Annotated in this window: 39 protein-coding genes; 23 read left to right on the top strand and 16 right to left on the bottom strand. The window is 39.9% G+C overall.

Annotated elements, in window-relative coordinates; genetic code table 11:
* Nucleotides 1-339: 339 nt before the first annotated feature.
* Both gppA and rhlB read right to left on the bottom strand, forming a co-directional pair.
* Complete coding sequence (gene gppA / locus ACFI4Z_RS10705; RefSeq protein WP_462670583.1) at nt 340-1833, bottom strand: guanosine-5'-triphosphate,3'-diphosphate diphosphatase; 1494 nt, start codon at nt 1831-1833, stop codon at nt 340-342.
* Between the two features lie 47 nt (nt 1834-1880).
* Nucleotides 1881-3158 (bottom strand): ATP-dependent RNA helicase RhlB, encoded by a 1278-nt coding sequence (gene rhlB / locus ACFI4Z_RS10700; protein ID WP_099295271.1) that lies wholly within the window; start codon nt 3156-3158, stop codon nt 1881-1883.
* A 90-nt stretch (nt 3159-3248) separates the two neighbouring features.
* Here rhlB and trxA point away from each other — a divergent pair, with 90 nt between their 5' ends.
* From trxA to ACFI4Z_RS10685, 3 genes are all read left to right on the top strand, one after another.
* Nucleotides 3249-3575 carry a thioredoxin TrxA gene (gene trxA / locus ACFI4Z_RS10695; protein WP_058561197.1) on the top strand — a complete coding sequence of 109 codons (327 nt, stop codon included), beginning with the start codon at nt 3249-3251 and terminating at the stop codon, nt 3573-3575.
* A 179-nt stretch (nt 3576-3754) separates the two neighbouring features.
* Nucleotides 3755-5014 (top strand): transcription termination factor Rho, encoded by a 1260-nt coding sequence (gene rho, locus ACFI4Z_RS10690; RefSeq protein WP_058561178.1) that lies wholly within the window; start codon nt 3755-3757, stop codon nt 5012-5014.
* A gap of 242 nt (nt 5015-5256) precedes the next feature.
* Nucleotides 5257-6501: a methyl-accepting chemotaxis protein gene (locus ACFI4Z_RS10685; protein WP_462670582.1), complete on the top strand. Its 1245-nt coding sequence runs from the start codon at nt 5257-5259 to the stop codon at nt 6499-6501.
* Here the strand turns inward: ACFI4Z_RS10685 and ACFI4Z_RS10680 are convergent.
* Entirely contained in the window at nt 6493-9318 is a 2826-nt protein-coding gene (locus ACFI4Z_RS10680; protein WP_462670581.1) for a tetratricopeptide repeat-containing hybrid sensor histidine kinase/response regulator, read from the bottom strand. The genes ACFI4Z_RS10685 and ACFI4Z_RS10680 overlap by 9 nt on opposite strands.
* A 126-nt stretch (nt 9319-9444) precedes the next feature.
* Between ACFI4Z_RS10680 and ACFI4Z_RS10675 the strand changes: the two genes are divergently transcribed.
* Nucleotides 9445-10029, top strand: coding sequence for a DNA-J related domain-containing protein (locus ACFI4Z_RS10675; RefSeq protein ID WP_462670580.1), 585 nt, complete (start codon nt 9445-9447; stop codon nt 10027-10029).
* Nucleotides 10030-10037: 8 nt separating this feature from the next.
* Here ACFI4Z_RS10675 and dbpA read toward each other — a convergent pair whose 3' ends face one another.
* Complete coding sequence (gene dbpA / locus ACFI4Z_RS10670; protein ID WP_462670579.1) at nt 10038-11426, bottom strand: ATP-dependent RNA helicase DbpA; 1389 nt, start codon at nt 11424-11426, stop codon at nt 10038-10040.
* A 214-nt stretch (nt 11427-11640) separates the two neighbouring features.
* On the opposite strand from dbpA, the gene ACFI4Z_RS10665 reads away from it, so the two are divergent.
* The 4 genes from ACFI4Z_RS10665 (at nt 11641) to ACFI4Z_RS10650 (ending at nt 16793) form a co-directional block, all read left to right on the top strand.
* Nucleotides 11641-13041 (top strand): M20/M25/M40 family metallo-hydrolase, encoded by a 1401-nt coding sequence (locus ACFI4Z_RS10665; RefSeq protein ID WP_462670578.1) that lies wholly within the window; start codon nt 11641-11643, stop codon nt 13039-13041.
* 86 nt (nt 13042-13127) lie between these two features.
* Nucleotides 13128-14072, top strand: a complete 945-nt coding sequence (locus ACFI4Z_RS10660) for a tetratricopeptide repeat protein (RefSeq protein WP_462670577.1) — start codon at nt 13128-13130, stop codon at nt 14070-14072.
* A 338-nt stretch (nt 14073-14410) separates the two neighbouring features.
* Complete coding sequence (locus ACFI4Z_RS10655; RefSeq protein WP_462670576.1) at nt 14411-14695, top strand: MliC family protein; 285 nt, start codon at nt 14411-14413, stop codon at nt 14693-14695.
* A gap of 76 nt (nt 14696-14771) precedes the next feature.
* Complete coding sequence (locus ACFI4Z_RS10650; RefSeq protein ID WP_462670575.1) at nt 14772-16793, top strand: methyl-accepting chemotaxis protein; 2022 nt, start codon at nt 14772-14774, stop codon at nt 16791-16793.
* A 134-nt stretch (nt 16794-16927) separates the two neighbouring features.
* Here the strand turns inward: ACFI4Z_RS10650 and ACFI4Z_RS10645 are convergent, their stop codons facing one another.
* Entirely contained in the window at nt 16928-19567 is a 2640-nt protein-coding gene (locus ACFI4Z_RS10645; RefSeq protein WP_462670574.1) for an EAL domain-containing protein, read from the bottom strand.
* Between the two features lie 184 nt (nt 19568-19751).
* Between ACFI4Z_RS10645 and ubiD the strand changes: the two genes are divergently transcribed.
* From ubiD to ACFI4Z_RS10630, 3 genes are all read left to right on the top strand, one after another.
* Complete coding sequence (gene ubiD / locus ACFI4Z_RS10640; RefSeq protein WP_462670573.1) at nt 19752-21218, top strand: 4-hydroxy-3-polyprenylbenzoate decarboxylase; 1467 nt, start codon at nt 19752-19754, stop codon at nt 21216-21218.
* A 73-nt stretch (nt 21219-21291) separates the two neighbouring features.
* Complete coding sequence (fre, locus tag ACFI4Z_RS10635; RefSeq protein ID WP_462670572.1) at nt 21292-22005, top strand: NAD(P)H-flavin reductase; 714 nt, start codon at nt 21292-21294, stop codon at nt 22003-22005.
* Nucleotides 22006-22213: 208 nt separating this feature from the next.
* Complete coding sequence (locus ACFI4Z_RS10630; RefSeq protein ID WP_462670571.1) at nt 22214-22624, top strand: CBS domain-containing protein; 411 nt, start codon at nt 22214-22216, stop codon at nt 22622-22624.
* A 35-nt stretch (nt 22625-22659) separates the two neighbouring features.
* Here ACFI4Z_RS10630 and add read toward each other — a convergent pair whose 3' ends face one another.
* The 8 genes from add to cyaY form a co-directional block, all read right to left on the bottom strand.
* A complete protein-coding gene (gene add / locus ACFI4Z_RS10625) occupies nt 22660-23661 on the bottom strand; it encodes an adenosine deaminase (RefSeq protein ID WP_462670570.1) in 1002 nt (333 codons plus the stop codon).
* A 332-nt stretch (nt 23662-23993) separates the two neighbouring features.
* The gene (locus ACFI4Z_RS10620) at nt 23994-26678 is read right to left on the bottom strand and encodes an ATP-binding protein (RefSeq protein ID WP_462670569.1); all 2685 of its coding nucleotides are present in this window, start codon (nt 26676-26678) and stop codon (nt 23994-23996) included.
* Nucleotides 26679-26706: 28 nt separating this feature from the next.
* Nucleotides 26707-27810: a heme biosynthesis HemY N-terminal domain-containing protein gene (locus ACFI4Z_RS10615; RefSeq protein WP_462670568.1), complete on the bottom strand. Its 1104-nt coding sequence runs from the start codon at nt 27808-27810 to the stop codon at nt 26707-26709.
* Complete coding sequence (locus ACFI4Z_RS10610; RefSeq protein ID WP_462670567.1) at nt 27807-29639, bottom strand: uroporphyrinogen-III C-methyltransferase; 1833 nt, start codon at nt 29637-29639, stop codon at nt 27807-27809. Before ACFI4Z_RS10610 ends, ACFI4Z_RS10615 begins: the two co-directional genes overlap by 4 nt.
* Nucleotides 29640-30590: a hydroxymethylbilane synthase gene (gene hemC, locus ACFI4Z_RS10605; protein ID WP_462670566.1), complete on the bottom strand. Its 951-nt coding sequence runs from the start codon at nt 30588-30590 to the stop codon at nt 29640-29642.
* Nucleotides 30591-30628: 38 nt separating this feature from the next.
* Complete coding sequence (locus ACFI4Z_RS10600; protein WP_462670565.1) at nt 30629-31471, bottom strand: DUF2914 domain-containing protein; 843 nt, start codon at nt 31469-31471, stop codon at nt 30629-30631.
* A 22-nt stretch (nt 31472-31493) separates the two neighbouring features.
* The gene (locus tag ACFI4Z_RS10595) at nt 31494-32150 is read right to left on the bottom strand and encodes an alpha/beta hydrolase (protein WP_462670564.1); all 657 of its coding nucleotides are present in this window, start codon (nt 32148-32150) and stop codon (nt 31494-31496) included.
* Nucleotides 32147-32470 (bottom strand): iron donor protein CyaY, encoded by a 324-nt coding sequence (gene cyaY / locus ACFI4Z_RS10590; protein ID WP_462670563.1) that lies wholly within the window; start codon nt 32468-32470, stop codon nt 32147-32149. Before cyaY ends, ACFI4Z_RS10595 begins: the two co-directional genes overlap by 4 nt.
* Before the next feature lie 134 nt (nt 32471-32604).
* Here cyaY and lptM point away from each other — a divergent pair, with 134 nt between their 5' ends.
* The 8 genes from lptM (at nt 32605) to ACFI4Z_RS10550 (ending at nt 38745) form a co-directional block, all read left to right on the top strand.
* The gene (lptM, locus tag ACFI4Z_RS10585) at nt 32605-32799 is read left to right on the top strand and encodes an LPS translocon maturation chaperone LptM (protein WP_462670562.1); all 195 of its coding nucleotides are present in this window, start codon (nt 32605-32607) and stop codon (nt 32797-32799) included.
* Nucleotides 32800-34053 (top strand): diaminopimelate decarboxylase, encoded by a 1254-nt coding sequence (lysA, locus tag ACFI4Z_RS10580; RefSeq protein WP_462670561.1) that lies wholly within the window; start codon nt 32800-32802, stop codon nt 34051-34053.
* A gap of 63 nt (nt 34054-34116) precedes the next feature.
* Nucleotides 34117-34947 carry a diaminopimelate epimerase gene (gene dapF, locus ACFI4Z_RS10575; protein ID WP_462670560.1) on the top strand — a complete coding sequence of 277 codons (831 nt, stop codon included), beginning with the start codon at nt 34117-34119 and terminating at the stop codon, nt 34945-34947.
* A complete protein-coding gene (locus ACFI4Z_RS10570) occupies nt 34944-35567 on the top strand; it encodes a DUF484 family protein (protein ID WP_462670559.1) in 624 nt (207 codons plus the stop codon). The genes dapF and ACFI4Z_RS10570 overlap by 4 nt, the downstream gene beginning before the upstream one ends.
* Nucleotides 35564-36517 (top strand): tyrosine recombinase XerC, encoded by a 954-nt coding sequence (locus ACFI4Z_RS10565; RefSeq protein ID WP_462670558.1) that lies wholly within the window; start codon nt 35564-35566, stop codon nt 36515-36517. The genes ACFI4Z_RS10570 and ACFI4Z_RS10565 overlap by 4 nt, the downstream gene beginning before the upstream one ends.
* Nucleotides 36518-36528: 11 nt before the next feature.
* Nucleotides 36529-37239 carry an HAD-IA family hydrolase gene (locus ACFI4Z_RS10560; RefSeq protein WP_462670557.1) on the top strand — a complete coding sequence of 237 codons (711 nt, stop codon included), beginning with the start codon at nt 36529-36531 and terminating at the stop codon, nt 37237-37239.
* Nucleotides 37240-37247: 8 nt separating this feature from the next.
* The gene (locus ACFI4Z_RS10555; RefSeq protein ID WP_462670556.1) at nt 37248-38372 is read left to right on the top strand and encodes a TIGR02281 family clan AA aspartic protease; all 1125 of its coding nucleotides are present in this window, start codon (nt 37248-37250) and stop codon (nt 38370-38372) included.
* A gap of 13 nt (nt 38373-38385) precedes the next feature.
* The gene (locus ACFI4Z_RS10550; RefSeq protein WP_462670555.1) at nt 38386-38745 is read left to right on the top strand and encodes a HopJ type III effector protein; all 360 of its coding nucleotides are present in this window, start codon (nt 38386-38388) and stop codon (nt 38743-38745) included.
* Nucleotides 38746-38759: 14 nt separating this feature from the next.
* On the opposite strand, the gene ACFI4Z_RS10545 is transcribed toward ACFI4Z_RS10550, so the two are convergent.
* Nucleotides 38760-39179, bottom strand: coding sequence for a GNAT family N-acetyltransferase (locus tag ACFI4Z_RS10545; protein ID WP_462670554.1), 420 nt, complete (start codon nt 39177-39179; stop codon nt 38760-38762).
* 40 nt (nt 39180-39219) lie between these two features.
* Nucleotides 39220-39525, bottom strand: coding sequence for a DUF6482 family protein (locus ACFI4Z_RS10540; RefSeq protein ID WP_462670553.1), 306 nt, complete (start codon nt 39523-39525; stop codon nt 39220-39222).
* A 274-nt stretch (nt 39526-39799) separates the two neighbouring features.
* Between ACFI4Z_RS10540 and ACFI4Z_RS10535 the strand changes: the two genes are divergently transcribed.
* The 4 genes from ACFI4Z_RS10535 to ACFI4Z_RS10520 all read left to right on the top strand — a co-directional run bounded on the left by ACFI4Z_RS10535 (nt 39800) and on the right by ACFI4Z_RS10520 (nt 43590).
* On the top strand, nt 39800-40903 hold the full coding sequence (locus ACFI4Z_RS10535; protein WP_462670552.1) for a hypothetical protein: 1104 nt from the start codon (nt 39800-39802) through the stop codon (nt 40901-40903).
* A gap of 288 nt (nt 40904-41191) precedes the next feature.
* A complete protein-coding gene (locus ACFI4Z_RS10530; protein WP_462670551.1) occupies nt 41192-41881 on the top strand; it encodes a pseudouridine synthase in 690 nt (229 codons plus the stop codon).
* Nucleotides 41882-41994: 113 nt separating this feature from the next.
* Nucleotides 41995-42369, top strand: coding sequence for a BlaI/MecI/CopY family transcriptional regulator (locus tag ACFI4Z_RS10525; RefSeq protein ID WP_462670550.1), 375 nt, complete (start codon nt 41995-41997; stop codon nt 42367-42369).
* A gap of 9 nt (nt 42370-42378) precedes the next feature.
* The gene (locus tag ACFI4Z_RS10520; RefSeq protein WP_462670549.1) at nt 42379-43590 is read left to right on the top strand and encodes a M56 family metallopeptidase; all 1212 of its coding nucleotides are present in this window, start codon (nt 42379-42381) and stop codon (nt 43588-43590) included.
* Between the two features lie 96 nt (nt 43591-43686).
* Here the strand turns inward: ACFI4Z_RS10520 and ACFI4Z_RS10515 are convergent, their stop codons facing one another.
* Entirely contained in the window at nt 43687-44070 is a 384-nt protein-coding gene (locus tag ACFI4Z_RS10515; RefSeq protein WP_462670548.1) for an MAPEG family protein, read from the bottom strand.
* Between the last annotated feature and the right edge of the window lie 192 nt (nt 44071-44262).

Here is a 44262-nt window from a genome sequence, read left to right as displayed (position 1 = left end):
ATCTGTACGAGTGCCCACACAGATGATTGCTTTATATTGTTAAAGAACGTTGCGACATTGTCGCTAGGGATGCGTATAATACATCCTTAACTTCTCGAGTCAACACTTAATTTTAAATTTTCTTTTAAGAAGATTTAAAACCGAAGTTTTATTTAACTCTGTGATTAGCTCATGCCCCGCTATGCGTTGCGCTCTGCCGTCTCAGTGGGGTCGCATTATAGGGAGATCCAAAAACAGATCAACCCTTTTTTGCGATCTTTTTGAAAAAAAGGATTGTTTGAACATTTTTAAAACAAAGTGCGGTATTTTACTACAAAAAAAGGCTCTAACGAGCCTTTTTTATCTAACTAAAAATTTCCACCCTGCTTTTGCTTGTTGTTTAGACTCAAGCTGGAGCTCACTTGCCATTAGCGGATGCGCTTTTAACCAGTCTTCTTCAAAAGAGAGGATTAACACCTCATTATCAGCAGTTAAACTTAATTTAGGTAAGACATCGTCTTGCCGACGCATTGAGAGAATTACTGCAATTCTAATAAGCCTTGTTATGTATTGTGCTAATTGCTGATGACATCCTAAATATTTAAATGCATCTTTTTGCAAGTCAGAACGATGCGCATTGGTAGCTGCAACTATAATTTTACGCTCTGATTGAGAGAAGCCTGGCATATCGGTGTTTTCTAAAATATAAGCAGTGTGTTTTTGGTATTGCTTATATTCAATTAGCAAACCGATTTCATGCAGCTGAGCAATGGCTTTTAATAGCGCCCATCCACCTTGCTCTAACACTGGCCATTGTTCACTGACCTGCTGCGCTAAATAATTGCTCAACTCAGCAACACGATTCGATTGCTTTTGATCAACATGATAACGACTCATAAATGCATCTACTGTGCGCTTGCGAATATCATGATTATGAAACTCAGGGATCATGCTATATAAAACACCTTCGCGGAGCGCTCCACCTGCTAGTCCCATTTTTTCAATTTCAAGGGACTCAAATAAGGCGATTAAAATAGCAAGGCCTGAAACAAAAACTAACCTTCTTTCTTCACTCAAACCTGGTAAATCAAGCTCAGCAATTGTGTTAAAGGCCGTTGACTGCTTTTTAATTTCAAGTAATTTGTCGAGACTTAATGTTTCATCCAGTGATTGAGCAACCATGATTTCTTGAATTGCTTGAACTGTACCCGATGCACCAGAGGCTATTTCCCAGCCTGCTGCTTTATAACTAGAAGCAATTTCAGCAATAACTTCTTTTGCTGCTGTAATTGCGTTATTGAAATTTGCATCGCTTAGTTTGCAATCTTTAAAATAACGTTCAAGGTATGTCACGCAGCCCATGTTAAGACTTTTATAATGCAGTGCATCAAATCCTTTGCCAATAACTACCTCGGTACTGGCTCCACCTATATCAATTACTAACTGGCGTCCAGAGCAAGAGGAGGTATGCGCGACACCTTTATAAATTGTACGGGCTTCTAGTTCGCCACTGATTACATTAATTTTGTGAGCAAGAATTTGCTCTGCTTTTTCTTTGAATTCATCAGCGTTGGTTGCTAGCCTCAAGGTAGCAGTTGCAACAATAGTTATGTTAGCTTTGGGAATATCTTGAAGACGCTCGGCAAAAAGAGCCAAGCACTCCCAGCCTCGTTGCATAGCTTCAGCGCTTAACAAATTATCCTCGTCAAGCCCTGCCGCTAATCTGACTTTTCGTTTAACTCGACCTATAGTTTGCAGGCCACCAGCAATTGATTTAGCAATCAGCATATGAAAGCTGTTTGACCCTAAATCAATTACTGCATAAACATTTTTTTGCGGTTTAAGTTGCCCCACCGTTCAAAAACCTCTAGTTACTACTACGACTCTACTTCGGTCGTAAATTACGACCGTGCTTTTTGGTAACTATTGTTTGGTCTACGTCCGCCGTTATTACTACGATTACGAGGGCCTGTCGAATAGTTGCGCTTTCTTTGAATAGTAGGCTTTGTTAAATCATCAAGCAATGCACTTTTATCATAATGTGATAAAGGAATGCTATGTTCTATATATTCTTCGATTTCATGCAGATTATATGCGTATTGCTCACACGCAAAACTAATTGCTTTGCCTGATGCACCAGCACGACCAGTACGACCGATACGGTGAACATAATCTTCACAATCATCCGGTAAATCAAAGTTAAATACATGACTCACTTCAGGGATGTGTAAACCACGTGCAGCAACATCTGTTGCAACTAGGAAATCAAGGTCACCCTTAGTAAATTGAGCTAAAATTGATTGGCGCTTTTTCTGATTGACGTCACCAGTCAACATGCCAACACGATGCCCATCTTCTTTAAGCCATGCGTACACTGTTTCACAGCTGTGTTTGGTATTTGCAAAAACAATCGCTTTATCTGGCCATTCTTCTTCAACTAAAGTAAGTAATAACTTAATCTTGTCTTCTTGAGATGGTTGGAATAGCTCTTCAGTAATTCGCTTACCTGTTTTTACATCTGGTTCAACTTGTACATGCTCAGGATTAGTCATGTGTTCAAATGCTAACTCTTGCACACGGTATGATAACGTCGCAGAGAAAAGTAAGTTTAATCGCTCAGAAGTATCAGGCATACGACGGAACATATATCGAATATCTTTTATGAAACCTAAATCAAACATGCGATCGGCTTCATCAAGCACTACAACTTCAATTTCATTTAAGGTGTAGCAGCCTTGCTTGTATAAATCGATAAGGCGACCAGTGGTACCAATTAAAATATCTACGCCTTTTTCTAACTGCGCACGTTGTTTTTCATAATCTTCGCCACCATATACTAAACCTAAGTTAAGATTACAGTGTGGCGCTAAAATTTTAGCATCTTTATGGATCTGAATCGCAAGCTCCCGAGTCGGGGCCATGATCAGGGCTCTTGGATGTTTACTAGGTGCTTTGCTAGATTGTAATAACCGATGGCATGTAGCTGTTAAAAAAGCTAATGTTTTACCTGTACCTGTTTGTGCTTGACCCGCAATATCGCGGCCATCACATATAAAAGGTAGGCATTTTGCTTGAATGGGTGTGCAATATTCAAACCCATTCTCGGTTAAACCGGTAACCACTTCCGGTGCGATAGCAAAGTCTGAAAACTTTTTATCGGTCAAATGTGTCTTAGTCATAGCGTTTAAGCATAACGTTTAAACTTGCAATAAGAAACAAGAGTGTTTAAATACGCATTAAATAATTCGCCTAACTTATCGGAGAGCGCAATGAGCGAGAAAATTATTCAATTAACTGACGATGGCTTTGAAGCTGACGTATTACAATCAGACAAGCCTGTATTAGTTGATTTTTGGGCAGAATGGTGCGGACCTTGTAAAATGATCGCCCCTATTCTAAATGAAGTAGCTGACGAGTTTGATGGTCGTGTTGTTATCGGTAAATTAAACATCGACCAAAACGCGGGGACGCCACCAAAGTTTGGTATTCGTGGTATTCCGACACTACTTCTTTTTAAAGATGGTCAAGTTGCAGCAACTAAAGTTGGTGCGCTTTCTAAAACACAACTTGTTGAGTTTTTAGAAAACAACATCTAATACCCATTAAAAAAGGGCAATACGCCCTTTTTTTACGTTTATTTTGTATAAAGACTGGACGCTGAGCCAGTGAACTGCTAATTTATAAAGCCAACTAATCCTTAGTTTACCAACGAACCTCTCTCACTAATCAATATCGATTATATGAGTATGATAACTGTAATAAAGAACCCACCAATATGCATTTACGCGAATTAAAAGACAAGTCTATAAAAGAACTTGTAGCCTTAGCTGAGTCCATGGGGCTCGAAAACGTAGCCCGCTTAAGAAAGCAAGATATTATCTTTGCTATCCTTAAGGCCCACGCCAAAAGTGGAGAAAATATTTTTGGCGGTGGCGTATTAGAAATCCTTCAGGATGGTTTTGGTTTCTTAAGATCTTCAGAAGCGTCTTACCTAGCCGGCCCTGATGACATTTATGTATCACCTAGCCAAATTCGTCGTTTTAGCATGCGTACTGGTGATTCTATAATGGGTCTTATTCGACCGCCGAAAGACGGTGAACGTTACTTCGCCTTACTAAAAGTAAACGAAGTAAACTTTGATAGACCAGAAAACTCCCGTACTAAAATTCTTTTTGAAAACCTAACTCCACTTCATGCTAACGAACGGTTACGTATGGAACGTGGTAACGGTAGTACCGAAGACATTACTGCACGAGTCCTTGATTTAGCATCACCTATTGGCCGCGGCCAACGTGGATTGTTAGTAGCACCGCCGAAAGCGGGTAAAACCATGCTACTGCAAAACATTGCTCAATCAATCACCCATAACCACCCTGACGCAACATTGATGGTTTTACTTATCGATGAGCGCCCGGAAGAAGTTACTGAGATGCAACGCCTAGTAAAAGGTGAAGTTATCGCATCAACATTTGATGAACCAGCAAGTCGTCACGTACAAGTAGCTGAAATGGTGATTGAAAAAGCAAAGCGTTTAGTTGAACACAAAAAAGATGTCATCATCTTATTAGATTCAATCACTCGTCTAGCACGTGCTTATAACACAGTTATTCCTTCATCAGGTAAAGTACTTACTGGTGGTGTTGATGCCAACGCGTTACACAAACCAAAGCGCTTTTTTGGTGCGGCACGTAATGTTGAAGAAGGTGGAAGCTTAACTATTATCGCAACAGCACTTATCGATACAGGCTCTAAGATGGATGAAGTTATCTACGAAGAGTTTAAAGGTACCGGTAATATGGAATTACACCTAAACCGTAAGATTGCTGAAAAACGTGTATTCCCTGCGATTGACTTTAATCGTTCAGGTACTCGTCGCGAAGAACTGCTAACAAAACCTGATGAGCTACAGAAAATGTGGATCTTGCGTAAGATTGTTCATGAAATGTCAGAAATTGACGCAATGGAATTCTTAATTGATAAGCTATCAATGAGCAAAACGAATGATGAGTTTTTTGACTCTATGAGACGTCAGTAGACATAAGTATACTTTTGAAAAGCTCGCTTAATGGCGAGCTTTTTTGTTTTTATCAACCTACTATACCTTCTCTATTTATCCTCCACTCAAAGCAGAGTGAATATCCCACAATATCTTGAAATTCATGAATGTAGTGAAACATTTTTTGTCGTTCAGCCTTTTTTAACTATACTTATTTAAAACCAACTCTAAATATTCGAAGAGTTAGTTGGTCGATAGTTTTTTTACAAAGGAAAATTAGAATGACAGTTACCCAAAGCTTCATGGCCCTTCAGTGCTTTTTAATTATCAGTATTGGCCTCACTTGTTATTCATTTAACTTGTCCTCTGTTGCTATTATGGCTCTATATTTAACTGTACTGTTACCTGTGTATTTCTTTTATTTACTTACTAAACGAAGATTAGCGCTTCCAGATAGGTATCTAAAATCATTAATGGAGAACTTAGTTAGTAAAGACGGTATTAACTTTACTTTTCGATTTGACGAAAGTGACCCTTCAATACCATCCTCTTGCTTAGCACTCAACGCTAGCTTAACAACGATTGAGCACCTTTTTGAAGAGCTACAAATTTCATCTAATAGATTAAGACCTATGGCTGATGAACTAAGAGATACCTATGCATCAATGACCCAAAAAGCCACAATTCAATATTCACATGGTCAAGATCTTGCCCAAACGATTCAGAAAATGCTTAACACCTCGAGTGAGCTTGGGGTTAACGTAAAAACAATTTATACCTCAGTTGCGAATGCAACAGAGTCAGTAAAAAAAACGCGTATTGATTCAGATAAGAGCAAAGCAAGCTTACTCACATTAGCAAGTAATATCGAACAAACCAGTGAACATATAAAACAGCTAAAGCAAGACAGTGATAATATTGGGTCGGTTATTGAGGTCATTAATGCTATTGCAGAGCAAACTAACCTACTCGCATTAAATGCAGCAATTGAAGCTGCTAGAGCTGGTGAACAAGGCCGGGGGTTTGCTGTTGTTGCTGATGAGGTACGAAACTTAGCGTCACGCACGAGTAAATCGACACAAGAAGTGAGCGCCATGGTCAGTAAAATCCAACATAGCACTGACTTAGCTCATACGTTAATGAATACAGCACTAGATGAAGCACAACAGACGGTATCTCTCACTAAAACCTCAAGTAGTGAAATTACAGCCATTGAAACTGCTGTGCTTGAGATTAGCGAAATGTCAAACTCTATTAATCAGCAGGTGAGCAATCAGAAACAATTTTCGGATGAGTCACAAGAAAGTATCAATTCGTTAGTCGAGCTGAACTCTGACGCACTTTCAAGTTCTAAAATACAAGCTGTTTCTAGTAACGACTTACATTTACTCGCCACCAGCCTAGAAGAGAAATTTAGTTTTTTCCTTGTTAGTAATTATGCACCTGATACACAACCGAGAAAGCGCACTCACAAAGAAGAAACTATTACTGAAACAGCAGAAGAAAGTGAGATAGAGCTATTTTGACGAGTGCGATTCTAATGCATTAATTAGCTCAGACGTTAATAGAGCTATTTTATCGAACTCGCACGGAGCACTTTTCTTCAATAATGCTTTGTCTAAATTTAAAGCTGGTTGAATAACCCCCTGAACAGCAAACATTTGGGCTGCACCAAGAATACGATGACTGTCTTGCTGTAGCGCCTGATAATCACGTTGCTCAAGATGAGTATTTAGTGACTCTGCTTCTTGGGTAAAACTGCTGATAAAGCTTTGTGTTAAATCCGTCATGTCGACTTTGCTTTCATTTATGGGCAATTTATTATTCTTTGCTAACTGATTGGCTAACGTACTATAAAACACTTCTTTATCTATAGGCTTACTTAAATAGCCAGTAAAGCCCTTAGCAATATAATTATCAACTTCGTGACTCATAGCATTAGCAGTTAAAGCGTAAATTGGATTACTAAAGCCACATTGCTGTAATAGCTCAAGAGCTGTGAGCCCGTCCATAATAGGCATTTGAATATCCAGCAAAACAATATCGGGATACAGTTGTAAACATTGCTCAACGGCTTGTTCCCCATCACTCACAGCAATCACCTCAAGCCCTAAAGAGGTAAGGTAGCGCGTGATTAAACGGCGGTTATCAGGGTGATCTTCTGCTAAAACGACTTTGCCCTGAAGTTGAACATGCTCAGCACTATTGATCACTGGGCTCGATAAAGGGGCTGCGCTCTTTTGTTTACATGGCAGATTAAAAATAAACTCACTGCCTTTATTAGGTTCACTTAGTGCACTGATGTATCCGCCCATCATCATTGCTAGTTGTTGCGATAGCGACAACCCTAATCCCGACCCTCCAAAACGACGGCTGATCGTATTATCGCCTTGTTGAAAACACTCAAAAACCATTTTCAATTGCTCAACACTCATACCAATACCCGTATCAACCACATTGAACTGCACCCCGCTCTCTGTTTGGCTCAATCGTAATTTTACACTCCCTTGATGAGTAAACTTTATTGCGTTGGTTAATAAGTTAATCAATATTTGTTTTACACGCATTAAATCGAGTTTAACCCAATGGCTGTGTTCTAATTGGTTATCAAATGTCAATCCTAAGCCTTTTTGAGATGCATGAGCTTGGCACATTTCATATACGTCGTTCACCAACTCAACGAGATCAAACTTAGTTAAATGAAGCTCTAATCTATTAGCTTCTATTTTACTAATATCCAGCACATCGTTTATTAAATCTTTTAAGTGATCACTATGCTTTTTTATAACTAATAGCTCATCTTGTAACTCGCTTGGTTTGTATAACCCATTGATGAGATCATCGGTTTGCCCAAGAATGGCTGTTAAAGGAGTGCGAATTTCGTGACTAATATTGGCAAGAAACTGACTTTTAATTTCATTGGCTGAACGCAACTCTTGTGCTACAAATTGCAATTCCTGTGTGCGCTGTTCAACTTGTTCTTCTAATTGAATCTTAGCCTTTTTCTCTATCGCTCGACGATACAATGCAATGGTGCAAATTAAGCCAAGTACCATTACTATTACCAGTAACATAGCGAGCTGCGAACGCTTTGCTATTTTCAGTTCTTGTAAGTCTCGCTCTTGTTTTAACTGCACGATTTCTTGATTGAGTTGATTCGCTTTAAACTGTGTTTGAAATACAGTCAACGCCTTTGCAACCTCTTCACTTTTTATACCTTGTTGGTACTCAACAAATTGCTCGTGTAAGTCCACTGCTTGCTCATAATTACCCATACTTGCAAGTAGAAGCGAGCTTATGCCTAATCCGTCCTTTGCCAACATCTCATTATTATATTTTTTAGCAAGTGCAAAAGACTCGTTTAAATTTTCTCTTGCTTGCTCGATATCCCCTTTGACTAACTGAACCTTTGCTAAAACATTTAATGCAGTCAATAAGAGAGTCTTATTATCAGCTTTAACTGCAAATTCTTTAGCTGCAAGCGCATGATAATAAGCTGTGTCTATTTTATTTAATTTAAGGTTTAAGTTGGCTAAATTTTTATGGCGAGTGGAAAGTTGATAAGCATCATCAATACTTTGATAATAACGTAAAGCTAATTGATAATAATGTAATGCTAATTGATGACGCCCTGACTCAACGTAAGCCACTCCCATGTTTCCATAGACTTGAGCAATGCCATCTTTGTCATCGAGTTGTTGAAATACCTCTAACACTTCACGATAAAATTCTAACGCCGAGTCATAACGCGATAATTTTATATATACGCCAGCAATATTATGCAGTATGTCCGCTTTATCTTGTGCATTCCCGTTCGTTTCATAAATGTTTTTTGCTTTTTGATAATGCTCTAATGCAAGCTCCATGTTGTACATATCAAAATACGATAAACCAATATTGCTTAACAAGTTGGCCTGTTTTAATGCATTATTTAGCTGCTTTGCAATCACTAAGGCACGGCTATACTCTTTAATCGCTTGATTCATTAACCCCTGATAGTAGTACACCACACCTTGCATTTTTATAGATCGAAAATATTGCTCTGGAGAGTCGTTTATATTGCTATTTTGCTCTTGAGATTGGTAGAAATCGAGTGCCAATGAGTAATCGTTTTCTGTAAATGCGCGCTCAGCCATCGTACTATAAATAGCTAACCGTTGTTGTGGTGTTAATTGTGTTGTTGAAAATAACTTGTTGGCTATTTTTTGCTTTTGCTGCCAGTCATCAACCTGATTAAATTGCTTAAGTAAGGGATCTTGAGCTTGCGCAGAACAGACATGAGATACCACGCCAAGTACAGTAATAAACGCAATAAAGAGTAGCCGCTTAAACTTACCTAACATAAATGTGTCCTTGGTATTTGAATCCGTTAAAACGACACATACTTCACTTGAAAGCTAACTGACAACTCTAGTAGCATGTGTATATAATCATTACATCAAGATACACTATTATCTAGAGTTCAAACAATGCTTAACCCACTTATAGATGAGATTTTTGAACGACTATTAACAAAGCAGGTATGGAAGGTTCATACTTTAGCATTGGAGTTATTAGAAAGCGGTATCATAACTGCGCTAGATAAGGATCCTTCTCGTGATTTATTTAAACGCAACTTTTTAATAATGAACGCACTGTTTCAATTACAGCAGCAACTTGCTCCTGCCCAAACTTTATCAATTGCAAGTTTGCATATTAAATTAGAAGACACATCCATTGAAAACACAGTTACCCAGGCGGATCCCTTAAGAGACTATTACTTAGATTGGCAAAACTATGACACGTCAGCCGATGAAGTGGATGCTTTATTAAATCAATTTTGGCAAAACTTTGAAGCCTCAGCGCCAGTAAAGCCCCAAATAAACATATGCCAACGCAACGCAATTCTTGCACAATGGCAACTGGATGAGCAAGCAAGCTTGAAAATGATACAAAAGCGGTGGCGACAATTAGCGTTTCAATATCACCCAGATAAATCCTCAGAAGATGAAGAGGTATTTAAACGTATTCGAGAAGAATATGAGCAGCTTAAGGCTAGCTGCTCAAATAGATAAATAAGTAATTAACGAGTGAGTCGACGAGCGCGGATTTTACGCCCTTTAATATTACCTTCAGTTAATTTACGTAATGCTGGTTTTGCACAATTGCGTTCGACCGCAACAAATGCCACGTTATCAAGCACGTTAATTTTACCCACTTGGCGGCCTGCAATACCTTCTTTACCTGTTAGCGCACCTAAAATATCACCGGCACGCACTTTTTGCTTTTTACCTGAGTCAATCATTAGTGTGGTCATTTCCGGTTTAAACGGTGGTTTTTCTAGCAAGCTAAATGGTGGTAGCTGTTCCGGCAAAAAATCACATTCGTAATGGTCGCCAATTTGCGCCACCTTGAACTGCTCAGCATCACCATAGATTGAACACGCAATGCCTTTTTTCCCCGCACGGCCAGTTCGACCAATACGGTGAACATGTGTTTGCGAGTCATGGGCTAAATGATAGTTGATAACCATATCCATATCATCAATATCCAGACCACGAGCAGCTACATCCGTTGCCACTAAAATAGAGGCACTTTTATTAGCAAAGTGAATGAGTGTTCGTTCACGATCGCGCTGCTCCAAGTCACCATGTAAAGCCACAGCACTAAAACCTTCAGCGGCGAGATCATCACACACTTGCTGTGTTTCAACCTTAGTATTACAAAATACCACACAGCTTGTTGGCTGAAACTTTAACAACAACAACTTCAGTGTATTAAAGCGCTGCTTGTTATTATCCATCTTATAAAAATACTGTTTGATGGTGCTTTTTTCTTGCTCTTCTTCAACTTTTACCATCACAGGGTTAGTTAAAACACGCTTTGCAACCGCTTCAATCGCACGTGGGAAAGTCGCACTAAATAACAGTGTTTGACGCTGTTGTGGTATGCAATCGATAATTGCATCTAACGTATCTTGAAAGCCCATGTCGAGCATTTGATCGGCTTCATCAAGCACTAAAGTTTCTACATCATCTAAACGTAAAGTGCCTTTGCGGATATGGTCATCTACGCGACCAGGTGTGCCAACAATAATGTGTGCACCATGTTCAAGCGAGCCGATTTGTGGGCCAATTGAAACACCACCACACAATGTAAGTATTTTAATGTTATGAATACCCCTGGCGAGTTTGCGCATTTCAACAGCCACTTGCTCAGCAAGTTCTCTTGTTGGGCAAAGTACCAAAGACTGAATACGAAAGCGCTTTACGTTAAGTTTAGCCAGCACTCCTAAGCTAAATGCCGCGGTTTTACCCGACCCCGTTTTAGCTTGCGCAATGATATCTTTACCTTCAAGTACTGGCGGTAAGCTCTGTGCCTGAACAGCCGTCATTTGGCTATAACCTAAAGTAGATAAATTATCGACCAAACCAGAAGGTAAAGAAAGAGATGAAAAAGCTGTAGCAGTCAAAGTAATTTCCAGTGCAAAAAGTAAACATTAAAAGCCGTTGCAAAAGCCCAGCTTAGTTATGCTGCATAATAGCAGAATATACAAATTGCTACCATTGAGTCGACGATATTATCGTCAAACAGATGCAGATAAGCGGTTTTTATCGTATCTGCTTTTTCTGTTTTACATTAAATGCTTTAATAGCGCTCTCGTGAAAATACAGCCAAGGTCAATAATGAAAAAACTCATCATCGGGATACTACTTGCGAGTAGCTTTTTAGCCGCTGCCGCAGAACCTGAATTTACCAATAAACAATTACAACAAGTCGAACAATTAAGACAAAGTGCCAGCAATAGTGACTTAAGCTATCAATTATTAGAATCACTTACTACAGAAGTGGGCCCGCGTTTACCTGGCACTGAAAACGATAAAAAAGCCGTAGCTTGGGCGCAGGCTAAATTTAAAGCGCTAGGCTTTGATAAAGTATGGCTGGAAAAGGCTACATTTCCTGAATGGCGTCGTTTTAGCGAAAGTGGCAAAATCTTAACGCCTAGTGAGCAACCTTTGCACTTAACTGCACTGGGCCATAGTGTCAGTACTCCTAAAGAGGGTATTACTGGCGAAGTGGTATTATTTGAAACCCTTGATGAACTAATAGCAGCACCTAAAAATAGCCTAAAAGGTAAGATTGCCTACATTAATTACCGTATGAATCGCCACATTGATGGTAACGGGTATGGCCCGGCTGTTCGTGCACGCTCTACAGGTTCTGTAGAAGCCGCGAAAAAAGGCGCGATTGGCTATATGATGCGCTCTGTTAGTACCGCAGAACACCGCTTTGCTCATACAGGTGGTAGCCATTATAAAGAGGGAGTGACTAAGATACCAAATGTCACTATCGCTAACCCTGATGCTGATCAAATTGCTCGTCTTATTGCGCTTGATAAAAATGTCACTGTTAATATTAATGTACAAACAGAAGATCGTGGTCAAGGCACTGGCTATAATGTCATTGGCCAATTTAATGGCACACAAAACCCTGAGCAATATGTGTTGATCGGTGGTCATTTAGACTCATGGGATTTAGGCACAGGCGCACTTGATGATGGTGCGGGTGTCGCATTAACTATGGCTGCGGCTAAACATATTAGTGAAATTAAACGCCCTAAACGCAGTATTCGCGTAGTGTTATTTGCTGCTGAAGAGCTGGGGTTATGGGGTGCTAAAGCCTACTTTAAGCAACATGCTAATGAGCTTAAAAACATTGTAGCAGCTGCAGAGTCAGACTTTGGTGCAGATGTAGTGTATGGGTTTGAGTCTAACGTATCAGCAGAATCACTACCTGTAGTACGTGCAATAGCGAAAGAACTTTCAGCACTGAATGTAGAATACATTGCAAAAAATGGTGCTCGAGGCGGTCCAGATCTCATACCGCTTAGAAATACAGACGGCGCAGCTATTTTCGATCTACATCAAGATGGCACTGATTACTTTGATTATCACCACACAGCAGATGATACTCTAGATAAAGTCGATCCTGCTAAGCTTAAACAAAATACTGCCGCTTACGCTGTATTTGCGTTTATGGCTGCTGATGCCAAAACCACAATCAAACCAAAGCCTGTAAAAAAATAAGCTAAGTAAACATACTTTCTTACAGTTTTGTACTTTGCATACGCCCTTGTTTGTTTTAATTTAATAAAAAAGCTAGGAGGGCGTTTATGCTACTTTTTAATACCTGCGACACATTATCGTCATTCAGCCAAACCACAACCTGCCCTCACTGTAAAAGCGACGATTACCAATTAAAAAATAACAGCCGTTTTTTGCGTTTTGCGATCGTGCCTATCATCCCATTAACTTGGCAGTATCATTTTCAATGCAACGAATGTAAGCACAGTGAGCCTGTGTCATTAACTAAGCTACCAATATTCGAGCTACTATCATTAGTGAAATACTTTATAGGCTCGATATTAATCGTTTTATTCTTACTATACTTTTATGCTCATTTTCATGCTCAAGCAGTTCAACAGCAAGCGATCATTAATGCTCCACAAGCCTATGATACTTACTTAGTAAAAGCAGATAAGTTTGCCCAAGAACCCCTACGCCCAGAAAATTTAAAGATCGCTCAAATACTTGAGTTTGATGATAAATATATCACCTTTCAAATTAGTAACTACCGTTATAAGCATGATCGCGGTATCACAATGGCAATGCGTACGAGTTTACTTGTACAAAGAGATTACTTTTCTTCCAAAACTTTAACGTTACCGCGTACTGAGGTTCAACGCATGGTTGATGAAGGCGTTATTTATAATGTGCTTCGCCCCCATGCTTATAGTTTATATGGTGGCTTTGTAATGTTTCCCCCAAGACCAAAACCGCTTTATGAAGGAGTTAAACTCAATGAGCATAATCAACAAGGGATTAATTATTACAAAGATGATCTATTCGAAGACGCATTTAAGAGCTTTTCGTTAGCCGCTGAAGAGGGTTCTCAGTGGGGTCAGCTCAACTTGGCACAAATGTACCAAGATGGGCAAGGTACCACTAAAGATATAAATAAAGCTATTTACTGGTTTCAGCAAGCTGCAGCTCAAGGTAACCGAAAAGCAAAGATAGAACTAAAAGACTTATGCCGCTTTTACACATGTGAGACATAACACACAGTTACATACTTGTAATACTCATAGCTCATGTGAAATACCATAATCTCACTTAGGTGATCACTGCTGTTTGTGTATAGCCCTCTTTGTGCGCCAAGCACTAGTCAGTCACTCTGGATAAACTAATTTTACATTATTAAATAAGAACCTCTTAGCAATCGCCCACGCAACGGAAAATGCAAGCTCACACTAACTCCTCATTCAGGACCTGTTGTTGTGTGAGACCCTTACGCGCAAAAAATTTAACTTCAACACAGCTTAAACATGTACTTTCACCAGCGGTTAATTTTCATTTGCTACCCTATAGCGGTTTCTAATTAACCGGCGAACCCTCTATGTATAAAGTGATTTTATTCACCATTAGTTTACTTACCATAAGCGCTTGCTCTGAAAAAGCACACACAAATGTCTACTCCTGCGACAATCAAAAAATGGCAACTATCATTAGCCACGATGCTGAAAGTGCAACCCTTCACTATATTAACAAAAGCTACCAACTAACTAGGCAGCGCAGTGCATCAGGTGTCAAATTTAATAGTGAGGAAGTCTTGTTTTGGACAAAAGGAAATGAAGCCGTGTTAATTATTGATGGTAATAAGGTTCACTGTAATCTCAAGTAATGCCTTTTATAGGTAATCTTATTTTTTAAGAAAACACTGCTACACTAATGATTAAATCTGTTGAAATGAGTTAGTTATGCAGTCAATTGCTATTAAATACAAAGTAATATTTGCCTTCACCGCAATTGGTGTACTAATGCTATTAAGTAGTGGCTTTTTTTACTGGTCACTCGGCAAAATTAGTGTTGCCAATTCGGATATTGAAACGCTGGCCGTTCCCGTCCAACAACAAAGTAACGCATTACAACTTTCGCTCTTATCAATCACAAAATTCAATGCTGTGGCGTTTAGCCAAAGCAAAATTGCAAAATTGCGTCACGAACAAAATCAAACTGGTAATGAACAAAAACTGTTTAACGACAAGCTTGCTATTCTTGAGTTGCAACTACAAGATCAACCAAAGATGCAATCACTACTTGTTCAAATTAATGATGAATTCCAGCGTTTAATCACAACCAACACAGCCATGTTTAGCGCCAAAGAAAGTGGCTTGAATGCAGTATCAAGGCTAGCCTCACAAAGCACACAATACATAGAAGAAATAACATCGTTGAGTAACGATTTACTCGATTTAGAACTATTACAAGTTACTCGAGAACAACAACCTATTCTTGACGCCATGGTAGGTACAGCAACACGTATTGACGATTTATTGTTTACCTTAAGTAATAATTTGAAAAGTATTAAGCATATTAGTTCATTAGCAACATTGAATGAACATCAGCAGGATGCCAGTTTTCTACTCGATAATGTTCAATCAAACTTTACCTACTTGAAGCGGCAAGCAAGCGAGCTTAACGGTACTGCTGATTTTTCAGCATTAACTGAGAAAATGAATAGAGTAAATGAAAAGCTTGTCACTATTTACAAACCACAAGAAACTATTTTGACGAGCCGTCAAGACGCTGAAAATGCTTTTAATAATTTTCAACAGCAATTCCAAGAAACTGAAAAACTCATTATCGAACTAAATCAATTAGCTGACGGACGATTTGCTTCATTACAAAAAAGCGCTCAGTCAACCATTAGTACAGGTTCTTCACTGGCAGTTATTATTAGTATTATTTTACTCTCATTTGCTGCTCTAATTTCAGTGCTTACAACCCGTGCCATGCTTAAACCTTTAAACGCAGTCAACAAAGCACTGGCAAGAATAGCTTCGGGTGATTTATCCAAACGTACACACCCTCGAAGTGATGATGAGTTTGGCACTCTATTGTCTAATATAAACAAACTCAGCGATGACTTAGGTAAGTTGCTTTCAGATATTAGTGACAATGCTCACATACTTGATCAATCTGCTATTCAAACAAGTGCGCAAGGTCAACAAATGACTGTTGCAGCAGCACAACAACTTGAGCGAATTGCACAAGCCACAAGCGTTGCACAAACCATGCTAAATAATTCACAAACCGTTAATGAGCAAGCCCAAAGCACGTCAGATGAAATAGCTAATGCATCGCAACTGTCTAACGATGTGAATCAAATTGCTGATAGAAACAGTCAGCGAATACAAGCACTATTGGCGCGTTTAGATCAAGCTGTAAACAGTACTGAAGAATTAACACAACACACGCAGCTTATCGGGGCAATTGTCGATACTATTAGCAGCATTGCAGAACAAACTAACTTACTTGCATTGAATGCTGCCATAGAGGCGGCGCGTGCGGGGGAAAACGGCCGAGGATTTGCTGTTGTCGCCGATGAAGTACGCTCTCTGGCGGCACGTACGCAAAGTTCTACAAACGAAATTCATACAATGATTCAAACATTGCAACAACAAGCAAATACGGCACAGAGTGAGATTAATGACGGACAGCAACAAGCTGCTGAGTGTGTAACTAATAGCAGTGAGTTAAAGCAAGCAGTCGATAAAATAAAAAGCACTTTAGTGGCAGTTAACCAAATGAGTCAGCAAATTGCCGATTCTTCACAGCACCAGCTGGATGATAGTAATGAAATAAAACACATCATGAACACGGTGACAGATCAAGCACAGAGCAATGCTGACCATGCAGGATCTTTAGCGACTCAAAGCGAAGATGTAAATCAGCTAGCACATTCTTTAACAAGTGCTGTTGAGCGTTTCAAGTTTTAGCATGAAAAGTAGTGCACATATATTTAATTTCTATGTACAAAACAATAGGTGGTTACTGCTCAATAAATGTTTTTAGCCTGAACTTTGGTTAATATATACACTAACGTATTGATATTAAATCACAAATACATTTACTAATCTCCAGGGTTCAGGTTTTTTAAGTAGTTATCAAACTCGTTCATAGGGAGCGGTTTACTGTATAAAAAGCCCTGAATATAATCACAATTCAATGCCGATAAATATACACGCTGTTCCTCAGTCTCAACACCTTCAGCAACGACTTCTAAGTGTAAATTACTTGCCATAGAGATAATAGCACTCACCATCGCGCAATCTTCTTTATCATCTGGTAAATCTTTAATAAACTCACGATCTATTTTTAACTTACTTAATGGAAACCGCTTCAAATAGCTTAAGGATGAATAACCCGTACCAAAGTCATCAATGGCTAAACCGACGCCTAAATTACGAATCGCTTGCAACTGCTGTAGAATATTAGCGCTATTCTCAGCAAGTAAAGTTTCAGTGATCTCTAAAGTTAAGCAATCTGCTGATAACTGACATTCCTCCAATACATCACTGACCAACTTAGCGATATCTTGACGGACAAACTGTACACTGGAAAAGTTCACCGTGACGAAAAACTGACCGTTAAACTGACTACACCACTTCGCGGCTTCTCGACACGCTTCCCTTAATACCCATTCACCAATGGGAACAATCAGTCCTAAATCTTCACAAATCGGAATAAACTCGGCGGGAGATACGTTGCCAAGTTCAGGATTTTGCCATCTTAGTAACGCTTCGCATCCAATAGTTTTCCTGTCATTACTTATGATTGGCTGATAATAGACAGTAAACTCATTATTACACAGTGCTTTATGTAAGGCATTCTCAACCCTACTTCGAGCCGTAGCTTGCTCATGCATTCCTCGGGTAAAGAACTCAAAGCAGTTACGACCTTGCTCCTTTGCCTTGTACATTGCACTATCTGCATTGCGTAATAATATTTTTCGTTCTACGCCATCATCAGGATAAATAGTGATCCCCATACTGCCGGAAACAAAAACTTCATGCTCACCTATTTTAAATGCAGAACTCAATGCTTGCAGGGACTTTTTCGCAACCCTTTCAATATCAACTAGATTATTTCTACCCGAGAGTAATAAAGCGAACTCATCTCCTCCCAAACGTGCCACTAAATCAGTACTGTGCATACACGCTTTTAATCTATTTGCAGCCTCAAGCAACAACACATCGCCACTGTTATGCCCTAAAGTATCGTTAACATTTTTAAAGCGGTCTAAGTCGATAAAACAAATCGCTAAGCGCGTTTTTTCTGTACTTGCGCGGATCATCTCTTGATCAAGTTTATTATTGTAGTAATAGCGATTGGCGAGCCCGGTTAGATTATCAAAGTTGATTTGCAACCACATTTCTTGTTCACTTTCTTTACGCGAAGAAATATCGTTAAACAGAGCAACATACATCTCGATTTGTTTTTCTTCATCAAACACAACAGAGATATTTAGCCAACATGGGTAAATACTGCCATCTTTGCGACGATTCCATACCTCACCTTCCCAGTGGCCACTTTCCTTGAGGTTCGCATAGAGCGCTTGAAAAAACGAAGGCTTGTGACGGCCAGAACTTAAGATTGCCGGTGTTTCGCCCAGCACATCACTTTCTTGGTAACCTGTAATTTGTGTAAATGCGCTATTAATTGCTTGAATTTTATTTAAGCTATCAGAAACCAAAATGCCTTCATTGGTGGTAGAAAATACAGTACTGGCAAGACGTTGTTGCTGACGTATTTTCAGCTTTTGAGTAATATCTCTAATTAAGTGAATCTCACCAATTTTATGATCAGCCTCATCCATCACGGCAGTGACATTCGCCTCCCCCCAAAAAGTGCCTTTTGCACCACTAAATTGACATTCATTATCAAGCTGGCCAATAGCAGAGACATTATCGACAAAGGTGTAAATATTTTTCCCTTTAAGTTCATCTTCATTACTTAGCTTTTGTGCTGCCATTGTATTGGCATCTAATATGGTGTGCTCGGTATCTGTGAATATCAGTAAGTCATCAATACCATTAAAAATAGCTTTTAATGTAGCGCTGTCTTTTTGTGCTGTCCGTTTTGCGGACCGTAAGCGTGTTGCTAACACAGTCAAAATAGCAAGTAAGACCATAAGTAAAACGATTGAGATTACGGATAAAATAAATTGATAAGTGCGCTTTTTTTCTATTTCTTTTGTCTGGCTTGCAACCAACTCCTCGAGATTTTCTTGGTAATGCCAGAGTTCTTTTTCAAGGGCCCGCTGGGAAGAAATATCATGAATTACAGAAAACAAAAGGCGTTTATTATCAAGTTCAAATGGAGCCGAATAAACACTCACAGTGCGAGTTTCACCACTGGCTAATTGGTGTTTAAAAACAAAGTAATTTTGCCCTTTATTTAATGCCGCTTGTCGCTCTTGTGCAACCTGCTGTTCGGTAAAAATATTTATTTGTTGAATTTTCATCGCTTGTAGTTGCGAAATACTATAGCCATAAAAATCTGCCGCTGATTCATTAGCAAATACAATATCACCTGTTCGAGGCTCAATAACCAGCATTACAGCACTGTGATCTGCAAAGATTTGACCATCAATCACATGCGTTAATAGATTTTCTGCCCGCACGTTGCTCAATGACACCATAAAAGCACATACTAACCACAACCTAAGTATTACTTTTAAGATAAACCCACCCATTAATTGAAAACTCACAAAAAACAACTAAATCAACTATAGCCCATACACATAAAAATGTAATGAAACCGATAACTTAAATGTTTGGTAAGAATAACTAATACCATTTAAATTAAGCTATTAGAGAGAGTTAGTATAATTCGCTTAACCTACTTTATTGGGTATAATGCAAAGCACATTTTTAACCTTAAAGCGGCCAATTATGAAATACAAAGATCTCCGAGATTTTATAGATTTACTGGAAAAGCAAGGTGAATTAAAACGTATCCACCAAGAAATTGATCCCTACTTAGAAATGACCGAAATTGCAGATCGTACATTACGTGCAAAAGGCCCCGCTTTATTGTTTGAAAACCCAAAAGGGCATAGCATTCCTGTGTTAGCTAATTTATTTGGCACACCAAAGCGCGTTGCTATGGGAATGGGTCAAAATGATGTAAGCGAACTTCGTGAAGTAGGTAAACTTTTAGCGTTCCTAAAAGAGCCTGAACCGCCTAAGGGAATAAAAGAAGCGCTTGGTCAAATTCCTGTGTTTAAACAAGTATTAAACATGCCTGCTAAAGAAGTGAAAAAAGCAGTATGCCAGCAAGTAGTTATTGAGGGTGATGATGTTGATTTGACGAAACTGCCTATTCAACATTGCTGGCCAGGTGATGCAGCCCCATTAATTACTTGGGGATTAACTGTTACCCGCGGACCATATAAAAAACGCCAGAATTTAGGAATATACCGCCAACAGTTATTAGGTAAAAACAAAATTATTATGCGCTGGCTATCGCACCGTGGTGGCGCACTTGATTTTCAAGAATGGTGTAAAGAAAACCCAGGCCAACCTTACCCTGTATCCGTTGCTTTAGGAGCAGATCCGGCTACTATCTTAGGCGCCGTTACCCCAGTACCAGACACTCTGAGCGAATACGCTTTTGCTGGATTACTACGTGGTAGTAAAACTGAAGTTGTAAAATCAGTATCTAATGACTTACAAGTCCCTGCAAGCGCCGAAATCGTGCTTGAAGGCTATATCATGCCAGGTGAAACTGCGCCTGAGGGGCCATATGGTGACCACACGGGTTATTACAACGAAGTTGATGATTTCCCTGTGATGACCGTCACGCATATGACTCATCGTAAAGATCCTATTTATCACAGTACTTTCACCGGCCGTCCGCCTGATGAACCCGCAATATTAGGTGTTGCACTAAATGAAGTTTTTGTACCAATTTTACAAAAGCAATTTCCTGAAATTGTAGACTTTTATTTGCCACCTGAGGGGTGCTCGTACCGCATGGCTGTTGTGACTATGAAAAAGCAATACCCAGGTCATGCTAAGCGAGTCATGATGGGCGTATGGTCTTTCTTACGTCAATTTATGTATACCAAGTTTGTTATTATTTGTGATGATGATGTCAACGCCCGCGATTGGAATGACGTTATCTGGGCTATTACAACACGCATGGACCCTGCTCGCGATACAACACTCATTGAAAACACTCCGATTGATTATCTTGATTTTGCTTCTCCTGTTTCTGGTCTAGGTTCAAAAATGGGCATGGATGCAACAAACAAATGGCCTGGCGAAACCGATAGAGAATGGGGTGAACCGATTGTGATGAATCAAGAAACAAAAGACCGCGTTGATGAACTTTGGGATAGTCTAGATATTCTCTAACTCTGTAAACTCACTGTGCGGATATGCTACTATTGCTCAAATAAAGTGCATCTCCGCTAATTTAAGGTAAAACATGCAAACATTACATGCTGAAGTTATTGCTATCAGCCCATTAACTGAATTTGTTAACAAAGTAGTTTTGAAGCCAGTTGAAAACGTTACTTTTGAAGCTGGCCAATACTTGCAAGTCGTTTTAGGTGAAAAAGATAAACGTGCGTTTTCAATTGCTAGCCGCCCTTCACAAAGTGATGAGCTAGAGCTACATATAGGTGCGTCAGCTGCTGATTCATACGCAATGCAAACACTTGAGCACCTCCGTGATGCACACAAAAGCAATACAACAGTCACCATTGAAACTGGCTTAGGTGTTTCACAACTACGCCTACAATGTGAACGCCCAATAATATTACTTGCCGGTGGCACGGGCTTTTCTTACGTTAAATCAATGGCTGATCATTTAAGTGAAATAGGCTGTGATCGCCCTGTGTTATTTTACTGGGGCGTGCGTGAAGAGTCTGCTTTATACGCCCACACTGAAATGCAAGCATGGGCTGATAGCCGTGAAAACTTTAAGTTTATTCCTGTTGTTGAAAACCCTAGCGATAGCTGGAACGGCCACACGGGATTTGTGCATAAAGCAGTAATGGCTGATATCGCCTCACTTGAACCATACGATATTTATATGGCTGGTCGCTTTGATATGATAGGTATCGTACGTGATGACTTTATTGCCCACGGTGCTATTCGCGAAAACATGTTCGCTGATGCATTCGCGTTTATCAAATAATAATACTCTATTAATGTAAAAGCGCCGCACGGTGCTTTTACATTTTCAAAATACTCCCCCTCTTTCACTGCTTACCTATATTTAAGTTAATACAATAAAAACTGATAACTAATTGTTTAAACCTATCACGTTAATCAACATAAACAATTTCACAAAATCCCATTCATTAACCATACTTTATGTAACTTAATAATTGGGAGAGACCCAAATGCTAAATACAAAAGTAAGAGACTTTATGCAACATAAGTTGCCACACATCACCCCGACTACTGAAATGACCGCCGCCATATCCGAGCTGCAAAAGTTTAAGTTACTAGGTGCGCCAGTATTTGATGACAATAAATGTTTAGTGGGCTTTATTTCTGAGCAGGAGTTATTAAAACCACTCATGCAAAACAGTTACTTTTGTGATGGTGTAGTTAAAGTATCTCAGTTAATGCGAACTGATGTTGTCACAGTCAGTGGCGACATGAATATTATTGAGCTTGCAGAGCAAATGCAGCCAGGAAAACCAAAAAACTACCCTGTTATAGATGGGACCACAGTTATTGGCATGATAGGTCGAAGTGATATATTAAAAGCACTCTATGATAATTATATTAGCTGCCAAGAACATTAGGCACGCAATAAAGCGCGCCTACTAGCCGCTGTTAATTAACGTGCAGCGGCAGCTTGTTTTAGCTGCTGCCTGTCAGTATCACTCAAATAAGCGATTTGTAACGCGTTTGCTTGGGCTTTTTCCATATCAGCTTGCGTCAAACCGGCTGCAGGTGCTGCAACACTGTATTCGTGCTCGATTTCAATGCCCTCAACTGCAGGATCATCTGTATTAATGCTTGCCAAAATACCATGATCTAAAAAGCGTTTTAATGGGTGTATATCCAAGCTAGCAACGGTACTTGTTTGGATATTACTGGTTAAGCATGACTCAATACCAATACGGTTATCACGCAAGTAATCCATTAACTTAGGATCTTCAATTGCTTTAACACCATGGCCTATTCGATTTGCACCCAACTGATTAATCGCTTGCCAAATACTCTCGGCACCAAGCGCTTCACCCGCATGAATTGTTGCAGCTAAATACGCATTTGATACTTGTTTAAAATGCTCTACAAACAACTCACCCGGAAAACCTATTTCATCACCAGCCAAATCAACAGCAACTAAGTCATTCTTAAACGCCAATAAGGCATCAAGTTCTTGCTGACAAATTTTTGTGCCATAAGTACGCGACATAATTCCGATAAGGTTTGCTTTAACAGTACTGGTTTGGGTGGCGCTTTTAATGCCATCTACAACAGCCTCTACGACACCTTGAGGGTGCAAGCCTTGACTCTGTGCCATGTAATATGGGCTAAAGCGCAATTCTACATAATCTAAGCCTTGAGCCTGAGCATCTTCAATATTTTCAATAGCGATACGACGACACGCATCGTAATCGCCCAACACGGTGACTCCCCAGTCAAGTTTTTGTAAAAAAGCCATGAGGTTTGGTTCAGGATCGATCACTTGAACATGTGGGGTCAACGCATCAATATTGTCTGCAGGTAATTCAATATTGAACTGACGCCCTAGTTCTAAAATTGTTTGCGCACGTACATTGCCATCAAGATGGCGATGAATATCTAGCAACGGAAGATTTTTATTTATCATAATTAGTGCTCAGTCTATTGAATTTGCGCGGATCATACGCATTTACATCGGTAATTCAAGTTTAGCTGACTCTGTTTCTAATAGAGAGGTCATTTGTCATCACTGGGAGTAATATACCCAATCCACCTCAAGGTGGCAGTTTCAGTTGGAATTAAAAGCGATTTAGGCAAGGCATTGATTGCAAGAAATAGTGGTTCTATTGTTAAAATCGCTTTTAAACCAACCTGCAGGGCGTTTCACAGGCACTTACTCTCATCGTTGTTACTTTTGTAAAAGGGAGTGCCGTTCTTGCAAAATAACGCCTTGATATTAAGCCCCTGTGAAACGCTGAATTATGCATCTTGAGGTGGTTTGGGCATATAGTGCCAAATCGTTTTAAACAACTTGTCCGCTTCTATTGGTTTTGTTAAATACCCATCCATTCCCATATTCAACGCTTTATTAATGTCTTCATCATGCGCATTTGCTGATAAACCAATAATAGGCAACTCAGTCATGCCTAACTCGTTGCGAATAACCTGAGTAGCCTCTAGCCCATCCATATTTGGCATTTGAATATCCATAAGTACTAAGTCGTATTTACTCAGTGTCACTTTTTCAATAGCTTCATAACCATCATTTGCAATGTCAATTTCGCCCCCTTTCGTTTTAAGGATTGCGGATGCAACATGCTGGTTTAAAGGATTATCTTCGACCAATAATACTCTCGTATCAGCAAACGATAGGCTACCAACATCAAGATTATTATATATCGGCTGAAAATTCTCAGCTTTTGGCAAAGGGGAGTTGTTCGGCAATGAGAACGTAAATTTCGCACCGCGACCTTCCTCGCTATACAGTGAAATCTCGCCACCCATCATCTCAACTAACTTTTTACAGATACTTAATCCAAGGCCTGTGCCACCAAACTTTCGCGATGTAGAGCTATCTGCTTGTGCGAATGGTTGAAATAACTGCTGCTGAGCACTTGGGCTAATTCCGATCCCAGTATCTTTGACGCTAAAAAAAGTATTCTGTGCTTGCTGCCAGACTTTAATAGTAATCGTGCCAGAAGCAGTAAACTTAATCGCATTATTTAATAAATTTAGTAATACTTGTTTCAAGCGAATAGGATCGGTGTTTAGCGTTAATTCGGCATCTTTATCCAACTGTAAATTAACAGCCAAGGACTTAACTCCGGCATCAAATTGAACTAGGTTGAATATTTCATCTATTAGTTGGTTGATGGAAATTGGCTCCTGCATTAAATCAAGCTTACCCGCTTCCATTTTTGAGAAATCTAACACATCATTTAACACTCGTAATAGTACATTTAATGCGCCATCCGCTTGCTCAATATAATGTCTCGCTTGTTCCCAGTTATCTTGCTGCAACGCCAAGTAATGCAATCCCTTAATGCCATTAATTGGCGTTCGGACTTCATGGCTCATATTCGCTAAAAATTGACTTTTTATTTGGCTTGCTTCATCTGCTTTTTGCTTTTCTTCTCGCAGTATGCGGGTCTGTCTAGCTACTTGTTCTCTAACATGGATATTGGTGCCCGTTACCGAGATTAAAAAGGTAATTAGCAACCACACAAATAACATCCCAAGTATTTGTGCCAACCAATAAGGTAACCATGAGGATTGATTCTTAGGTGCTACTAGCTCAACCTGCCATAGGCGCTTACCTATCAACAGTTGATACTCTTTTAGTATATTTAATCTATTTGCTGAGTCTTCATAAATGATGCTCTTTTTGTTATCAGTCACATCATAAAAGTTCGCACTCACTTGTTCATAATGGTTAAATTGCAATCGGCCAACAAATTCACTTAAGCTGACCACACCTACAACATGCCCTTTATAATCATTTAACGTATCTAGGTCGCCAAAAACAGGTATAAAGAATAAAACGACATTCCCGTAATGAGAATACTGAACTGGTTTAGTTATTACAAGCTCATTTAATGCTTTTGACATTAATAGCGCGTCTCTTCTAGTTTTATCCGATCCCATATCAAACCCAATTAGATCTTCATTATCATGTAATGGTTGAACATAATGTACGGGGTAATAAGTCGGTCGTGTAACCGCTTTTTGCCAAAACATTTGAGGGGACTTTTCTTTTATAAAAGCCGCAGGAAAGATGGTTGATAGTGTTTTTTCAAATTTTTCGACCTGATTAATTTCAACTAACTGAACCCATTTAAACGCGAGAATTTCCTTATTATATTCAAGCAACTTAGAGGTAAAGCGCTTAAACTCGACTGGACCAACTTCATTACTACTTGCAAAGAACGTTGATAGCAAAGTTAAGTGCCCAGCAATTTCATTTATTTTGTAGTTAATTTCTGATTGCACCTCAGCAATTTTGGCTTCTTTCTTTTGAATATCTTTGTCTTTTTTTAAACTAGCAGCGGCATAAAAACTAACACTGATCACAGCATATATGATAATCGCAGGCACTATAACTTGTAATCGATGGCGCGCTCTTTCATAGTTAAAAGCAGCAAGTAAGAGAGGTGTAAATATTAATACCCCAATACTGTCACCAATCCACCAAGTTACAAAATTATTGAGTGCGGCATGTGCAGGAATAACCTGGTTAATCATCAATAAACTCGTGCCAATTGCAGCTGCAATTACACAACTAACAGGCCCAGCGACAATTAAGCTTTGAACACTGCGTTGCAGTGATGATAAATCTAGCGGGGCTTTTATTACTTTTATAATAAAATAACGCCCAACCAAGGCTTGTAATAATGCAGCAAAAGAGACACAGGTAGCTTGTAAAAACACGTGCCATTGGAGAATATCTGAAACACCGTTAAGATGAATTAAATTGGTCAATATCGCCCCAATAAATACACCCAAAGCAGCTCGATAACCAAACAATAACAAACCAGCTAAGGCAATACCTGAGGGAGGCCAAGAAGCGACAGCATAGCCGTCAATGGCAAGTAAAAAGTTACTCAGGTAACCGGTACAAAAGTAAGCAGCCGCCAGACTGAAGGTTAAAACAAATGTATTCTTCAAAATCTGGCGCTCCTTTGCCGTTGATACGTTACAAGTATAGATCAAGCGCCTTTTGAGGCTGTGCACTTTTACTATAGCTGAGTTGAGCTTGTATTAAATAATCTTTCTGGTTATCAGGGGCCAATGCTTTATCAAACACTCTAGCAGCTAAATCATACTCACCGTGAGCATTTGCTAAACATGCTAACGCCAGCAATAAGTGTTGATTATCAGGATCTTTTTTCAATGCATCTTGCAAATTAGCTTGCAACTTTAAGGCATCTCCTGGCGCTGATACTTTGAGTATTTGTGCTAACTGGTGCTGATCATCTGACTTTTTCAGCATTTTTAATAATATTAGTTCAATTTCACTTAAACGGCCCGCTCTTGCCATAGCTGACAAATAAGCAAAGTGTGCTTTCACTTTCAAACTTTTACTGAGCGATTGATATTTATCAACCATCTCTGATTGAGCATTAAAATAAGCACTAAACAATGCCTGCCATTGAGTTTCTGTGAGTGCTTTTTTACTCAATAAACGAGGCATAAATTGTTCAAGCACAGACCATTTTTGTTGCTGAACTAACACTTCAGCATACAATTTAAGCTCTAATGCACTGGCTTTCTTTGACTCCGCTAACTCTTTTAATTCACCGGTAACAGTACTACTGTCGCCACTGGCAAGCCATAATTTAGCTGCTTTAAGCTGATTGGCTGGACTAATTTTATCTAAATAAGAAATAGCTTTGCCTGCATTACTCTCTTGTAATGCGGCTTTGGCTAACATGGCGTAGCGCAAATCCTGCCAAGATTCGGTGACGCTATTATTGTCTAGCGCAAGCTCTAGTTGCTCATAATCACCATTAACTAAACACCATACACCTTGTTCAATAGCCGCTTGTTTTCGTTCTTCGCTTCGCGCGAAAAAACGATGCCGAGTACGACTGTATAATGACCAAACGTAGCGAATCAGCTTATAGGCTAAATATAACCCCAATGCGATAACGATAAAGGTGGCACAAAACGCAACGATAGAGCCTTCAATCGTTGTTTGGTTAAATGAGACTAACACGTAACCCACTTCACCAATTAGCATAGGTGATACAGCAAGCAATATAGCAATGGCTAAAATAACCAATATTAAGCGGATCATTTTGCCCACTCCTTGACCTGCTCGGTGCTTGTTAATGCAATATCCTGTTTAAATTGCAAACTTTCTTTACTAAGCTCATCCAGTGCCTTAACGGTACTTTTTGTTAAGGGCTGATCAAGCTTGAAGTACGCGTTAACTAAGTTATTTGCTTGGCTAAGTGCGGTAAAATAAACGCTTGCTTGCTTAGCTAAAACTGCATCTTGTGCTTGTGTTAAATACAAGTTTAAACGCTGCTGAATTAAATGCCGCTCTTGTTCGGTTAGTAATGGCTCAATGGCCATCCCTTCGCGCTGACGAATTTTAATAAAATTATCTTTAAACTGATGCCATGAGTTGGCTAAATTTTGCTGCCAATCGCTCACATTTTCACTCAACGCATGTTGCTCTTCTTTTACCACCTCTTGAGGTAAAGAAACCGCATTGAATTCCAGATTCTCAACTTGCTCAACAAGGCCGTGCAATTTTAAGTAAATTGCTTCAACAGGTACCCTCTGTACACTACTAAGGGCTTGTAAATCTTGATGAATAGCTTGGCGAATAGCACCTGTACCTGGATGCTCCGCAAGCAAAGAATCTAACCGAGACAATACTGCAGCTGCCCCTTGATAATCTTTCTCTGCCCACAGCTTAAACTCAGCCATTCGTTGCAAACTAGTGACTTCCTGAGGGTTCAGGCTATATGCCTGTTGCTCTGCACGCTGTAAAGCACTTTCTAACTGCTGTTGAGTTTGTGCTGTATTTTTTTCAAGCGCCGCTGTCACTTTGTTTTCACTGTTAAACAATGCTTGCTGCAATGTTTGTTGCGCACTTTTTACAGCCACTAATTCAGCGTTTAAGATCTCGTTATTTGACTTTAACTGCTCAATAATTACATTCTCTTGCTGATCAGTATTTAGTTTCTGATAAAACTGATACCCCACACCAGAGGCGACAATTAAGGAGATCAGTAGCGCTAAACTCCCTGTTTTACTAATACTTCTCTTATTGTTTTGATTCATGGCAGGTTCTTGTTTTTCAGCAGAAGTAGAGGCTGACTTTTGAGCCGCTTTAGCAGCTGGCTTCACCTCAACAGAGGCCGATGGCTTTGCATTTTCACTCATAGTTTTACCTTGGCTGATGCAGGTAAACATCGCGCTATCGCTTGCGCCTGCAGCAATGTGTATGTTTGCCGAACTTAAATGTTGCTTTAAATATTCACCAATTCGTTTACTGGCAACATAAAACTGGCAGTGTTCTAACCATTGTAGTTGTGCTGACGATAGTTGATGAAAAATTGCATCAACAGCCGCATTACTTGTAATAACTATACCTTCAACATCAATACTTTGCCAGTGGTCTAGCCAGTCACTCTGTGCACCTTTAACAGGCTGACGTTGATAAACCACTAAGCTATTTAAAAAGGCATCTCGTTCTTTGAGTGCATTTGCAATAGTTGGCCGACCTTTTTTACCTTTCACTAATACGATATTTTGCTGTGCAACCTGTTGCAATGAATTAAGCGCTAATAAGCCCTCAGAATCATGAGTTTTTGGCACCGCAGCGCGCACTCCAAACGCTTGCCAAATGGCATCGGCTGTTTGCTCACCCACGGCGTAAAACTGTGCTTTGGTATTAATATCAGGTTTGAGTGCCAGTAATGCATTAACAGCATCTTGAGAAATAAAAATAATTTTATCCGCATTTAACAACGGCGTTAATTGCGCACTATTTGGCTCAAGGTAGTCAATTGATAAAACAGGAAACAAAGTCGCCTGATAACCCGCTTGCTCAAGTTGCTTGGCAAGGTCAATACCTTTTCCTTGTGGCCGAGTTATCAGGATATGTGACATTTATGCGTCTCTGTATACTTCAGCTAAAATTTTATCAGCACCCATACTAAGCAACTGCTCAGCTAATTGAGTACCTAGCATCTGTGCATCCACGGCTTGACCACTAATATCAGCGCGTAAAATCTCACTACCATCCACGGCCCCCACAAGACCACGAAGGTGAACCTTTTCACCATCAACAAGTGCATAGGCACCAATAGGAACTTGGCATCCCCCTTCCAAGCGGCGGTTCATAGCACGCTCTGCATTTACACGAATACGTGTTTCATTATGCTCAAGCGGCGCAAGTAAAGCTTTCGTCACGTCATCGTCATCTCGGCATTCAATACCTACAGCGCCTTGACCATTAGCAGGCAATGATATTTCAGGCTCTATAAATGCTTTAATTCGGTCATGCATTTCGAGGCGAATTAAGCCTGCAGCGGCTAAGATTATGGCATCATATTGGCCGTCATCTAGCTTTGCCAAGCGAGTATTAACGTTACCGCGTAAGTCTTTAATATCTAAATCAGGGCGACGAGCACGAATTTGACATTGACGACGTAAACTTGATGTACCCACAACAGCGCCTTGTGGAAGTTCATCAATACTGCCATACGAGTTAGAAACAAACGCATCGCGGGGGTCTTCACGCTCACAAATCGTATGCAGCACTAAGCCTTCAGGAAAATCAACAGGTACATCTTTCATTGAATGCACAGCAATATCTGCACGGCCATCTAGCATTGCTTGCTCTAGCTCTTTAACAAACAAGCCTTTACCACCAATCTTAGCCAATGGTGTATCTAAAATTATGTCACCTTGAGTCGACATAGGCACAAGCTCAACGGTTAAGTCATTATGAAAATGCTCAAGTTGTGCTTTCACAAACTCAGCTTGCCACAGTGCTAATGCACTTTTACGAGTGGCGATACGAATAATATGTTTTTTTTCAGTTACTTCATTTGTCATGAATAAATCCAATTGTTTTTGCTAATCAAACGTAAGGCCTAATCAGCTAAAATACGAAACTCTTTTTCCGCCAATAAATGATCTTGCTCGTCAACCACGTCAACGCGCCAGTATCCAATTTGCTCAGGTAAAATATGTTTATTTGAGTAGGTACGATAACGCGGTGTGGTCACTTTCAATTCAATACTCGCCATAACTCGATCATCATAACGCCAAATATGCCTGATACTTTGGCCTTGTAAATTTTTAAGTTCGCTAAAGAAAGTCAATGTATCGGTAAACTCAGTTAATCGAATGTCAGCTTTAAAAACATTAACTGGCTCACGCTCAACGACCTTGCGAGTAAGTACAGCTCGGCTCACCTTTTCTGTGTCTATTTTAGCACCAATTGCAACGCTTGCTATATGCGCTGTTTCTGCAAAGCTTTCTTGGTTGCTGCTTGGTAATTGGGTCTCAGTACCAGGCTCAGCAATTTCTTGCGATTCAATCTGCGGCTCCGACAACACCGATGGCTCATCTTTTACATTATTTACCACCTGCATTGGTGGTAAATCAGTATCTGAGTTACTTACGATGGGAGGCTCACTAACTTCTATTGCGTTGTCATTCGATGCAAGTGTTGTAGATGATTGCTCTACAATCATAGGCTCAGCTTCTTCAACTTTAAGTTGTGGGCTCGTTTCGCGCATATTGTCAGTAGGTAAGTCATTTTGTTCAGCATTTACTGAACCCATAAGGCTATAAACAAGCACGACCAAAAGAACGCAGACAAACAGCATGGCTGTAGCAATACGCCGCCAATGCCATTGATAAGTCACGGACGGTAGCGTATCTGTTGCCGCTTTATTCATACTTGCAGTAATCACGATTTTTTGACTCATAATAGCCTCATGCTTTTAATCATTAACTTAAGCGAGCAATTAACCACTGGCGGATTGCCATTAGCTCTTCCCCGCAGACTTGGTGAGCCATTGGGTAATCTTGCCAGCTTACATCCATGTTCAGTGCAGATAATGCGTCAAACGCATTACGACCCGCGCTATGCGGTACAACATCATCATGACGACCATGCGCCATAAATACATTTAAATCAGTATGATTCGCTTCACCTGACAGTTTCTCAGGTGCACACATATAAGTTGAAAGGGCCATAACCCCTGCTAATTTTTGTGTTAACCGAGGCGCTAAGTGTAGTGAAATTACGCCGCCTTGCGAAAAACCAGCTAGAATAATTTTATCAGCCGGCACACCACTTTCAAGCTCTTGCTTTATAAGTTGCTCAACTTTTTCTGCCGACTCACGTACACCCGCTTCATCAGCACGTTTATCTAAATCCATCGATTTAATATCGTACCAAGAGCGCATAGCCATGCCACCATTAATCGTTACAGGTTGCACCGGAGCATGCGGAAAAACAAATCTAACACCTAGTTCATCAGGTAATGCTAATTGTGGAGCTACGGGTAAAAATCCCTCTCCAGAATCACCTAAGCCATGCAACCAAATAATGGTTGCTTTGTGGGCTGCTTTTGCCGGGTATTCTACAAATTCTAAACTCATAGCTCTGATTGCCACTCTACTTTTTGCCCAGCTTGGCGCGTGCTGGCATCGTTCATGAACTGCCAAAACTCAGCGCCTGAACGATTATCAATCCACTTATCACCCTGTAACTCAAAGTGATGACCGTTAAATTTTGTGGCCACCCACACCTGATGTAATGGTGCTTGCTTATTAATCACTATTTTAGAGCGATCAGCAAAAATAATTTCTAAGATCCCTTGCGCAGATTCATAATCTAGATCTGCTTCACAATCATCAACTTGCTCTTCTATTGTGAACATAAGTGCTTCGGCTAATTGGTGATATTCATGGTCTGTCATTATTATTTCCTTTACGGCATTGGGTACAATTTGCATGCAGGTAGTGTAACAGGAATAAAATCATCCGCGAATAGCTGCATTTTTTAGATATTCTGTTAATCTGCGATTATAAAGCCAGCAACGCGATTAATCTAATGAAAGAGATGCATCTTAAACAATTAAAACGACTTTTTCCTATGGGTGTATTACTCATCACTTTAGCGGGTTGTGGACAAAGTGGCGCTTTGTACTTACCTGATGATGAAGTAGAGAAAAATATTCAAGAAAAACCTATGTCTTCACAAAGCAAAGCTTCTGCATCACCCACTCAATCGAAACAGGATCAATAGATGGACTTTTTTGACTATAAAAATGATCACCTTCACGCTGAAGACATCGCTGTCAGCACATTAGCTGAACAATACGGTACTCCATGCTATGTGTATTCACGTAAAACCTTTGAACGACATTATATGGCCTTTGCACACGCTGCTAAAAACCATAAAAGCTTAGTTTGCTATGCGGTTAAAGCAAATTCAAATATTGCCGTATTAAACATATTGGCACGCTTAGGTTCAGGGTTTGACATTGTTTCTAAAGGTGAGTTAGCGCGTGTTATTCAAGCCGGTGGCGATGCTAGCAAGGTAGTTTTTTCAGGTGTTGCCAAAACCGCAGATGAAATAGCCTACGCACTTAAGCTTGGCATTAAATGCTTTAACGTTGAATCTGTATCCGAGCTTGACCGTATTTCACAGGTTGCGACAGAGCTTAATCTAATGGCACCTATTTCAATTCGTGTAAACCCAGATATCGACGCTAAAACGCACCCTTATATTTCAACAGGGTTAAAAGAAAATAAATTTGGTATAGATATTCTTACCGCTGTAAGTGTATATAAATACGCAGCCTCATTACCCAGCCTTAAAATAATCGGTGTTGATAGCCATATTGGTTCACAGCTCACTGAGATAAAGCCATTTCTAGAAGCCTTAAATAAAGTATTAACACTGATTGATGAATTAAAAGAAAACGGTATCGTACTGAGTCATATTGATATCGGTGGTGGTCTAGGCGTGCCTTACAATGGAGAAACACCTCCCCACCCAAGTGAATATGTAGCGCAGATAACTGAACGTTTAGCAAACTACCAAGATTTAGAGCTTATATTTGAACCTGGCCGCGCAATTGCTGCAAACGCTGGTATTTTGGTTACTAAAATTGAGTTTATCAAACAAAACCAAGACAAATACTTTGCCATCGTTGATGCCGGTATGAACGACATGTTGCGCCCATCACTTTATCAAGCTTGGCAAAATATAGTCCCGGTAACCCCTCGCAAAGATGACACACCAACACGTAACTTTGATATTGTTGGCCCTGTCTGTGAAACAGGTGATTTTTTAGGTAAAGATCGCATGCTTGCTCTGCAACAAGGCGATTTACTTGCCCAACGTAGCGCAGGCGCTTACGGCTTTACGATGAGCTCAAACTATAATTCAAGGCCACGTGTAGCTGAGATAATGGTGGATGGTGAGCACAGCTATCTAATCCGCGAGCGTGAAACAATTGAAAGCCTATGGCAAGGCGAGAAAATTTTACCATAAACTTTTTGTAACCCGGCTGCTCTGTGGCATGATTAGCGCAGAGCAAATCCGAATTAGAGCGCTATGTTAGTTAATTTTTCTAAAATGCACGGCCTAGGCAACGATTTTGTTGTAATTGATAACATTACACAAAACGTTTTCTTATCACGAGATCAAATCAAAAAACTGGCAGATCGCCATTTTGGCATTGGCTTTGACCAACTGTTAATGGTCGAAGCGCCCTACTCTCCTGATCTCGATTTTCATTATCGTATTTTTAATGCTGACGGCAACGAAGTTGAACAGTGTGGTAACGGAGCTCGCTGTTTTGCACGCTTCGTGCGCATGAAAGGTTTAACCAATAAACATAAAGTCACCGTATCTACCAAGTCAGGTAACCTGACTCTTTATATTGAAAAAGATGGGCAAGTTACCGTTAATATGGGCCACCCCAATTTTGAGCCGAATAAAATTCCACTCAAAGCCAGCAAACGAGAGCTCACCTATATTATTCGCGCCGAAGAACACACCGTATTTAGTGGTGCGGTTTCGATGGGTAACCCTCATTGCGTACTTGAGGTCGACGATATAGAAACTGCCGACGTGAATACACTAGGCCCTCTACTTGAAAATCATGAGCGTTTTCCGCAACGCGTTAATGTGGGTTTTATGCAAGTTATTTCCAAAGAGCACATTAAGCTCAGAGTTTGGGAGCGCGGTGTAAGCGAGACACTCGCCTGTGGTACAGGTGCTTGTGCAGCCATGGTTATCGGCCAAGTGCAAAGTAAATTAGCAACTACAGTACAAGTGGATTTACCGGGCGGAAGCTTGCAAGTTCGTTGGCAAGGTGAAGGGCACCCAGTAAGAATGACAGGCCCTGCAGAACACGTATTTGATGGACAAGTTGCCTTATGAGTAAAATATCAAAACAACAAGTTAGCGACTTTTTAGCTGAAAACCCGGATTTTTTACTGCAAAATCCAGACCTTTTAGCCCAGTTAGAGCTACAACAAAAAGCTCAGGGAGCGACTTCGCTGGTGCATATTCAGCAGCGCCAGTTGCGTGAACACAATACCAAACTAAAAGCACAAATTGAGCAACTGATTGAACAAGCAACTGAAAACGAGTCTATTTATCGTCTATTTAGCCAATGTCACCGTCAACTTTGGACTAATTACGATTTTAAAACCTTAGCGACTAACTTGCGAAATATCATTTGCACCAACCCTGCAATCAGTGAGTGTCATTTAGTACGCTATGAAGCTAAATATGATGAATTAATCGAACATCGACTAAAAGACACAGGTACTTACCTTGGCCGAGTTAGCCAGCAAGAGCGAGACTTATTATTTGCTGAGCAAACTCAATCAACTGCTTTGTACCTAATTGGTAACAACCAACACCCTGTTGCCATACTTGCCTTTGGTAGCCTTGATGCAAATCACTTTGAACCAGCCAAAGACAGCTTTTTTGTGCTTGAATTTGTACGCTCTTTGCAACTTAGATTATTGGAACTCCAACTGGAATTGGCATGAGCGAGGAGCAACCTCCTGGTTTAAACCACTTAGGCGAGCAATGGCTCACCCCTATTCAACTGTTTAGTGATTACTTACGGTTTGAAAAGCAATACTCAGCGCACACCATTAGCCAATATACCAGCCAGCTGCAATTTGCTGCGCACTATTTTAGTAAACTGTGTGAGAGTTGGCAGGATGTTCAAGGCGAGCATATACGCCGCTACAGCATGGCATTGCGCAGTAAACAGCTCAGTGGCCGTACAATAAGTTTAAAGCTTAGCTGTATTCGCAGCCTGTATAAATTTCTAAAATCAAAAAAAATCACCCAACAAAACCATTATCACAATCCTGCTGAAGCAATTAAAGGCCCTAAGTTTGCCAAGCCTCTGCCAAAGAATCTCGATGTTGATCAAATGGCACGCCTACTAGAAATCGATGATGATGACCCCCTCGCTATCCGCGATAAGGCGATGATGGAGCTGATGTATTCTTCAGGACTTCGTATCAGCGAGTTAGTTGGCGCTAACATGCAAGATATTAACCGCAGCGAAGGTGAAATATTGGTTCGTGGTAAAGGCAACAAAGAACGCTTATTACCGGTGGGCGGCAAAGCACTAACCGCGTTAAATTTATGGCTAAAACTGCGACCACAATTTGCTAATCCAGACGAGCCTGCGGTGTTTGTCAGCAGTAAAAAGTGCCGAATATCAGTGCGACAGGTACGATTACGTATGCAACAATGGGGGATTAAACAAGGTATTAGCAGCCAAGTACACCCTCATAAGTTGCGCCACTCCTTCGCTTCTCATATTCTTGAATCATCAGGTGATTTACGCGCAGTTCAGGAATTATTAGGCCACAGCAGCTTATCTGCAACTCAAGTGTATACTCATCTAGATTTTCAACATTTGGCTAAGGTGTACGACAACACGCACCCGCGCGCTAAAAAGCGACACGACCCAGACTAACGAGGAATTTTATGATCCGTTTTAACCGCGCCATTACGCCAGTAAAAGTGCTCAGTTTTGATTTAGACGACACACTTTACAATAATCACCCTATTATTAAAGCAGCTGTGCAGGCACAAATTGATTATTTAAACGCGTTACCTGATTGGCAAGCGCAAGGTCGCCACTATTGGCAATACTGTAGAGAGCAAGCTGTTAAGCAAAATCCTGCGCTGGTTGATAACGTGACCCAGTGGCGAAAAGACACCTTACAACTTGGCTTGGCTAAATTAGGCTATCAAGACGCGCAACTTGAGCAACATGTTAGCGGCGCTTACCAAGCGTTTGCTGACGCGCGTAGCCAAATAGTGGTCAGTGATGATGTGTTAGCATTACTCGCTCAGTTAGCTAAAAAGTATAAACTCATTGCTATTACAAACGGTAATGTCGAGGTTGAACGATTTAACCTAAATGGCGTATTTGAACTTGTTTTACAAGCAGGTCTTCATGGTAAAGCTAAGCCACACCCAACTATGTTTGATCAAGCCTGCGAACAGCTAAACGTTGAGCCAAAACACATACTGCATATCGGTGATAGCTTAGATACAGATGTTCATGGCGCGCACAACGCGGGCTGTCAATCACTGTGGCTAAACGATCAGCAAGCTCGTTATGCATACCGAGGCTTACCTGATGTAGAGATTGCATCAATTGATGCGCTTAAATATTTTTTAAAGGAATAGGTAAAAGTATGGCTTGGGGTTTTTTAAATAAACTAGTCAGCTTTTTATTACTGCTATCTGTCTCACTAAATATCTATCTGCTATGGCCTGAAAACATCAAAAGTGAAGCAACCCCTCCCTTGCCAGTGACTCAAAAAACAATTGCCAAAACAACTGAAACTAAAGCAAATAGCCCTTACCAACTAATAAATATCCTCTTTAAACAAAAGAAGTTTAGTGCAGCGGTGGCTAATTATGAGCAATTAATAGATTCACACCCCTTGCAAGCCGAAAAACTACATTCCTCATGGCTAAAGGAAGTGAGTAGCTGGCTAAGTAATAATAAGCTCAATCTAAGCGAAGACTTTTTATATATATTTTTAAACCGTTTTCCATATGACGTTAAAATGTTGCAACTCGATGCTGAACGCTTAATTAAAAATCAGCAAACTCACCAAGCAATCGCTGCGCTTTTTAATATAAAGCCGTTGGCTGATAAAATTGAACAACCCACCGTTACGATGCGAATAAACCAGTTGACTTTAGCACAAATAAAATCACTGTCTGAGCAACAAGCTTGGCAAAATTTGATAGATGAAACGACTGTTTGGCTAGACTACACAAGCAATAATTCTGATTACTTAATAGCACAAGCAAATGCTTATTATCAGCTAGGTGATTTAATCAGTGCACAAAGTAGCTTAGATAGACTGCCTCAAAGTCACCCAAATAAAACACACGCTAATGCACTACAAGACTCAATAAATAATGCTTATACGAAAGTGGATCATGTGCCATTAATAAAACGTGGTGCACATTATTTACTGAATATAGTTGTTAATAGCAATCAAAATACTCAACTGATGATTGATACCGGAGCGAGTATTACTTTATTGCCTGAGTCATTTATAAATTCGCTTTATCCAATCCCTGATTTCCTAGGCACTATCACAGTCGATACTGCAAACGGGAAAACTGTTGCAAAGCGTTATCAGATTGAGTCCATTAAAATAGGCCAACAAGTACTGACTGATTTTGAGGTTCTGACTATTAATCAAAACACAGATCATGGTCTATTGGGTATGAATTTTTTACAACATTTTAAATTTAATATTAATCAGCAAGCAAATCAGCTAGAGTTAGAGAAATTATAAATTAAGGATAATGATGACACTCAACGACTTTTTAACCCGTCTTGCCAATGACCCGCAAAATGTCGAATTCACCGACACTATGGCAGTAATTGATACAAACTACACGTTTACTCCTTCTAATTTTAATAACCACGGACTCGTCAGTAGTGCGAATGAGAATAATGGCTCATGCAAAATATTTGCTTTCGCTAAACTCAATGAACTCAGTAAACAAAATACCTTAGATTGCTTTGGTAAATTTTACCGTGAAGATGTACTAAGCAACCCAAATTCCGATGACCACATGAATATACGTACTTTCATGCTTGCCCCTGAAGCAACCCCATTTTTAGGAATTAGCTTTGATGGCACACCCTTAACCGCAAAAGAATAACATTCAAATTAGTATTATTTAGCCGCTACTAGCGGCTTTTCCATAAAGTAACGCGTACCGTTGAGTGGGTAATTATTAAGTTGATATTTAACCTGATAACCACGCTTTTCATAGAAAGGTTTGGCTTGAAAGTCTAAGGTATCAAGCTGAGCCTGAACGGCACCCATTTCAATTGCTGCATTTTCAAGTGATGTTAGTAACGAATCAGCCAAGCCATTGCCTCGTGCTGATTCAGCACACCACAACCAACTTATTAGCAGCCAATTGCCAAATATATGACCACTTATACCGGCAACTAATTCATTTTGTTTATCGAGATATTTAAAGCCGAGAACTTTGCGCTCTGCGTCGAAGTGTTGAGCATTAAACTCAAGCATATTAGCGCGCAGTGCTTGGTTTAATTGCTCAGTATTATCAGCATGCAATAGGTACATTGGGCGTTCCAAATAGGCCTATTTTAGCAAATACCTGATGTTAAAACAGGTTATTTTGTCCGAAGGGAACTTCAAGCATATTGCTAGAAATTTTTTCCGGCTGACCACACATTTCATCATAAGCGCTGGTATGCCTGAGCATCATTTGCGCATAAGCAATATCTTCAAAGCGTTTTTGAATATGTAATGGGCTGACTGCCTTTACAAATTCACCATTACTTTCTTGTACATAGTATTCAACATTATTAATGACAACAGACACTTGATACAAGGCCATTTCCAGTGAATGAACCACCACTTTTTGTAATGGCTGATGCTTTTTTAGTTCTGAAAATTGAATACCCATATTAACCTACCTACTGTTAAATTAACTGTCCAAGTAATCAATACGCAGCTTTGCTATAATCGCGATCAACTATTTTCATTGCTTATTAATTATACGGCATATGGATACAAAAATTCGACTCGCCAGCGCTTGATTGAGTCGATACATCATTGCGCTGTAACTATTTTGAGGCTTCTGCTGGTATTACTTTCTGAACCTAAGTACCTATTCTGGGGTTGACTATAGTTTTCTCTTCGTTTAGGCTTTTATTCATATTTAAAAAGGAATTTAATAAATGATAAAAGTAATTTCAGCAGTGGTTTTTTTGATGTGTGCATTGGCCCATACGCCAGTACTCGCAAATTTTAGCACACCAGACTATAAAGGTCAGTTTTGTAGCACTTGTACATCTGAGAGTAAGGCTTTTCAGAGGGCTAAAATTTATGCACCTCAAAGAAATTGTTACCCTGTAAATTCTAGCACTCCTATGACTCCTAATAACATGCAGTGCACCTCTGCTAATAAGCAAGTTTTCTTAGTGCATCCAATAAGTGGAATAACTTATGGTTTTTGGGTTACACATGAAGATTTTATCCCATATGATGTCAAAGTAACCGCATTCTCATTAACCAATACTCAAAAAGAAGTTTTTGCAGAAGCGGCTAGTTTCTACGAAGAGGTAAAGCAAGTACTTTTATCGACGTCAGGTCATAATGTAAGTCGCTTGGGCTTTTCGAATACCCGTAACCAAACTCAGCAAGTAGAGCAGTCGTGCCCAACAGATTCAGCGTTAGCAACACTGTTAGATCCTTCTAAGATGATGGATCTTGAAACATTTGCATTGGCTGAAATTACAACAGGTTTGGGTAATGGTATTGACATTCATAAGAGAATTTATCAAGGGGCACGTTTTACTAGCGGCTCTGTGAGTTTGTCCCATCGTGGAGCTAGTGCAAGTGTCGCTATATCTGAGGGTGAGCAACCTTTAGTTTATAACAAAACTTTTAATGAGAGCGAGGAGGCAAGTTCATTTGGTGATGTACTGGCTATTAACATAGATCATATTGGTTGGGATGCTAACAACGTACCACTTTTGGGCATGAAATTAAGCAAAGCTCATTCCCGAATTGCTGGAGGTAAAAGAATTGAGACCTTATTACAAGCACTGCATGGCCCTCAAGAAATTAATAATGAATGTGTACTATTTCAGCTAAGAAAATTAAGTCAGTTAGGAGATTTTAAACTCAAAGATGGTTCGGCAGCTCGTTTTGGCAACCCTGAGGGTATTCCATCAGGAGTAGGAGATAGCGGTAAAGTAACAGGTTGTACAATTTACTTTTACAATTCTCGTAACGAATTACAATACATTTTTAAAGTTCCAAAATCACAATGTCAATGAATAAAAATGGCTATAAGGCTGTTTACTTAAGATGCGCTGCCTTTTTTCTAATGCAGCGTGCCGCTCTTGGCTTGGTTGAACGAAGAAAACGTCGCTCTCTTCTGGGTTTTTGAATTAGGCTTTTTACCATACCATTAAAGCATTTTAATTGACGTGGTATTGCGCCAAAGACTGAATAAGGTATCCTAATGGGTAGCCTCACCTCAATGTGACTACTTTTTATATTTAGTATTATCAATACGCAGCTTTGCTATAATCGCGACCAAATTTATTTAATTACGCGCTATCATGGATACAAAAATTCGACTCGCAAAGTACATAGCGCATGCCGGCGTGTGCTCACGCAAGCAGGCCTCGCGTTTGATTGACGAAGGTGTAGTCATGGTTAATAATCGCCCCGCTAATCATATTGATCATGTGGACGAAAACGACAGCGTTATCGTTAATGGCCAGGCCATTAAAGGCCCAGCCGATTTAGTCTACTTTGCCTACCACAAACCAGTGGGAATTGATTGTAAACTCAATCAACACGACCCAAGCAGCCTTATTCATCATTTACCGCAACTTACCCGTGTTTACCCTATTGGTCGCCTAGATAAAGACTCGCGCGGATTACTTATTTTGACCAATGATGGGGATTTTTGTAATCAGCTGATCCACCCTGACTTTCATCAGCCCAAACGCTACTTAGTCACTGTGAATAAAACATTAGACGCGCATTTTTGTGAAAAAATGGCTGCAGGCGTCCCTGTCGACAAGCAAATGACCTTGCCGTGTGAGGTGACTAAAATCACTGACAATCAGTTTAGTATTATTTTAAAACAAGGACTTAATCGACAAATTCGTAAAATGGCGCATTACTGTGGTTACAAAGTGACTGATTTATACCGCGTACAAATAAGTGAATTACTGTTAGACAATTTAAATTTACCCGAAAACCAGTTTATAAAAATTAATAAAAGCGACATTTTAGGCTAATAAGCCCACGCTACCCCCCCTCGCTTTAACGCAATTAAAAAACACAAAATAAACTTGCAAAAATAGATTACAAGTGTAGTCTTAAGTTAAGGATTACACTTGTAGGCAATTAAATGATTGAATTATCAAAAGCAGAATTTGAAGTACTCGATGCGTTATGGATTAGCTACCCCGCTAATGCCAGCCAAATTATTGAGCGCTTAAGTGATGATAAACAATGGCACGAAAAAACCATCAAAACCTTATTAGGTCGATTAGTAAAAAAAGGCGCGCTTAGCTTTGAAAAAGACGGCCGTCAGTATATTTATACGCCTTGTATGGAGCGCGCTGAATATACGCTAAAGGAAAGCCAAAATTTTATTGAGCGCTTTTTTAGTGGTCGTATCGCACCTTTAGTTAGCGGCTTTGCAAAATCTGAGCAGCTGTCTCAACAAGATATTAATGAGCTAAAAAAAGTAATTGATGACTGGGAAAAACAGCAAAAGTAAGGATTACACATGTTTGAAACACTCTTTAATTGGCTTATTGATCAGCAATTATTAATAAGCATACTTGTTGTGAGCTTATTAATTCTAGAGCGCTACTCACTTAAATGGCTAAGCGCCAACTTTGTTTATAAATTATGGTTGTTAATACCTATCTCATTGGTACTAACTAATTTACCGGCGCATTTAAAACCATTACAAAGTACAACTATCAGTAAAATGCTGATCACACCCAACCAAACCTTGGTGGCTGATCTCAGTATTAGTTGGGCCTTGATGTATGCGGTGGTTTTTAGTCTTTTAGCCGCCATTGCAGCGGTGTCTCACAGGCGTTTTATTAAACAACTCAGACTCACTCGCCTTGAGAATTGTAAACTTGTCGGCACCTATTCAGATATTAAAATTTTACAAAGCGATACAATAGATACTCCCATGGTTATTGGCCTTTTACACACTCAACTTGTGCTACCTACAGGGTATATACACAACACAGATAGTGAATCATTAGCCATGATCATCGAACACGAACAAGTCCACATAAAGCGCGCTGACAATTTACTAAATATGATGCAATTGACCATTACATTCGCCTTTTGGTTCAACCCATTAGCATGGCTTGGGTATATGAGCTTTAGACGCCTACAGGAACTATCATGCGACGAAACTGTACTAAAAAGTAAAAGTACTCAACAACGAATTTTATACAGTAAAGCCCTCATTAATTGCGCCGCAAATACACGTGCAAGTTTGATGGCCTATTCACACTATGGAGATAAAAATACAATGCTACAACGACTCAAGCAAATTCAACACACAGGTAACAGTTCATTGGTTGCCAAAGGTGCCATACTTATTTTCGCCGCTGGCATGCTCAGCAGTTTTGCAACAGCGAAACAGCCAGAAGCGAAAAACGAAAAACATTCAATTTCGCCGATTATGCGCATTGAACCTCTTTACCCAACTCAAGCTGCAGAGCAAGGAATTAGCGGCTCAGTGGTATTGAAATACGATATTAGTTCAACAGGTAAAACTCAAAATGTGTCCGTGGTCAGTGCGACTCCTGAAAACGTATTTAATAAAGAAGCGAAGAGAGCGCTACAAAAATGGCAATACAAGCCATCTGCCTCAGGCTTCAAAAACGTACTTGTGCAGTTAGACTTCGCAATCGATGCCAATTACGAATCAAAAGATTTAGTAGAAAAAATTACAGTCGCTTCTAAGTAAGCATTCGTATCAAAGACCCCAAAGCAAGCGCCTTATTTAAGCCGCTTGCTTTGGCGTTTTAGCTAAACAATCAGCCCACTTTTTGTCATAGCCACATTACATACTCACCACGATCATTGCCACTGCACTGCCTAACCCGACAAACCAGACTAACGAGCGCAGCACATCTAAGTTTAAGTAATAAAAAACACAATATAAAATACGCGCAATAATGTGCGTTATGGCAAGTAGCTCTGTTACTTGATGAACATTACCTGTGCCAAGCACAACAGCTATAGCCACAGCAAATACAGTTAAGGCTTCAAAACAGTTTTGATGGGCAGCCAGCGCTCTTGCACCAAACCCAGTTAATTTAGCTTGTTGGTCCCTTGGATGTTTATTGTCATAGCCATCAAGCTTATTCATTGCAATTGCAACTGGGGCCTTTGCTAAATACGGCATCAGTACTGCTAGTAACGCACAAATTAGTAGCGTGGTCATGTTTACTCCTATTTAATCTATCTATCGATAAGTCAAATTCAAACTTAACACAGCTAACCTCTTTGGTTTAGTAAATAAAAAAGCCGCAATGACTGACATAATACCATGCCAGTCATTGCGGCTAACAATAACATCACACTCACTATAGCCCAGAGTAATGCATTTTAAACTGTGGCATATTGTCGCAGTTAA

Source organism: Pseudoalteromonas sp. RWi3, from assembly GCF_054960735.1.
The sequence above is the reverse complement of the archived record's forward strand: the minus strand, read 5'-3'. Positions and strand labels throughout refer to the sequence as shown.

Bases quoted from the DNA above. Each gene is read 5' to 3' on its own strand.
- ACFI4Z_RS10570 (WP_462670559.1), top strand. From the start codon at position 34,944: ATGAGTAAAATATCAAAACAACAAGTTAGCGACTTTTTAGCTGAAAAC.
- ACFI4Z_RS10685 (WP_462670582.1), top strand. From the start codon at position 5,257: ATGACAGTTACCCAAAGCTTCATGGCCCTTCAGTGCTTTTTAATTATC.
- ACFI4Z_RS10675 (WP_462670580.1), top strand. From the start codon at position 9,445: ATGCTTAACCCACTTATAGATGAGATTTTTGAACGACTATTAACAAAG.
- ACFI4Z_RS10630 (WP_462670571.1), top strand. From the start codon at position 22,214: ATGCTAAATACAAAAGTAAGAGACTTTATGCAACATAAGTTGCCACAC.
- ACFI4Z_RS10665 (WP_462670578.1), top strand. From the start codon at position 11,641: ATGAAAAAACTCATCATCGGGATACTACTTGCGAGTAGCTTTTTAGCC.
- ACFI4Z_RS10565 (WP_462670558.1), top strand. From the start codon at position 35,564: ATGAGCGAGGAGCAACCTCCTGGTTTAAACCACTTAGGCGAGCAATGG.
- ACFI4Z_RS10650 (WP_462670575.1), top strand. From the start codon at position 14,772: ATGCAGTCAATTGCTATTAAATACAAAGTAATATTTGCCTTCACCGCA.
- ACFI4Z_RS10540 (WP_462670553.1), bottom strand. From the start codon at position 39,525: ATGGGTATTCAATTTTCAGAACTAAAAAAGCATCAGCCATTACAAAAA.
- rho (WP_058561178.1), top strand. From the start codon at position 3,755: ATGCATTTACGCGAATTAAAAGACAAGTCTATAAAAGAACTTGTAGCC.
- ACFI4Z_RS10595 (WP_462670564.1), bottom strand. From the start codon at position 32,150: ATGAGTTTAGAATTTGTAGAATACCCGGCAAAAGCAGCCCACAAAGCA.
- ACFI4Z_RS10660 (WP_462670577.1), top strand. From the start codon at position 13,128: ATGCTACTTTTTAATACCTGCGACACATTATCGTCATTCAGCCAAACC.
- add (WP_462670570.1), bottom strand. From the start codon at position 23,661: ATGATAAATAAAAATCTTCCGTTGCTAGATATTCATCGCCATCTTGAT.
- ACFI4Z_RS10610 (WP_462670567.1), bottom strand. From the start codon at position 29,639: ATGTCACATATCCTGATAACTCGGCCACAAGGAAAAGGTATTGACCTT.
- ACFI4Z_RS10545 (WP_462670554.1), bottom strand. From the start codon at position 39,179: ATGTACCTATTGCATGCTGATAATACTGAGCAATTAAACCAAGCACTG.
- ubiD (WP_462670573.1), top strand. From the start codon at position 19,752: ATGAAATACAAAGATCTCCGAGATTTTATAGATTTACTGGAAAAGCAA.
- rhlB (WP_099295271.1), bottom strand. From the start codon at position 3,158: ATGACTAAGACACATTTGACCGATAAAAAGTTTTCAGACTTTGCTATC.
- trxA (WP_058561197.1), top strand. From the start codon at position 3,249: ATGAGCGAGAAAATTATTCAATTAACTGACGATGGCTTTGAAGCTGAC.
- cyaY (WP_462670563.1), bottom strand. From the start codon at position 32,470: ATGACAGACCATGAATATCACCAATTAGCCGAAGCACTTATGTTCACA.
- ACFI4Z_RS10555 (WP_462670556.1), top strand. From the start codon at position 37,248: ATGGCTTGGGGTTTTTTAAATAAACTAGTCAGCTTTTTATTACTGCTA.
- lysA (WP_462670561.1), top strand. From the start codon at position 32,800: ATGGACTTTTTTGACTATAAAAATGATCACCTTCACGCTGAAGACATC.
- ACFI4Z_RS10655 (WP_462670576.1), top strand. From the start codon at position 14,411: ATGTATAAAGTGATTTTATTCACCATTAGTTTACTTACCATAAGCGCT.
- ACFI4Z_RS10550 (WP_462670555.1), top strand. From the start codon at position 38,386: ATGACACTCAACGACTTTTTAACCCGTCTTGCCAATGACCCGCAAAAT.
- ACFI4Z_RS10520 (WP_462670549.1), top strand. From the start codon at position 42,379: ATGTTTGAAACACTCTTTAATTGGCTTATTGATCAGCAATTATTAATA.
- ACFI4Z_RS10560 (WP_462670557.1), top strand. From the start codon at position 36,529: ATGATCCGTTTTAACCGCGCCATTACGCCAGTAAAAGTGCTCAGTTTT.
- ACFI4Z_RS10530 (WP_462670551.1), top strand. From the start codon at position 41,192: ATGGATACAAAAATTCGACTCGCAAAGTACATAGCGCATGCCGGCGTG.
- hemC (WP_462670566.1), bottom strand. From the start codon at position 30,590: ATGACAAATGAAGTAACTGAAAAAAAACATATTATTCGTATCGCCACT.
- ACFI4Z_RS10515 (WP_462670548.1), bottom strand. From the start codon at position 44,070: ATGACCACGCTACTAATTTGTGCGTTACTAGCAGTACTGATGCCGTAT.
- ACFI4Z_RS10600 (WP_462670565.1), bottom strand. From the start codon at position 31,471: ATGAGTCAAAAAATCGTGATTACTGCAAGTATGAATAAAGCGGCAACA.
- ACFI4Z_RS10615 (WP_462670568.1), bottom strand. From the start codon at position 27,810: ATGATCCGCTTAATATTGGTTATTTTAGCCATTGCTATATTGCTTGCT.
- ACFI4Z_RS10525 (WP_462670550.1), top strand. From the start codon at position 41,995: ATGATTGAATTATCAAAAGCAGAATTTGAAGTACTCGATGCGTTATGG.
- ACFI4Z_RS10535 (WP_462670552.1), top strand. From the start codon at position 39,800: ATGATAAAAGTAATTTCAGCAGTGGTTTTTTTGATGTGTGCATTGGCC.
- ACFI4Z_RS10680 (WP_462670581.1), bottom strand. From the start codon at position 9,318: ATGTTAGGTAAGTTTAAGCGGCTACTCTTTATTGCGTTTATTACTGTA.
- lptM (WP_462670562.1), top strand. From the start codon at position 32,605: ATGAAAGAGATGCATCTTAAACAATTAAAACGACTTTTTCCTATGGGT.
- dapF (WP_462670560.1), top strand. From the start codon at position 34,117: ATGTTAGTTAATTTTTCTAAAATGCACGGCCTAGGCAACGATTTTGTT.
- fre (WP_462670572.1), top strand. From the start codon at position 21,292: ATGCAAACATTACATGCTGAAGTTATTGCTATCAGCCCATTAACTGAA.